We start from the raw sequence: 54,303 nt of genomic DNA on the forward strand, positions 1-54,303 counted from the left end.
TCGTAGCGCAGCGCGAGGCGCGGGTCGGCGCGGTCGGCGGCGAAGAGGAACTGCGTCAGGTCGTTGGTGCCGATCGACAGGAAATCGAGGCTGGGCCACAGGAAATCGAGCACGTCGGCAAGGGCCGGCACCTCGAGCATCGCACCGTAGCGGATGTCGGTCGGCAACGGCTTGCCGCGCCCGCGCAGCCATTCGCGCTGCGCCTCGAACAGGGCGCGTGCTTCGTCGAATTCCCAGGGTTCGCTGACCATCGGGAACATGACGTTGAGGGTGCGGCCCGACGCCGCCTCGATCAGGGCGCGGGCCTGCGCCTTCATCAGCCCTTCGCGGCCGAGGGCGAGGCGCAGCGCGCGCCAGCCCATCGCCGGGTTTTCCTCGTCATGCCCCTCGGCATGGTCGAGATAGGGCAGCGCCTTGTCGCCGCCGATATCGACCGTCCGGAACACGACCGGGCGGTCGCCGGCGACGTCCAACACGTCGCGGTACAGGCGCTGCTGGCGCTCGCGCTGGGGCAGGGTGGCGGACACGAGGAACTGGAATTCGGTGCGGAACAGGCCGATGCCGTCGGCGCCGGTCAGGTCGAGCGCGGCGACGTCGTCGCGCAGCCCCGCATTGACCATCATCGTGACGCGGTGGCCGTCCTTCGTGACCGGCGGCTCGCCCTTCATCGCGGCGAAGGCGGCGCGGCGCTTCTGGGTCAGCGCCAGCTTGGCCTCGAACGCCTCCTCCATCGCCGGGGTCGGACGGATGACCAGCAGGTCCTCGACCGAATTGAGCAGCAGCCGGTCGCCCTCCGCGATCAGGCGGCGGATGTCGCGGACGCGGCCCAGGACCGGCACGCCCATCGCACGGGCGACGATGACGACATGCGCGGTCAGCGACCCTTCCTCCAGCACGACCCCTTTCAGACGGCGGCGGTCATATTCGAGCAGTTCGGCAGGACCGAGATTGCGGGCGATCAGGATCGTGTCCTGCCGCAGGCCCATTTGCGCGGCGGTGCCGAGCTGGCCCGACACGATGCGCAGCAGGCGGTTGGACAGGTCCTCCAGATCGTGCATCCGGTCGGCGAGCAACGGATCCTTGATCTCGCGCATCCGCATCCGGGTGCGCTGCTGCACGCGCTCGATCGCCGCCTCGGCGGTCAGGCCGCTGTCGATCGCCTCGTTGATCCGGCGCGCCCAACCCTCGTCATAGGCGAACATCTTGTAGGTCGCGAGCACCTCGTCATGTTCGCCGCCGACGCCGAATTCGGCCTGGTTCGACATGCGTTCGATCTGGTCGCGCATCTTGTCGAACGCGGCATAGACGCGGTGGCGCTCCGCCTCGACATCCTCGGCCACGGTATGTTCGATGACGATGCGCGGCTGGTGGAAGACCGCGACGCCCGCCGCCATCCCCTCGACCAGCTTGAAGCCGGGCACGCGCACCGCGCCGGTCGCCTGCGGCCGGGTGGAGGGCGCGCCGGTCGCGTCGATCAGGTCGGCATTGGCGATCAGTTCGGACAGCACCATCGCGACGGTCTGCAACGCCTCGATCTCGACATCGGCATAGCGGCGCGGATCGGCATGCTGCACCGCCAGCACCCCGACCGCGCGCTCGCGGCGGATGATCGGCACGCCGGCGAAGCTGTGATAGATTTCCTCGCCCGTCTCCGGCCGATAGGCGAAGTCGGGATGGGTCGCGGCCTCGGCCAGGTTCAGCGTTTCGACATTGGCGACGATGGTGCCGACGAGGCCTTCGCCGGGCGCCAGCTTGGTGACGTGCACCGCCTCCTGCGACAGGCCGACCGTGGCGAAGAGTTCGAGCAGCCCTTCGCGCAGCAGGTAGATCGAGCAGACCTCGCTATCCAGCGCCTCGGCGATGATGCGGACGACCGAGTTGAGCTTCGCCTGCGCCGGACTTCGCGACGCCATCACGTCGTGAAGGTTCGTCAGGATTTCGCGGGCGGAGGCGGTGGCCGAGACGGGCATGGACGAGGGCTAACACGCGAAGGGCGGGGCGTCATCACGGTTTAGGGTGACGTTGGGGAAATTGGGGGTTGGGGGGAAGGGATTCGTATCCCCGCGCAGGCGGGGATCCAGGGTCACGATAGCCGGCCGTTGTTATGCTGGGCCCTGGACCCCCGCCTGCGCGGGGGTACGGTGTGAGCTGGGTAGGGTCGGCCCTAGAGGTTCCGCACCAGCCGTTCGGCCACCGCGATCCAGGCGCAACGCAGGGCCACCGGGCTGGCGCCGAGCGTCGCGGGGAGGATCGATACCATGTCGCCATCGAACGCGAGCAGCCGGCCGAAGGCGAAGCGGCCGGCAGGCGCGGGGGCCAGCACGTCGCGGTGGAGCGCGGCGATGTAATCGGCGGGGGCGAGGCGGCGGCACCAGATCATGTCGCCCGCGCGATAGTCGCCGGTGGTCGCCTGCACGATGATCGCGATCAGGTCGCCTTCGCTGCGCGGCGGGGTGACGCTCATCGCGCGGCGGGGAGCGCTGGCCCCGGCGCCGTCGAGGATCGCGGCGACGGGCAGGTCGGGGCGTTCGGGCAAGCGGACGAGATCGGCGGCATCGACCGCAAGCGCGGCCGCGATGCGGTTGAGCCAGCCGACCGAGACGGTGCGGGTGCCGGTTTCGAGGCGGCCGATGGTCTGCGCCGTCGTGGGCGGTACGCAGCGGATCGCGACCTCCTCCAGCGTCAGTCCCTGTGCGCGGCGGACTTCGCGGATGGCGGTGATCATGTCGGTATCCTTTGTCCGCAAACCAATCTGGTACAAACGCTTTCCTACAAAGGTGCCGCCATGGCAACCCCGTCACTCAATTGGCAGGTGGAGGCGGGTTTGCGCGAACTGGTGGAGCGGCGGCTGGCGGACGGACGGGTGCGCGACGAGCCGGGCGGGCGGCGGGTGCAGGTGAACCTGCGCGAATCGCCGCTCGACTGGCTGCGGTCGCGGTCGCTGGTCGATGCGCGGCAATATGAGGCGGGCGAGCGGCTGCGCGGCGATTATGAGCGCGCGGCGCTGGGGCCGCGGGTGACGATGCGCTGGGACGGTGCGCCGCGGGGGGCGAAGGGGGTTCCGGGCGATCCGTCGGGCGGACAGGTCGCGGCCAAGGCCCGGTTCGACGCGGCGGTGGCGGCGGTCGGGCCGGGGCTGTCGGACATCTTGTGGCGGACGGTATGCGCGAACGAAGGGCTGCCGGCGGCGGAGAAGGCGCTGGGATGGCCGGCGCGGGCCGGGCGGCTGGTGCTTACGCTGGCGCTCGATCGGCTGGCGGCGCATTACCGGCTGAATGTATGAAGCCGGCACCGGCCCGCTCCCCCTCCCCGCCACCCATTCAGGATACTGGCGTGGGTGGCGGGGAGGGGGAGCGGGCCGGTGCCGTCACTATCACGAACCGCCGGTACGCCCAGCCGATCCCGATCAGCGCGCCGCCCAGTGCCATGAACGAGAGGATGCGCAGCACCCCTTCGAGCGCAGAGGCGTCGATCAGGAAGACTTTGAGCGTGGTGAGCGTCAGCAGCGTCAGGCCGAAGCGGCGCAGGTCGGCGCTGTGCCGCGCGATGCCGCGCCACAGCCACAGGATCGCCAGCACCAGCATCGCCGCCGAATAGCCGCCATTCTCGCTCAGGCCGACCGGGCCGGTGAGGAGGCTTCCTTGCGCGATCTGCCGGATGGTGGCCAGCGTCGCGGCGAGGGTGAGCAACGCGGCGATCAGGCTGCGGCGCGGCAGGCCGGTCAGGCGCCAGACGATCGCGGAGGCGAGGGCGAGGTGGAGCGTGACGGCGTTGAGGATCGGGAGCGCGCCGACTTCCTGCGGAACCCATGCCGGGTTGAGGCCGAGCAGGTCGAACCACAGGATGCGCGCAAGGGCCAGCGCCACCAGCGCCATGGCCAGCGGGCGGTGGCGGAACCAGAGCAACCCGCCGGCGATCAGTGTCAGGTCGGTCAGGACGGCGCGTTCGATGAAGCCCCGGCTGCGGAATGCATCGGGGGTGGCGACGGCGAGCGGCTGTTTGAGCAGGACGTAGAGGCCGGCGATGGCGATCGCAGCGGTTGCCGGCAGGATGATGCGGCGGGCGGGGCCGAAAAGATCGCGTTGCCACCGACCTGCGCCGAGCAGGGCGAGCGCCGGGATCACCAGCAGGCGCGCCGCGTCGCCGGCCGGGGGGAGGTGGAGATAGGGCAGTTCCTCCCAGATCATCGAGACGGCCAGCGCCTGCGCGACGTCCGACAGCGGCGGCAGGGCGAGGGCGAGCAGGACGATCACCAGGAAGAGGGCGAGGCTTTGCGGGATGGCAGGGTCGAACCGGGCGGCGGCGAGCAGGATGCCGAGCGCGGCCAGCGGGGCGAGCATGGCGAAGGCGGGCGGCAGGATCGCGGCGACGGCGAGGCCCAGCCCAAGCGCGGCAACGGCGACGCCGCCGACCAGCCCCAGATCCCCCCGTCCGGCGCGGTCGCGGTGGCGGTGGGCGGGGAAGGCTGCGGCGAGCGCTAGGGCTAGGTCGGCGAGCGCCCAGCCGATGGGGGGCAGGAGCGACGGCGCGACGATCTGCGCCACCAGCAACGGCGCGGCGGTGCCGGCCAGCGCGACGACGGCCCAGCCGGGCGCGCGGCGCGAGGCGGCGCCTCCGCCCGCGCCGAACAAGAGCAGCGCGACAGGCAGCGCCAGCGGCGTCGCATTGCTGCCCTGCACCAGCCCGAGCGCGACGAGCAGGGTGACGAGGAGGGCTGCGCCGATCGCGGCGGGCAGCAGCGTGGTGTCGCGCCATGCGAGGAACAGCGCGGCGGCGGAGAGGGTGAGGTAGAAGCTCCACGCCAGAGCGGAAAAGTCGAGCATCGGGGCCAGCGCCAGCATCTGCACCAGCGCGACGATGACCGGCGCGGCGCGCAACCACGGGCGGGCGATGGCGGCACGCGGGGCGGCGAGGCTGCCGCCGATGGCCAGCGCGATCAGGAACACGCCGATGCCGCCGAGGCTGGCCGGGGGGACCAGCGCGATCAGCAGGCCGACCCAGCCGAACGCCGCGACCAGCGCCGACAGCGCCAGCCACGCCCAGCCGCGCACGATCGCCAGCGCCAGCAGGGCGGCGACGAACAGGCCGAGATAGACGAGCAGCGCGCCGATCCCGGCGGCGTCATAGCCCGCGACCAGCGGCGCGGCGAACCCGCCGACCAGCGCCATGACGGCGGTCGGCGGCCCGTGGCGCAGCGCGAGGAACAGGCCGAGCGCGGTGACGCCCAGCATGATCGCAAAGCCGGTCGCCGGGCCGATCAGGTGATAGAGCGCGGCGGCCAGATAGAGCGTGGCATAGGCCGAGGCGATGCCGGCGCCGGCCAGCACCTGCGCGATCCGGGGATCGTCGCGGGTGGCGGAAATGCGGCGCGCACCCTCGCTGCCGGCCAGCAGTACGCAGGCGAACAGCGCGGCGAGCACGGTGCGGATCGCCGGGGGCAGCCACCCCGCCTCGATCGACAGGCGGACGAGGAAGATGCCGCCGACGACCAGTGCCAGCCCGCCGATCCACACCGGCAACCGGCTGCCGACCAGCGTTTCGAAGTCGATCCTCGGGCGGGATGGGCGGGCGATGGTCGGGCGGGGGCGGGGCGCGGTTGGCGATGCCGGCGGCCGGGCGGGAACGGGTGCCGCCTCCTCCGGCCGGACGATGGGGGGCGTGGGAGCGACCAGCCGCGCCTCCAGCGCCGCGACGCGCCGGTGCAACCGGGCCAGCGCGATCGACAGGGCGATCACGGCGAGGAGGAGGACTATCGTCACCGCCGTCGATTGTGGCACAGGCCGGGGGCCGGTGTCGCCCCCTTCGGGACCAATGGAGATGCACCCATGAAGATATACGGATCGACCATCTCGCCCTTCGTGCGCAAGGCGGTCGTCTTTGCCGAGGAAAAGGGGCTGGCGGTCGAGCTGGTCCCGACCGCGCCGGGGGACACCTCCCCGGCGTTCCGCGCGATCAGCCCGTTCGGTCAGATTCCGGCGCTGGTCGATGGCGACTACACGCTGGCCGATTCGACCGCGATCGTCACCTATCTGGAGGCGAAGCATGCCGAACCGGCGCTGATCCCCGCCGATCCGCAGGCCAGGGGGCGGGTGATCTGGTTCGATGAACTGGCGGATACGATTGTGTTTGGGGTCGGGCGGGCGATGCTGTTCAACCGGGTGGTCGGACCGTTGTTTCGCGGCGGCGCGGGCGATGCGGCGGTGGCGGATGCGGCGGAGCGCGACCAGTGGCCGGCGATCCTCGCCTATGTGAACGGCGCGATCGGGGGCCGGGCGTTCCTGGTCGGCGATACGCTGACGCTGGCCGATATCGCGATCGCCAGCGCGTTCGGCAGCGCGCTGCATGCGTGCGCGCCGGTCGATGCGGCGGCCTATCCGGATCTGGCGCGCTATCTGGACGCGATGCTGGCACGGCCCGCCTTTGCCACGCGGCTGGCGGGGGAGCGGGCGTTTATTCAACGCGCGCGTGAAAAGGTTTCGGCATGAAGTTCGCGTTTGTGAAGTGCCATGGGTCGGGGAATGATTTTCCGTTGATCGATGCGCGGGAGATGGCGCTGTCCGATGGCGAGTGGGCGCGGGTGGCGCGGGCGCTGGCGGACCGGGCGGGGGATGTCGGGGGTGACGGGCTGTTGCTGCTAACCGGTTCGGACCAGGGCAGTATCTTTGGGATGCGGATGTTCAATCCCGATGGGTCGGAGGCGGAGACGTGCCTGAACGGGCTGCGCTGTACCGCGCGGCTGGGGTTCGAGGTGACGGGGGCCGGCGAAGGCCAGGTGCGGTTGAAGACCAGCGTCGCACAGGCGCGCGCGGTGGCGCCGATCGCGAGCGGGGTGACCACGATCGAGACGAGGGTCGGGCCGGTATCGCTCAACCCCGGCGATGTCGGACTGACGGTCGGCGACGCGCCGTTCGTCGATGCGGTGATCCCCGGCCTGCCGAGCGCGCGGCGCTTTACCGCGGTGGCGATGCCCAATCCGCATCTGGTGGCGTTCGTCGAGGCGGTGGACGAGGCGGAGCTGGTCGCACTGGGCGACTGGTGCGAGGCGGCGCCGGCGCTGATTCCGACGCGGGCCAATGTCAGCTTCGTCGAGGTGCGCGAGACCGAGCATGCGCCCGCGCTGTTCGTGCGCACCTATGAGCGCGGGGTGGGGCTGACCAACAGCTGCGGCAGCGCGATGGCGGCGTCGACCCATGCGGCGGCGCGGACGGGCCGGATCGGCTGGGGCGTGGAGACGCGGGTCTTCAATCGCGGCGGCATGGTGCGGGCCAAGGCCGATGCGGACGGCGTGGTGACGATCGCGGGCAATGCGACGTTCGAGTGGGACGGGGAGATCGAGGTCGATCCGGCGACCGGCGGCGTGGGGGCGCTGCGGATCGTGGCGCGGCGGGAGGAGGAGGTTGCGGCCTGGGAAGGGATGCTGGCGGGGTTGTGATCCGGCACCTTCGCGGTTGTTTCGTGCAGAAGAAGAAGCGGGACCCCGGATCAGGTCCGGGGTGACGGGTGGGGTAAGTGCCGCGCACCAGCCGCGCCACCTGCCCCCCCCCCGTTGGCTTCGAGCGGAGGTTCGAGCTTGTCGAGAACCGTAGTCGAGAAGGGGGTGGCCTGAACTCCGGGTTCTCGACGGGCGCTTCTCGACAGGCTCGAAGCTGCTCGAACCGAACGGTGTGGGTGGGGATAAAACGGGGTGGGTGGGGATAGGGGCTGCCCGTGCTTCGATACGGGCCTTCGACTTCGCTTAGTCCCTACTCAGCATGAACGGTTTCGCGTGAAGGGAAGATCAGGCCGTTTCCCTCGGGCCCTACTCCGCATCAACGGTTTCGCGCGAAAGGGGAAGGTCAGGCCTTCCGCCCCGCCATCGCCGCTTCGACCGAGGCCAGCCCTTCGGCGCTTGCGATGGCGAGGTCGAGCGGGCGGCCGCCCAGGGTTTCGTCATGGGCGTTGAGGAACGCCATCGCCGCGTCGCGTTCGCCGAAGTGGCGGAAGGCGCTGGTGGCGACCTGGCCCTGGCGGGTGGCCTGATCCGGGGTCAGGCGGACGGTCGTGTATTTGCGGCGGAACTTCATCGCGCCGGGGCGCGGCGTCGTCGGTTCGGCCGGGGGGGCGGCCGGAGTTTCGGCGACCGGCGTGGGATCGAGCACGGCGGTCATGCCGCCACCATCCGGCCCGAGGCGCCGAGCAGGTCGCGCAACGCCGCGATCCGGCGTTCATAGCCGCGGGCCATGCCGCCATGGGCATGCGCCGCCTCAACCGAATGGGCATGGGCGGCACGCATCAGGGACACCTGATGACGGTGGAGAAGATCGTTGAGGTCCATATTCGACGCTCCCGACGGCGTAAGCGGAAGCGCGTGCGTCTCCCGGTCGCTGGCGCCTACGGACCATCTGCCAACGATATGTCTTATGTGGGGGTGCGGACGACGATCCGCCATGCCCCGGCGAAAACGAACCAAATGGGAACATTCCTGTTGACATCGTCACGCTGATATGGCACAAAACAGGAACATCGGGAATTGTAGGGATCGGGGCCGGGCGGAAACGTCGTCGGCCCCGAACCGCGTCTGGGGGGTGGGGACATGGCGAGGGAACAGGTTCTGACGACGGGGACCAATCGTCCGGTACAACAGCAGCGCACGGACAAGGGATGGACGCCGAGCCGGCGGGAGCGGTTCCTCGATCATGTCGCGGCGACCTGCAATGTGCGCGCCGCGACGGAGGCCGTCGGCCTGTCTCAATCGAGCGTCTATGCGTTGCGGCGGCGCGATCCGGCATTTGCCGCGCAGTGGCGCATGGCATTGCTGGCCGGATATGACCGGCTGGAAGAGATGCTGGTGTCGAAAGCGATCGCCGCGCTGGAGGGGGTGGCGGTGGGCGATCCCGACACGGTGGTCTGCGGCGCGATCAGCATCGAACAGGCGATCAAGCTGCTCGACCGGCATCGTTCGATCGTGAAGGGCGGCAGCGGGCATCGCGAACAGCGTTCCCGTGCGACCCAGGCCGAGACGGACGCGATGCTGATCGCGCGGATCAAGGCGATGCGCGGCAAGCAGGAGCGCCGGGTATGAGCGGCATCGACCCGCTGGTCGCGGCCATGACCGAATTGAGCGACGCACAGCTCGAACGCTTTCTGATGAAGGTCACGCCGCATCGGCGCAGCGAACTGGCGACGCGCTTCAGGCTGTGGGCGCATGACGGACAGACGATCGCGGACAATGACTGGACGGTGTGGCTGATCCAGGCGGGGCGGGGGTTCGGCAAGACCCGCGCCGGGGCCGAATGGGTGTGCGCGCGGGCGGCGGAGCAGGGCGATTTGCGCATCGCACTGGTCGGGGCGACCCGGCGCGATGTCGAGAGCGTCATGGTGCGCGGGCCGGCGGGGGTGCTGGCGATCGGGCGGCATTACGGGTCGGTCACCTATCGTCCCTCGCGCGGCGTCGTGGAGTTCGGATCGGGGGCGGAGGCGCATGTCTTTGCCGCCGAAAGCCCCGACGGGCTGCGCGGGCCGGAGCATCATATCGCGTGGTGCGACGAGCTGGCGAAATGGCGCAACGCCGATGCGACCTGGGACAATCTGATGATGGGGATGCGGGCCGGGGAGCGGCCGCAGACGCTGGTCACGACCACGCCGCGCGTGATCCCGCTGCTCAGGCGGATACGGGGGATGCCGGGGGTGCGGATCACCGGCGGGCGGTCGCGCGACAACCGGCATCTGGCGGAGAGTTACTTCGCGCAGATCGAGGGGGCCTATGCCGGCACGCGGCTGGGGCGGCAGGAGCTGGAGGGCGAGCTGATCGAGGATGTCGCGGACGCGCTGTGGTCGCGCGCGATGATCGAGGAGCGGCGGGTGGACGCGGTGCCGACTTTGGTGCGGGTGGTGATCGGCGTCGATCCGCCGGCCGGGATCGGCGGCGATGCGTGCGGGATCGTCGCGGTCGGCAAGGGTGCGGACGGATACGCCTATGTACTGGAGGATGCGAGCGTGTCGGGCCTGTCGCCCGAGGGCTGGGCATCGGCGGTCGCGGCGTGCGCGGCGCGGCATGGCGCAGACCGGGTGGTGGCGGAATCGAACCAGGGCGGGGCGATGGTCGCCAGCGTGCTGCGCGCGGCGGATGCCGGATTGCCGGTGCGGCTGGTCCATGCGTCGCGGGGCAAGGCCGCGCGGGCCGAGCCGGTGGTGGCGCTATATGAAGGCAGGCGGGCGTTTCATGTGGGGGCGTTTCCGGCGTTGGAGGACGAGCTGTGCGGGCTGGTGGCCGGCGGCGGGTATGAGGGGCCGGGGCGGTCGCCGGATCGGGCGGATGCGCTGGTGTGGGCGATGTTCGAGCTGATGCTGGGGGGGAAGGGGAGGCTGTGGTTCGGGTTTTGTGAGTTTTGGGGTGGCGTTGGGGTCGTGGGGACGGGGTTCTCGACGGGCGCTTCTCGACAGGCTCGAAGCTGCTCGAACTGAACGGGGTGGGTGGGGGAGGGTGGGTACTTGCACTTTGGCGTTCCCGTCTGCCCCCTTTCCTTCTGAATTCTTCCCCGTTTGCTTCGAGCGCAGGTTCGAGCCTGTCGAGAACCGTAGTCGAGAAGGGGGCGCCGCAAGCGCGCCGGCTCGACCGAAGGAGAAGAAGCGGGACCCCGGATCAAGTCCGGGGTGACGGGTGGGCGTGGTTCGCTTCGTTTCTCGCCGTATCCCCGCGAAGGCGGGGATCCAGGGTTATGGGCGGTGGCGTTTGCGGCTCTGGACCCCCGCCTTCGCGGGGGTACGGCCATCGACTCGCGGTTTGTGGCGAGCCCTGCGTCGGGGCCCCCGCCTTCGCGGGGGTACGTCCATTGCTCGCGGCAACGTCGCCGCGTCATCGAAACCGACCGGGCGCGGCCCGGCAACAGGAGAACGAACATGAAATGGTTCGGACGCAGGTCCGGGCGCGATGGCGTGCGTCCGGTGTTGGCGCGCGGTGGCGCGACCTTGTGGCGCGACGGCAGCGGGCCGGCGGCGGGGGATTGGGCGCAGGGCTATGAGGCGCAGCTGCGCGAGGCGTATCTGGGCAATCCGATCGCACAGCGCGCGGTGCGGATCGTCGCCGAAGGGCTGGCGTCGCTGCCGGTGAAGGGCGACGCGCGGGCCGTGGCTTTGGTCGCGGCGCGGTCGGCGGGGCAGGATTTGCTGGAGAGCGTGGCGGCGCAGCTGCTGCTGCATGGCAATGCCTATGTCCAGATCATCGACGATGGCGCGGGCGGGATCGGCGAGCTCTATGCGCTGCGCCCCGAGCGGGTGACGGTCGAGGCGGATGCGACCGGGTGGCCGGTCGCCTATCGCTACCGGGTGGGCGAGCGGGTGCTGCGGATCTTGGGCGAGGGTGAGGGCGGTCGGCCGGGGCTGGTCCATCTGCGCGGCTTTCATCCGCTGGACGATCATTATGGGCTTGGGTGCCTGGGCGTGGCGGCGGGGGCGGTGGCGATCCACAACCAGGCGGCGCGGTGGAACAAGGCGCTGCTCGACAATGCCGCGCGGCCTTCGGGCGCGTTGGTCCATGATCCGGGCGATGGCGGGGTGCTGTCGGGCGAGCAGTTCGAACGGCTGCGCGCGCAGATGGACGATGCCTTTGCCGGCGCGGCCAATGCCGGGCGGCCGATGCTGCTCGACGGCGGCCTCAAATGGCAGGCGATGAGCCTGACCCCGGCGGACATGGATTTCGTAGGGTTGAAGGCGCAGGCGGCGCGCGAGATCGCGCTGGCGTTCGGGGTGCCGCCGATGCTGCTGGGGCTGCCGGGGGACAATACCTTTGCGAACTATCGCGAGGCGAACCGGGCGCTGTGGCGGCAGACGATCGTGCCGCTGGGCAACCGGGTGCTGGGCGCGATCGGGCAGGGGATCGATGGCTGGCTGGGGACGGGGGCGCTGGAAATCGAGGTCGAGGCGATTCCGGCGCTCTCCGACGAGCGCGACCAGTTGTGGACGCGGGTCGCGGGGGCGGATTTCCTCAGCGATGACGAGAAGCGGGCGTTGGTGGGGATGTGATTCTCGCCACCGGCGTCATCCCGGCGAAGGCTGGGATCTCCTGGTGGGGTTCGGTCTGCTTGCCGCGAGAGACCCCAGCCTGCGCTGGGGTGACGTGCGCGGCGAGGGGGATCAGCGCGGCGGCTCGGGCAGCGTGCAAACCAACGTCGTGCGGTCGAACCGGCCGCCGGCGTCGAGGCAGCGTTTCCCTTTGAGGAACGGCAGCGCGAACAGGAAGGCGAGGAGCGCCGCGGCGAAGGCGGCGGCGATGATGCGGAGGCGCGGTCTCACGGGCGTGGGCTAGCGCGGGCATGAGCGGGAGACAAGACATGGGCGATACGGGGCTGCTGGCGCAGTTGATGGGGCAGGCGGCGGACGATGGCGCCGACCTGCAGACGCTGCGCGCGATTGCGGAGGAGGCGGGCGAGCTGGGCGCGACGCGGGCGATGGCCAGGATCGGGCTGTCGGATGCGGCGGCGGCGGGCGACGTGCAGGAGCTGCGCGAGCTGTTGAAGGCGTGGCGCGATGCCAAGCGCTCGGCGCTGCGGGCGGCGGTGGCGTGGGTGATGCGGATGGCGTTCGCGCTGCTGCTGGTCGGGATCGCGGTCAAGACCGGGTGGCCTGAGTGGGCGCGGTGAGGTTCGCCGGGTACGCCGCGATCTTCGGGCGGGCGGATCGGGGCGGGGATGTGGTGTTGCCGGGGGCGCTGGTGGCGGCGGGGGCGGTGCCTTTGCTGTGGCAGCACCGGGGCGATCCGATCGGGACCGTCGAGTGGCTGGGCGAGGATGCGCGCGGGCTGCGGGTGATCGCTCGTATCGATGGCGGAGAGGCGGCGCGGCTGGTGCGGGCCGGGGCGGTCGACGGGCTGTCGTTCGGCTATCGGGCACGGTCGGTGCGGCAGGGGGCGTGGCGGACGATCGCCGCCGCCGAGCTGATCGAGGTGAGCGTGGTCGCGCAGCCGATGCAGGTGCTGGCGCGCATCCATGCGGTCGAGGACGGGTGACGGGTCGCGCGCTTCACAAACTTTTCCACAACGGGGGTGTCGCGGGTCGCGGCGCCCCTTTTTTCATGGGGACGACGAGTATGACGATCGAGACGCTGGCGGGGAGCTTTTCGGGTGTGGCGGCGGGCGGCAGCCGGCCGATGCTGAGTGCCGAGGTGCAGGGCGGCGGCTTCGGCGCGTTCGTGAGGAGCGGGATGACCGTCGAGACGAAGGCGGTGGCGGGGACGTCGGATGCGGCGGGCGGCTATGCGGTGCCGCGCGAGATCGATGCGATGATCGGCGCGACACTGAAGAGCGCCAGCCCGATCCGCGCCATCGCGCAGGTGGTGACCGTCGGGTCGGCGGGGTATCGCAAGCTGGTGACGAGCGGGGCGACGCCCTCGGGCTGGGCGAGCGAGGGCGGGGCGCGGCCGGAGACGGCGACGCCGACCTTCAACGAGATCGCCCCGCCGATGGGCGAGCTGTACGCCAATCCGGCGGCGAGCCAGGCGATGCTGGACGATGCCGCGTTCGACGTCGAGGTGTGGCTGGCGGGCGAGATCGCCGGCGAGTTCGCCCGGGCCGAGGGGCAGGCGTTCGTCAACGGCAGCGGGGCCGGGCGACCGCGCGGGTTCCTGACCTATCCGACCGCCACGACCGGCGATGCGGTGCGTGCCTTCGGGACGCTGCAGCATCTGCCCAGCGGTGCCGCGGCGGATTTCGGGAGCGATCCGGAGAACCGGCTGATCGACCTGGTCCATGCCTTGCGCGGCGCGTACCGGCAGGGCGCGTGCTGGGTGATGAACGCGCAGACCGCGGCGCGCATCCGCAAGTTCAAGACGGCGGACGGCGCGCTGCTGTGGACGCCGGGTCTTGCCGAGGGGCAGGCGAACACGCTGCTGGGCTATCCGGTGGTCGAGGCGGAGGACATGCCCGACATTGCGGCGGGCAACTTGCCGATCGCGTTCGGCAATTTCAAGGCGGGCTACCTGATCGCCGAGCGGGCCGAGACGCAGATCCTGCGCGATCCCTATTCGAACAAGCCGTTCGTCCATTTCTACGCCACCAAGCGCGTCGGCGGGGCGGTGATGAATTCAGAGGCGATCAAGCTGCTGAAGATCGCGGCGTAATCTGGCGGGGCGGGGGAAACCCCGCCCGTTTTGTTGGCAATCCAGCGCAGCTGGATTGCGGCGGCACCGGCCAGTGCCGGGTGAACAATGCCCCGCATTGTTCAGATCATGCCGGGGCATGATCGACCCGACACTCCCCCACCCGGCCACCCATCAAGAATACGCTGTGGCTGGCCGGGTGGGGGAGTGGGCCGGTGCCGCATCCGCCGTGAGGCGGCAAACCCAAGGAGAAACACATGAGCGCAGCGCCCTTTCCGGCGGCGGTGGTGGCGGGGGTGCGCGTGGCGGCGCGCGACCATCTGCGGATCACCGGGACCGCGGAGGATATGGTAATCGACCGGCTGGCGGAAAGCGCGCTGGCGCTGGCCGAAGCCTATACCGGCAGCGCCATCATCGCCCGGCCGCACGAGGCGATGATGGCGGCGTCGAACGAGTGGCGACCGCTGCCGGTCGCGCCGGTGACCTCTATCACTGCCGCCATGCCGGTGACGGCGATCGATATCGATGCGGCGGGCATCGGATGGGTGCGGATGGCGGCGGCGGGGCCGGTGCGCTTCGTCGCGGGGCTGGCGGCGGAATGGAGCGCGGTGCCGCCGCCGGTCGCGCAGGGGATCGTGCTGCTGGTCGCGCATCTGTTCGATGCGCGCACGGCGGCGGCGGCACCTCCGGCGGCGGTGGGGGCGCTGTGGCGGCCGTGGCGGCGGATGCAGCTGGCGGGAGTGCGGCGATGATCGGGGCGCTGGAGCGGGCGGAAGCGCTGGGCGAGCGGCGGGCGGTGGTGGTGCGTGAGCGGGTGGCTGCGGCGGCGGAGGAGGTGCCGGGGGTCGCGGCGGAGGTCGTCGGCGATGGCGTGGTGCTGTCGGGGCGGAGCCTTGTGCGGCGGACGGTCAGCGATCCCCGGCTGCAGGCTGTGGCGGGGTGGGGGCGATGATCGCGGGGACGTTGTTGCAGGCGATGCTGGTCGCGCGGCTGCGGGCGGTGCTGACCATGGCGAGCGTGTTCGATGCGCCGCCGGTGCGTAGCAGCCGGCCCTATGTCGTCGTCGATACGCCGGTGCTGACCGACTGGGGCACCAAGGATGCCGCCGGGCGCGAGGGGCGGGTGGTCGTGCAGCTGTTCGACGGCGGCGAGGTGCCGGTGCGGTTGCGCGACCTGGCGGCGGCGGCGGAGGTGGCGGTGTTGTCTGCACCCGCCGGGTTGGCGGGGTGGCGGGTGGTGAGCCTGTCGTTCGTGCGCAGCCGGGTGCTGCGCGAGGGCGACGGCTGGGTCGGGGCGCTGGAGTTTCGGGTGCGGATGCTGGCGGGGTGAAGGGGGCGCCCTCACCCTTCCGCGGCTGCGCCGCTCCCTCCCTCTCCCGGTGGGAGAGGGAATGTTGGAGGGGTCGGGGGCGGCCCAATGGTCATTCCCGCGCAGGCGGGAATCCATTGCCGCCGACGCCGAAGAAAGATGCGCAACCGCTGAGCAAATGGATTCCCGCCTTCGCGGGAATGACGAAGGGGCGGGTGGGGCGCGCTTTGCCTGGACACGACGTACCCCGGCGTAGGCGGGGGCGAGGGTCGGCGCGACCGGCGAAGAGGAACGCCATCTCCGTACCCCCGCGCAGGCGGGGGTCCAGGGTTGCTTTGCGGGCGGTGGCGTTCGGGGCTCTGGATCCCCGCCTGCGCGGGGATACGGTCGTCATGACTAGGCCGCCGATCGCAACCGGGTCTGGGTCCCCGCCTGCGCAGGGATACGGGGTTGGTCGGGGCGCCCCGTTCCATCCCCGGACGTACCCCGGCGGAGGCCGGGGTCCAGTTTGGTGGCGATTTCGATCTTGCAGCAGCGCTTCCCGACTGAGCCCCGGCCTTCGCCGGGGTGCGGGAGGGGTGTGTGCGGTGGGCGTCATGAGATGCGGCGGGAGACCCCAGCCTTCGCTGGGGTGACGTTCGGTGCGCGGTGACGGATATTTTTCAGGAGAACATCGATGGCGGCGGAGAAGGGTAGTGCGTTCCTGTTGAAGATCGGGAACGGGGCGGTGCCGGTGGCCTATGCGACGGTCGCGGGTCTTCGGACCACGCAGCTGAGCGTCAATGGCGAGGCGGTGGCGATCACCAGCAAGGATTCGGGCGGGTGGCGCGAATTGCTGTCGGGGGCGGGGGTTCGCTCTGTCAGCGTCAGCGGTGCGGGAGTGTTCACCGGATCGGCGGCGGAGGTGCGGCTGCGCGGCAATGCGATGTCGGGCACGATCGACGACTATCGGCTGAGCTTCGAGAGCGGCGAGACGATGACCGGGCGGTTCCTGGTCACGCGGCTGGATTATGCCGGCGATTATAATGGCGAGCGCAACTACACGCTGGCGCTGGAATCCTCCGGCCCGGTGGTGTCGGCATGAGTGCGCCGGCCAATCCGGTGCGGGGTGAGGCGAGTGTCCGCGTGCATGGCGAAACGTTGGTGCTGCGACCGAGTTTCGCGGCGCTGGTCGCGGCGGAGGCGGAGGTCGGGTCGCTGTTCGCGCTGGTCGAGCGGGCGGCGGCGGGGCGGCTGACGCTGGCCGAGCTGGTCGCGCTGCTGTGGCACTGCCTGCGCGATCCGGCGCCGATGGGGCGCGAGGCGTTTGCCGAGGGGGTGACGGCGGGCGGGATGGCGGCGGCGACCCCGGCGCTGAAAATCCTGATCGCGCAGATCTTGGGCGGGCGGTGAGCTTCGCCGAGGGGGCGGGGCGGATGGCGGGGCTGGCCGGTGTGGCGTTCGGCTGGGGGCCCGACGCCTTCTGGTCCGCGACGCCCGCCGAGCTGGCGGCGCTGGTGCAGGCGGTGCAGGGCGATGCGCCCGACCCCTGCGACCGGATCACGATCGACCGATTGAAGGAGCGTTTTCCCGATGGATGAGGAAATCGAACGGCTGGTCGTGCGCGTGCGCGCCGATACCGCCGGGTTCGCGCAGGATGTGGCGACGATGCAGGCGAGCCTCGACGGGCCGTTTGCGGGCGGGATCGACCGGGCGGGGCGGGCGGTCGAGACGACGCTGGCGCGCGCGATCCGCAGCGGCAAGCTGGGGTTCGACGATCTGCGCGATACGGCGCTGAAGGTGCTGGGCGAGATTGCGGCGGCGGCGGTGGTCGGGGCGGTGACGCCGGGGGCGGTGGCGGGCTGATCGCTTTGCTGGGGCAGTTGATCGGCGGGGCGCCGGGGCGGGCGACCGGCGGTCCGGTCAGTCCACAGCGGCCCTATTGGGTCGGTGAGCGCGGGCCGGAATTGTTCGTGCCGACCAGCAGCGGACAGGTGGTCGCGGCACAGGGCGGCGGTGCGCGCGAGGTGCGGGTGGCGATCACGGTCAACGCCGCCGGCGGCGACGCGCCCCGCGCGCTGCAACAGTCGAGCCGGCAGGTCGCGCGGGCGGTGCGCGCCGCGCTGATGGAGGCGTGAACCATGGGATATTGGCTGGCGGAGCGGCGCACGGTGCAGGAGGCGGGGGTGCTGTCGCGGTTCGACCCTGCCTATTGGACGGTCGATTTTCCGCGTCCGATGATGGCGTCGGTGGTGACGACGGGCGCGGATGCGCTGCGGGTCGACTGCGTCTTTTACCGGCAGGACGATCTGGCGGGGCTGATCTGGGCATCGGAGGATGTCCACGACCACCCGCTGCTGCGCTATGACACGGTGCGCGATTATCGCGATTGTACCTTGCGGTTCCGCTGGCGGTCCGGCGGCATCCGGCCGCTGGATGCGCGGCATGGCCCGGTGCTGACCATCGAGGGGCGCGATGCGGGCGGTGTAGCGCGGGCCTGGTATGTGCGGTTGTGGAATTACGCGACCGGCACGCCCGAGGATGCCGAGGTCGTGATCGACTTTGCGAGCGTCGTCGGCGGGTACAGGCTGCCCGAGGACGGCGTGCCGGTCTGGGCGGGCGATGTCGACCGGATGTTCGTGTCGCTGGTGCCGCCGGACTATGCCGAGGGTGGCGCCTTGCTGGCGGCGCCGGCGGAGGGCTGGGCGGAGATGTCGGCGATCCGGTGCGAGGGGCCGGGATCGGTGCTGGGCGTCGGCGATGTGGTGCTGCCCGAACATGACCTGCGGATCGCGAGCGGCTATGACGACAGCTATCACCTGACGCCCGAACGGCTGCTGCACAATGCGCTGCGGCTGGGGTATCGTGGTGCCCTCGTCCACTATGTGGGCATGAGCCATTATTTCCGGCTCGAACGGTCGGGTGACGGGCTGTTCGTGTCGCTGGCCGGGGGCGTGCTGAATGGGCCGTGCGCCGCGTGGCATCGCGACTTTGCCGAGCGGGCGGGGGCGCTGGGGTTCGATCCGATCTGGTCGCTCAGCTACGAATTGTTCGACGCGCATTGCTGGGGCGACTGGAAACAGCGGGCGAGTGACGGGTCGCCTGCGCTGACCGGATGGGTGCCGCCCTCGACCTTGCTGTCGCCGGCGCATTCGGGCGCGATGGGGTATCTGCAGGCGGTGGCGCGGGCGTTCGTCGGGATCGCGCGGGCGGCGGGCGGGCGCGGGCGGTTCCAGGTCGGCGAGCCATGGTGGTGGGTGACCACCGATCATCGCATCTGCCTGTACGACGATGCCGCGCGGGTCGCGCTGGGCGGTGACGTGCCGGTGATCGACGATGTGCGCGGGCGTTTGAGCGCGGCGCAGCGGGGGTTGCTCGACCGGGCGGGGGCGTTGCTGGCCAGCTCGACGGCGGCCTTGGTCGCGGCGGCGCGGAGCGCGGGGGCGGAGGAGGCGTTGCTGCTCGCCTATCTGCCGACGATCCTGAATGCCGACAGCCCCGAGGTCAGCCGGGCGAACCTGCCGGTCGGCTGGGCAAGGCCGGCGTTCGATGTGTTGCAGCTGGAGGATTATGACTGGGCGGCGACCGGCAATGTCGGGGCGACGGCGCGGGGCGTCGCGGCGGCGGGGGTAAGGCTCGGTTATCCGGCGCACGAACAGCATTATTTCTCGGGCTTCGTGCTGAAGCGCGAGGACCGGGCGCAGTGGCGCTCGATTGCCGAGGCTGCGGAGGTGGCGATGGCGAGGGGCGTGGCGGAGACGTTCGTCTGGGCGCTGCCGCAGGTGCTGCGCGACGGGTTCATCTATTTTCAGGAGGAGGGGGCGATGGAGGCGTTCGATGACGTGCGCTTTCCGCTGGCGCTGGGCGCGGAGGCCGAGGTGATGCCGGAGACGTCGACCGCGATCGCGGTGGCGGCGGGCGGGCACGAGGCGCGCAATGTCGACTGGGCGGAACCGCGCACCCGCTATGATGTCGGACCCGGCGTGCGGTCGCAGGCGGATGTGGCGCTGCTGCTCGATTTCTTTCGCGCCAGGCTGGGGCCGGCGCGGGCGTTCCGGTTGCAGGACCCGTTCGATCATTCGACGGCCGCGGTGCCGGGATTTGGCGATGTGGTGATCGGGATCGGCGATGGCGCGACGACGCGGTTCGCGCTGGTGAAGCGGTACGGGCAGATGGTGCGGCGGATCACCCGGCCGGTGGCGGGCAGCGTGCGGGTCGGCGTGGGCGGGGTCGAGACGCAGGGCTTTTCGGTCGGCGCGGGCGGTGTCGTGCTGCTCGACGTCGCGCCGGGCAAGGGCGTGGCGGTGACGGCGGGGTTCGTGTTCGACGTGCCGGTGCGCTTTGCCGAAGACCGGTTGCAGGTGGCGCGGGCGACCCATGGCGCAGGTGTCGCGGCCAGCGTGCCGCTGATCGAGGTGCGCGAGGCATGAGCGCGGTCACGACGCTGACGCTGTGCTGGCGGATCGAGCGGCGCGACGGGGTGACGTTCGGGCTGACCGCGCATGACCGCGACCTGGTGGTGGACGGGCTGACCTATCGCGCGGCGCCGGGGATGACTCCGTCGGCGATCGTGCGCGACGATACGCTCGACGCGCCGGCGATGAGCGTCGAGGGGGCGCTGAGCCATGCCGCGATCCGGGAAAGCGACCTGCTGGCCGGGCGCTATGACGGGGCGCGGGTGGCGGTGTTCGCGATCGACTGGGAACGGCCGGGGGCGGCGGTGCCGGTCGCGAGCGGCCGGATCGGCGCGGTCGAGGCGGGGCGGGGGAGCTTTGCTGCCGAAGTGCTGGGCGGCGAGGTGCGGCTGGAGGCGCCGGTGGTCGAGGCGACCTCGCCCGGATGCCGCGCGACGCTGGGCGACCGCAGGTGCCGGGTGGCGATGCGCGGGCGGCGGAAGGTCGTGCGGGTCGTCGCGCAGGAGGGCGAGCGGCTGGTGCTGGCGGCGGGGGCGGGGTTTGCGCGCGGGCGGCTGCGGTGGATCGGCGGGGCGAATGGCGGGCTGTCGGCGTTCGTCGTCGCGGCGGATGCGGAGAGCGTGACGCTGGAGGCGGTGCCGGGCTTCGAGGGGACGGGGGCATTCGTCGAGCTGAGCGAGGGGTGCGACGGGACGCTGGCGACCTGTCGCGACCGGTTCGGCAATGTCGCGAATTTTCGGGGCGAGCCGCATCTGCCCGGCATCGACCTGCTGACCCGCTATCCCGGCGCATGAGCGCGGTCGGGCGGGCACGCAGCGTCATCGGGTGTCGGTTCCGCCGGCAGGGGCGGACGCCGGACGACGGATTCGACTGTGTCGGGCTGGTCGGCTGGGCGCACTGCGTCGCGGTGCCGGACGATTGTCCGCCGCGCTGTAGCGATGTGGCGCGGGTGGTGGCCGGGCTGGGGCAGGGGTTCCGGCAGGTCGAGCAGGCGGTGGCGGGCGATGTGCTGCTGATCGAAAGCGGGCCGGGGCAGCTGCATCTGGCGATCGCGAGTGGCGACGGCGTGATCCACGCCGATGCGGTGGCGCGGGCGGTGGTCGAACGGCCGGGGCCGCCGCCGTGGCCGGTCCTGAGCATCTGGCGCAAACGGGAGGACGAACATGGCGACGATGGTGCTGACGACGCTGGGCGGCGCAGTGGCGGGGCCGGTCGGGGCGGCGCTGGGGCGTGTGGCGGGCGGGGCGGTGGACGGCGCGATCTTCGGCGGACAGGCGCGGCAGGGGCCGAGGCTGCGCGAATTGCAGGTGCAGCTGTCGAGCAATGGCGCGCAGATCCCCAAGCTGTTCGGCACGATGCGGGTGGCGGGGACGGTGATCTGGGCGACCGACCTGCGCGAGGCGGCGTCGACCAGCGGCAAGGGCGCGGGGCGGACGATGCAGTTTAGCTATAGCGCTTCGTTCGCGGTCGCGCTGTCGGGGCGGCCGATCCGGGGCATTCGCCGCATCTGGGCCGAGGGGAAGTTGCTGCGCGGGGCGGCAGGCGACTGGAAGACGCGCACCGGCGGCTTTCGCTGGTATCCGGGCGACGAGGCGCAGATGCCCGATCCGCTGATCGCGAGCCGGGTCGGGATCGCCGACGCGCCGGCCTATCGCGGCATCGCCTATGCGGTGTTCGAGGATCTGGCGCTCGCCGATTTCGGCAACCGCATCCCGTCGCTGACCTTCGAGGTGGAGGCGGATGCCGGGCCGGTGGCGGTCGGGACGATCGTCGAGGCGCTGGGCGGGGGCGCGATCCGTGCCGAGGATGCGGGTCCGCTGTTCGCCGGCTATGCGGCCAGTGGCGCGCAGGTGCGTGACGCGATCGAGGCGATCGTCGAGCCGCTGGGCGGGTGGTATGCCGCCGCGGACGACGGCACGGCGCTGCGGATCGGGGCGGGGCCGGCGCGGGCATTGCGCGATGCGCCGCTGCCGACCGATGCGCCGACGTGGCGTCGTCCGCCGATTGCGCCGGCCGATATCGTCATCGCCTATCACGATATCGCACGCGATTATCAGGCGGGGGTGCAGCAGATTTTGCGCCTTGGCGGCACGGCACGGGTGGTCCGGATCGAACTGCCCGCCGCGCTGGATGCGGCGACGGCGGCGCGGATCGCCGGCGATGTGGCGGCGCGGGAGACGGCACTGGGCGATGTCCGGACGGTCGCGCTCGACTGGCGGTCGATCGATGTGGCGCCGGGCGAGCGGGTGACGCTGTCGGACGTACCGGGCCTGTGGCGGGTGCGGCGGACGCGGATCGAGGCGATGCGGATCACGCTGGAACTGGTGCGGATCGCGGGTGCCGGCCATGCCGCGCGGCCGGCGACCGGGGTGCCGCAGCTGGCGGCGGACGTGCCGGCGGGACGGACCGTGATCCGGCTGGTCGAACTGCCCGGCGAAGATGCGGGGGCTGTCCCGGTAGTCCATGCCGTCGCCGCCGGCACAACGGCGGGCTGGCGGCAGGCGATGCTGTCGATCGGCGGCGATGCGACCGGCTGGCGCGAGATCGGCAGTACTGCCGCCGGCGGGGTGATCGGGTCGGTGACGGTGCCACCGGCGGCGGCGACATCGCTGGTCGAGGATCGGGCCTCGGCGATCGAGGTCACGTTGCTGCACGATGCGATGACGCTGGAGAGTATCGATGCGGCGGCGATGGATCGTGGCGGCAATGCCGCGCTGGTCGGTGAGGAGATCGTGCAATTCGGGTCGGCGGTACGGACCGGTCCCTGCCGCTGGCGGCTGTTGCGCCTGTGGCGGGGCGTGCGGGGCACCGCATCGGCGATGGCGACCCATCGCCCGGGCGAAGGCTTCGTGCTGCTCGATCCTGCCACGCTGCGTCCGGTCGATGGCGCGATGACCGGCGTTCCGATCGCAATGATGGCGGCCGGCATTGTGGACGGCGACGTGGCGAACGCGACGATGGTTCCGACCGGGCGATGGCTGGTGCCGCCGGCCCCGGTTCACCTGTCGATCATGGCCAGTCGCGACGGCCCGCTTCTGCGCTGGAGCCGCCGGGCGCGACAGTTCGCCCCGTGGCGCGACGGGGTCGACCAGCCGCTGGTCGAGGAGCGCGAGGCGTATCTGTTGACCGTGACCGATGCCGCCGGAACCGCCCGGTCGATCGAACTGACGGAGACGCAATGGCGTCCGGTCGACATCGTCGGCCGGGTGACGATCGAGCTGCGCCAGATCGGCACGAACGGCCTGTCGCCGCCGGCCACCCTGTCCTATTCCCCGGAGATGTCGCGATGAACGAGCTGACCCATCGTCTTGGCCTGCCGCTGCTTCACGTTGCGCAGGCGCACAAGGAAATGGCGCATAACGAGGCGCTTATGCTGGTCGACCTGCTGTTGCACGGATGCGTCGCCGGGGTGGCGCAGGACGCGCCGCCGGTGGCCGCGGCGCCCGGCCAATGCTGGATCACGGGCGCTGCGCCGAGCGGCGAGTGGGCCGGGCAGGCGGGACGGATCGCCGGCATGACCGAAGGCGGCTGGCGCTTCGTGTCGCCGCGCGAGGGTATGCGATTCTGGTGGACCGGTGGCGAAACGACCGTGGAGTTCCGCGGGGGTGCGTGGCGGCTCGGCGAAGTGTCCGCCCGCCGGATCGTGATCGCCGGAAACCCGGTCGTGGGAGCGCAGCAACCGGCGATCGCGGCCCCGCAGGGCGGTACGGCCCGCGACGAAGAGGCACGGACGGCGGTAACGGCGATCCTGGCGGCGCTGCGTGCGCACGGGCTGATCGCGGGCTGAAAAGCGTGTCTTTCCTGCAACAGCGCAGAATTTGTGCGCTTGCGTGGAAACTATCGCTTCGGTACTTGGTTTGCGCTGTCCGTAGGACAACTGTGAAAGGGGACTAGAATGCGGAAGCTTGCCGTCACTTTGGCGCTCGCGACCACTGCGCTCGCAACTCCCGCCCTCGCCCGCGACAACGCGTGGTATGTGGGTGTGGAAGGCGGCGCGATGATCGTCGAAGACATCGACTATGATCTGACCACGCCGGCCGGTGGCGTCACCACCGTCGACAGCAACTATGGCTACGACGTCGGTGGCACCGTCGGTTACGACTTCGGCGCGCTGCGCGTTGAAGCCGAAGTTGCGTACAAGAGCGCAACCGTCGACGAACTGCGCACGACCGGTTCGATCGCGACCGGCCCGACCACGGCGGTCGGTGCAGGCACCTACAGCGGCGGTGGCCGTACCTCGGCGCTGTCGTTCATGGCGAATGCCCTGCTCGACTTCGGTGACGACGACGCGATCAGCGGCTTCGTCGGCGGTGGTGCCGGTGTCGCTCGCGTGAAGGCGCACGACTATCGCGTCGTGAACAACTTCGCTGCGCTCGACGATTCGGACACCGTGTTCGCATGGCAGGCTCTGGCGGGCATCCGCGCGCCGCTGAGCGAAAATGTCGACGTGTCGCTGAAGTATCGCTTCTTCAACGCCGATGACGTCCGCCTCGTGAACGTCCGTGGCGTCGGCTATGACGGTCGTTTCCGGTCGCACAGCCTGCTGGGTGGCCTGACCTTCAACTTCGGCGCGCCGACCCCGCCGCCGCCGCCGCCGCCGCCGGTCGAAACGCCGCCGCCGCCGCCGCCGCCGGTCGAAACGCCGCCGCCGCCGCCGGTCGTCTGCACGCCGGGACCGTACATCGTGTTCTTCGAATGGGATAAGTCGGACATCACGCCGGAAGCGGCTGGCATCCTCGACAACGCCATCTCGAACTACCAGTCGTGCGGCAACGCGCAGGTCATGCTGGCCGGCCACGCCGACCGCTCGGGTTCGGCTTCGTACAACGTCGGTCTGTCGCAGCGTCGTGCTGACTCGGTCCGTGCGTACATGGAAGGCCGTGGCATCTCGGGTGGCGTGATCTCGACCGAAGCGTTCGGTGAAGGCCGTCCGCGCGTCGAAACCGCCGACGGTGTGCGCGAACTGCAGAACCGTCGCGTGGAAATCACCTACGGTCCGGGCGCGGGCATGTAATTCCACTTCTTCGGAAGTCGAATTTCGGAAGGGAGGTCGGGCAACCGGCCTCCCTTTTCGTTTGTCCGGGTGTCCGGGTTGTCGATGCAGCGAGGTGGTTGCTGTTGTCGGGCCGGGTGTTGGCGGGAGTGCGCCCGGCTCGGGAGATAGCGGCTCCGTGCCGTGCATTCCGATCGCCAACGTAAGGATCGTGTAGGCCCCGGTCCGTCGCCCCCACCAGATGGTCAACGACCGAACGGATCTCGGGCAGCATCACCGCCTGTTCGTCGATCGGGTTGGGAGTGCCGATCCCATCGGAGTGCGCATTCAGCGCAAGCGCCGTCGTGATCTTGCGTATGGGCGCCTATATCGTCGGTGTGGTCCGTGCGCCGCTGACCGCGGTCCTCATCCTGTCCGAGACGACGGCGAGCCGCGGCCTGATGCTGTCGATGTTCGCGGCCGCCTTCCTTGGGCGTTTCGCCAGCCGCCGGGTGTCGCGAGACGCTGTATCGCGGGCTGGTGCAGGCCTTTGCCATGCCGCCGGTGGCGAAACCCGGCTGATCGCAACCCCTTCCCCCGATCCGACGAAGGTCGTCAGCGCGGCTGATATGGGTTAGGCGGGGGTATGTCTGCCAGTCATATCAATCCGCGCGTCTTCTGGGGCGCGTCCGCCATCATTGCCGCCCTGCTGATCACGACGCTGGCCATGCCCGGCAGCGCCGATCAGGCGTTCAAGGCGGCGCAGGCCTGGGCGATCGATACCTTTGGCTGGTTCTACATCGCGTCGGTCGCGGTGTTTCTGGTGGTGGTGCTGTCGCTGGGCTTCGGACCGGCGGGCAGGCTGAAACTCGGTCCCGACGATTCCGAACCGGACTTTCCCTATGTATCGTGGCTGGCGATGCTGTTCGCAGCCGGCATGGGCATCGGGCTGATGTACTTTGCGGTCGCCGAGCCGATCCAGCATTATATCTCGCCGCCCGAAGCGGAAAGCGGTACGATCACCGCCGCGCGCGAGGCGATGGCGATCACCTTCCACCATTATGGGGTCCATGCCTGGGCCATCTATGCGCTGGTCGGCCTCAGCCTTGCCTATTTCACCTATCGCAAGGATCTGCCGCTGACATTGCGGTCCGGCCTGTCGCCGCTGCTGGGCAAGCGCATCAACGGTCCGCTGGGCGATGCGATCGATATTTTCGCGGTGTGCGGCACGGTGTTCGGGGTTTCGACCTCGCTGGGGTTCGGCGTGTCGCAGATGACCGCCGGGCTGGCCTATGAATATGCCGTGCCCGACAGCACCGTTACCAAGATCGCGGTCATCGTCATCGTGATGGGGGCGGCGACGCTGTCGGTGCTGAGCGGGGCGGATCGCGGGATACGCCGATTGTCCGAGCTTAATCTGGCGATGGCCGTCCTGCTGATGTTGTTCGTGCTGGCGCTGGGTCCGACGCTGTTCCTGCTGCGTGCGCTGGTGCAGAATTTCGGGCTGTATCTCGACCATTTCGTCCTGCGGACCTTCACGCTCTATGCCTATGAACCGCGGGCGTGGATGGCGGACTGGACGCTGTTCTACTGGGCGTGGTGGATCGCATGGTCGCCGTTCGTCGGCATGTTCATCGCGCGCATCTCGCGCGGGCGGACGATCCGCGAATTCGTGATCGGCGTGCTGTTCGTGCCGACCGCCTTCACCTTCCTGTGGATGACGGTGTTCGGCAACACCGCGATCTCGCTCGATCTCGGGACGGCCGCCGGCGGGATCGCCCAGGCGGTGCAGGCCGATCTGTCGACGGCGCTGTTCAAGTTCCTCGAATATCTCCCCGGCGCCAGCGTCACCGCGACCCTCGCCATCGCATTGGTCGGCATCTTCTTCGTCACCTCGGCCGATTCGGGTGCGCTGGTGATCGATACGCTGGCATCGGGCGGGCGGGAGGATACGCCGCGCTGGCAGCGCATCTATTGGTGCGTCCTGCTGGGCGTCACGGCAGCGTTGCTGTTGGTGATGGGCGGGCTGGGCGCGTTGCAGGCCGCGACGCTGCTTGCCGCGCTGCCCTTCTGCTTCATCATGCTGCTGCTGGCGGTCGGGTTGGTGCGACAGACCAATGCCGACCTCGCCGGCGTGGCGCTGCCCGACGAAGCGCCGATGGCCGAACGGCTCAAGCGCCTGCTGGTCCCGGCGCGGCGCGGCGAGATAGTGCGGCAGCTGGCCGGGAACGGCGACGCCGCGCTGCGATCGGTTCACGAGGCCTTGCAGAAGGAGGGGTGGGCCGATTCCACTATCGAGGTGCAGGACGATCAGCGCACGCTGATCCTCGGCGCGCAGAGCGAGCGCGCCTTCACCTATCGGCTGACGCCCCGCTCCCGGCCGCTCGCCGCCTATACCGCGCTGGAGGCGTCGGAGGAGCGGCGCAGCAAGGCGTGGTTCCTGGCGGCGGAGACGAACGGAAATGCGCGGTATCGCGACCTCACCGGCTTCACCGCCGAGCAGATCGCCGCCGATGTGCTGACTCAGCTGGAGCGATGGCGATTGGGCGCGTGAACTATGGGCGCGCGCATCGGTCGATCAATTGTCGAAAGTGGGCGGCAAAGTGGGCATCGCGCCCGAAACCGCCAGATTATCCAATGATGTCAAAAGATAATGGCGGAGACGGAGGGATTCGAACCCTCGGTAGGAGTAATCCCCCTACGGCGGTTTAGCAAACCGCTGGTTTCAGCCACTCACCCACGTCTCCCAAGCGCGCAGTACGGCTTGGAGAGGGGGCCTATAACGGGGAATGGGCGGGGATCAACACCCTACGTTGATCGTAATTCGACGCCGACCGGCCGCGCGTTCATTGCAGGGACAGCTGCTTGGCGCCTATCGTGTGCGCGATGGGCAGGTTTGCGGGGAACAGGTGATGAAACGGTTGATCGGATGGATGGCGCCGCTGCTGGTGCTGGCGGTGCCGGCCCAGGCGCAGGTGCGGACCGTCGATCCCAATGACGCGATCGATGGCGATCTGGCCCCGCAGCAGGCGCCGGCGCCCACTCCGCGATCGACCGTGCCGCCGGCCTATCAGTCCGAGCCGGTCCCGCCGGTGCAGCAAACGCCGCCGCCGGTGCAGCAGTCGCCGAGCACGACCGCGACATCGGCGGCCAACGACACGTTCGAACGCGAGGACCTGATCGGTGCCGCCGAGGGCGTGTTCGGGCGCGGGGCCGAGGGGCTGGCGGGCATCATCGAAAACATCCTGAAGGACCAGGGCAAGCCCAATGCCTATATCGCTGGGCGCGAGGCGGCGGGTGCGTTCGTCGTCGGGCTGCGCTATGGCTCGGGGGTGATGAACCACAAGGTCGAGGGGCAACGGCCGGTCTATTGGACTGGGCCGTCGGTCGGTTTCGACGTGGGCGGCGATGCGACCAAGGTCTTCGTTCTGGTCTACAACCTGTATGACTCGCAGGAGCTGTACAAGCGCTTCCCGGCGGCCGAGGGGCGGGCCTATTTCGTCGGTGGTTTTTCGGCGAGCTATCTGCGGCGGGGCGATGTGGTGCTGATCCCGGTTCGCCTGGGTGTCGGTTGGCGGCTGGGCGCCAATGTCGGCTATATGCGGTTCAGTGAAAAGCAGAGGTGGCTGCCGTTTTAAGGCGAAGCGGGGCCGGCTCCTGCCGACTCCCGCAAGCCCGGCCGGCGGCTGCAAGCCGACCGACGACGCGGGCTTTGCCCGCGGCGCTGGCGCAGGGCGGCCCGCTCCTGCGGGACACGCCCCAGCCCGGCCGGCGGCTGCAAGCCGATCGACGCCGCGGGCTTTGCCCGCGGCGCTGGCGTGATCGGTTCGCGATAGAAGGAAGAAGCGGGACCCCGGGTCAAGCCCGGGGTAACGATGGTGGTGTATCGTCCTGATCCCCTTCACCCCCCCTGGAACGAAGTCGATTCGAACCGCACCGGCGCACCCTGCGCCTTGCCGACCAGCTCGGCTTCCCACATCGCGGTCCGGCCCCGCACGATCGTACCCACCGGGCGTCCGGTCAGCGTATCGCCGGTGAACGGCGACCAGCCCGCGCGCGAGGCGAGCCAGCTTTCCTCGATCGTCCAGCGGCGCTTCAGATCGACGACGGTGAAGTCGGCGTCATAGCCGAACGCGATCCGCCCCTTGCCGGCTAGGCCGAAGATGCGTTGCGCGCCGGCGCTGGTCAGGTCGATCAGCCGCTGAAGCGTCAATCGCCCTTCGGCGACGTGGTTCAGCAGCAACGGGAGCAGCGTCTGCACGCCGGGCATGCCGCTGGGGGTGGCGGGATAGGTCTTGGCCTTTTCCTCGATCGTGTGCGGCGCGTGGTCGGACCCGATCACGTCGGGCACACCCTGGTTCAGCCAGTACCACAGCCCGTTGCGATGCGCGCCGGAGCGGATCGGCGGGTTCATCTGCGCATAGGTGCCGAGGCGCGGATAGGCGTCCTCGCCCGCCAGCGTCAGATGCTGCGGCGTGACCTCGCACGAGGCGATGTCCTTGTTGGCGCCCAGCACTTCCAGTTCGGCCGGCGTGGTCACGTGCAGGACATGGACCCGGCGGCCCGCCTCGCGCGCGAGGCGCAGGATGCGGCGGGTGGCCAGCATCGCGCTCTCGTCGTCGCGCCAGACGGGGTGCGAGGCCGGATCGCCGCTTACCCGTTCGCCCTCGCGCGCGATCATCCGTATCTCGTCCTCGGCATGGATCGCCACGCGGCGCTGCCCGGAGCGGAGCACGCGCAGCAGGTCGGCATCCTCCGACACCAGCAGGTCGCCGGTCGACGACCCCATGAAGATCTTGACCCCCGCCGTGCCGGGCAGGCGCTCCAGTTCGGCCAGATGGTTGGCGTTGCGCGCGGTCGCGCCGACGTAAAAGGCATGGTCGCAATACATGCGGCCCTTGGCGCGCGCGAGCTTGTCGGCGATCGCGTCCTCGGTATCGGTCGCGGGCTTGGTGTTCGGCATTTCGAACACCGCGGTCACGCCGCCCATCACCGCCGCGATCGATCCTGTGGCGAGGTCTTCCTTATGCTCCAGCCCGGGCTCGCGGAAATGGACCTGCGTGTCGATGACGCCGGGCAGGATGTCGAGGCCGGTACAGTCGATCGTCTCGCCCGCATCGCCGGTCACGCCAATGCCGGCGATGCGTCCGTCGACGATGCCGATATCGACCTGTGCCGGGCCGGAGGGAAGGTGGACGGTGCCACCGGTGAGCTTGGTATCGAAGGTCGCCATTGCCGCCTCTTGTAGCCGGGGGGTAGGCCGTCCTACCTGTTGGCCATGACCATGAACACCCCCGAAACCCGCCCCGGTACCTGGCTGTCCGATCGGGCGGTGCTGCACATCGGCGGGGCGGAGGCGCGGCCGTTTCTGCAAGGACTGGTGACGCAGGATATGGGCGCGGTGACGCCGGAGACGCCGCAATGGGCGGCGCTGCTGAGCGCGCAGGGCAAGGCGCTGTTCGACTTCCTCCTGTGGGCCGATGGCGACGACATATTGATCGATTGCGAAGGCGAGGTCGCCGATGCGCTGGCCAAGCGGCTGACGCTCTATCGCCTGCGCCGTGCGGTGACGATCGAGCGGACCGACCTCGGCGTCCATTGGGCGGCGGAGGGCGGCGAGGGTGTTCCCGATCCCCGGCTGGCGGCGCTGGGGCGGCGCTGGCTGGCTCCGGCGGGCGACGCGGCGAGCGGATGGTTGGAACACCGGCTGCGGCACGGCGTGACCGAGGGACGCGCCGAACTGGGCGACGGGCAGACCTTGTGGATGGAATGTAATGCGCGCGAACTGCACGGGGTCAGCTTCACCAAGGGCTGCTATGTGGGCCAGGAGAATACCGCGCGGATGAACTATCGCTCGACGGTCAACCGCCGGCTGGTGGTGGTGCCCACTGACGTCGCGGGGCCGCGCACGCGCATCGTCTATCCCGATCTGGGGCTGGCGGTCGAGCATCGTCGGATCGACGATCTGGGCGCAGCGTTGCGGCCGGACTGGCTGGTGGAGGCGCTGGCGGAGCCGATCTGAGCGGGCGCTGGACCGGGGCGTCGGTGGCGCTACAAGGTTGGTCATGGACGACTATCTGACCGCCGATCGCCCGACCTTCGTCACCCATCTCGAATGTTCGATGACGGGCGAGCATTATCCCGCCGACACGCTGCATAATCTGTCGAAGGTCGGTCGGCCGCTGCTGGTCCGCTACGACCTGTCGGCGGTCGGCGAGGCACTGTCGCGCGACACGCTGTCGGCGCGCGATACCGATCTGTGGCGCTGGCGCGAACTGCTGCCGGTGCGCCGAGCCGAGAATATTGTCAGCCTAGGCGAGATCGAGACGCCGTTGATCCCCGTGCCGAAATCGGGCGGCGAGCGGGTGCTCGTGAAGGACGAAGGTCGCCTGCCGACCGGCAGTTTCAAGGCGCGCGGGCTGGTAATGGCGGTGGCGATGGCCAAGGAACTGGGCGTGCGCCGCATCGCCATGCCGACCAACGGCAATGCCGGTGCGGCGCTGGCCGCCTATGCCGCCCGCTGTGGAATCGAGACGATCGTCTTCTGTCCCGAGGATACACCCGAGGTGAATGTCCGCGAGATCGCGGCACAGGGCAGCCGGGTGTGGCGGGTCAACGGCCTGATCGACGATTGCGGCGCGATCGTCGCCAAGGGCGCGGCGGAAGGACGCTGGTTCGATTTCTCGACGCTGAAGGAGCCGTACCGGATCGAGGGCAAGAAGACGATGGGCCTCGAACTGGCGGCGCAGCTCGGCTGGCGGCTGCCCGATGCGATCTTCTACCCGACCGGCGGCGGTACCGGGCTGATCGGCATGTGGAAGGCGTTCGACGAACTGGAGGCGCTCGGCTGGATCGGGTCGAAGCGGCCGCGCATGTATGCGGTGCAGGCATCGGGCTGCGCGCCGATCGTCCGCGCGTTCGAGGCAGGGGAGGAGCATGCCGAACGCTGGGAGGACGCGCATACCGTCGCCGCCGGCATCCGCGTGCCGCGTGCGGTCGGCGACTTCCTGATCCTGCGCGCGGTGCGCGAAAGCGGCGGCAAGGCGCTGGCGGTCGGCGACCCGGCGATCCTGAAGGCGGTGGACGACTGTGCGCGCCGCGACGGCCTGCTGCTGTGTCCCGAAGGCGGGGCGACGCTGGCCGCCTACCGCCAAGCACTGCGGGATGGGGAGGTTGATGCGGACGAGGAGGTGGTGCTGTTCAACTGTGCCACTGGCCTCAAATATCCGCTGCCGCCCGCGAGCGCGACGCTCGATCGACACCAAGTGATTGATTTCGAAGCGCTTTAGGTCAGCGTTCGAATGCGGTGATGATCGGGCAGGGGCCGTCGCTACCGGCGCCGCATTGATCGGCCAGCTTCGCAAGCGCCTGCCGTGCCGCCTGCATTCGCTCGATCTGCGCATCGAGTTCGGCGATGCGCCGCCGGGCGAGGTCGCGGGCGCGGGCACGGTCGTCGGTGGCGTCGAGCGCCAGCAACTCGCCGATCTCCTCGAGCGTGAACCCGGCCGCCTGCGCCTGCCGGATGAACCGCAGCCGGTGCAGATCGTCCTCACCGTAGTGGCGAAAGCCGTTGCCGTGCGGGCGTTCGGGCACGGCCAGTAGCCCGCGTCGCTGATAGTAGCGCACCGTATCCACGCCGACGCCGCCTGCCTTTGCCAGCTGCGCAATGGTTTGTGTCATCGGGCCTTGACTCCGGACCATGGTCCAGACCCCATATAGGGTGCACGTTGCGAATGCCAGGAGCGCACCCGTGTCCGACCGTCCCACCGCCGTCCTTCACCGCATGGTCCTGCCCGGCCACACCTGTCCCTATGGCCTGAAGGCGCTCGACCTGCTCCGCCGCAAGGGGTTCGCGGTCGAGGACCGCCCGCTGACAACGCGCGAGGCGACGGACGCGTTCAAGGCGGCGCATGGCGTGAAGACGACCCCGCAGGTCTTCATCAGTGGCACGCGCATCGGCGGCTACGACGATCTGCGCCGTCATCTTGGCCTGCGCGTCGCCGAACCCGGCGCGACCAGCTACCGCCCGGTCGCCGCCCTGTTCGCGATGACCGCGCTGCTGGCGATGGCGGCCAGTCATGCAGCCTTCGGATCGCCCTTCACGCTGCACGCGCTCCAATGGTTCGGCGGGTTCAGCATGGCGATACTGGCGCTGCTGAAGCTGCAGGACATCGAGAAATTCTCGACCATGTTCCTCAACTACGACCTGCTGGCGCGGCGCTGGGTGCGCTATGGCTATGTCTATCCCTTTGCCGAGGGACTGGCGGGCGTGCTGATGGTGGCCGGCGTGCTGACCGGGCTGTCCGCCGCGGTCGCGCTGTTCATCGGGACGATCGGGGCGGTGTCGGTGTTCAAGGCGGTCTATATCGACCGGCGCGAACTGAAATGCGCCTGTGTCGGCGGGTCGTCGAACGTGCCGTTGGGCTTCGTGTCGCTGACCGAGAATCTGGGCATGATCGCGATGGGGCTGTGGATGCTGACCGGGATGTGATCCGCTTGGGTGGGTCAGGGCACCGCGAACAGCCGCAGGAAATAGCCGACGAACCGCCGTGCATGCGCGTCGATCATGTCGCTGTCGGCGGTTTCGATGCCCCATAGCCGGCGATTATGATGGACCGCGGCCATCCCGGTCAGCGTCCGCGCCATGTCGACCGCGCCCTCATTGCGCAGCCGCCCGGCGTCGATCTGCTGCGCGATATAGCCGGACAGGGCGCGTTCGATATGGCCCGCCGCCTCCTGGTAAAAGATCCGGCCGATTTCGGGAAAGCGGCCGCTTTCGCCGACGACGAGCCGCCATGCCGCCACCGCATCGGGATGCGCGGTCTTGTTCATGAATACGCGGCAGAAATTGACGAGCGTCGCCTCCATCTCGCCCGGCGTCAGCAATTCGCTGGTGACCTGTTGGCGGAAGGCGGCGGTGACGTCGGCGATGACGGCGGCGAACAGTTCCTCCTTCGAGCGGAAATAGCTCCACAAGGTCGCCTTCGACCCGCCCAGCGTCTTGAGCAGGCCCGACATCGACGTCGCGGCATAGCCCTCTTCGAGGAACGAGCGACGCGCAGCGGCGACGATCGCGTCGCGGCGATCCTGTTTGCGGGCTTCGCGCTTGCCGAGCGCGGGTTCTTCGGTGTCGGTCATAAACTGTACTGACGGGTACAGATAATCGTTGACAGGCGCAAGCGGCAGGATCATGGAACGAAGCGTACCCACTAGTACGGTTTTCGCCATGATACGCCCGAGTCTTCGGCAAGCCCGCCGCGCGGCGCCGCTTGCGGTGTTGTTCCTGTCCGCCTGTGCCAGCGTGCCGCGTCTGGCCGAGGCGCCGGTGCCGCGCACGCCCGACAGTTTCGCCGCCGGCCGCAGCTTTGCCACGTCGGGCGCGAGCGCGTGGCCGGCGCAGAACTGGTGGCAGGGTTATGGCGATGCCCAGCTTGATGCGCTGATCGCGGAAGGCTTGGCCGGGTCGCCCGACCTTGCCGCCGCCACCGCGCGCATCGCGCAGGCCGATGGCTATGCGCGGCAGGCCGGGGCGGCGCGGCTGCCGACGCTCGGCGCATCGGGCAATGTCGGCCTGACCAAGCAGAGCTACAATAACGGCATCCCCGCCGATTTCGTGCCCAAGGGGTGGAACGACACCGGCCGGGTGCAGGGCGAGCTCGGCTTCGACCTCGACCTGTGGGGACGCAACCGCGCGGCCTATGCGGCGGCACGGTCGGATGCGGAGGCGGCGCGGCTGGATCTGGCGCAGGCGCAGCTGACGCTGTCGACCAATATCGCCGATGCCTATGCCGATCTGGCACGGTTGTTCGCCGAACGCGCGGTGGCGCAGGCGGCGCTTCAGGTGCGACAACAGACCGCGCAATTGACCGCCGACCGGGTGACGAACGGCCTCGACACCCGGGCCGAGGAGAAACAGGCGGATGCGGCGGTGCCGGCGGCGCGGGCCGATGTGGCGGCGACCGACGAAGCGATCGCGCTGACCCGCAACCGCATCGCCGCGCTGCTGGGCAAGGGGCCGGACCGGGGGCTGGCGATCACCGCGCCCGCCGCGACCATTCCCGCCCGCGGCCTGCCCGCCGGGGTCACCACCGACCTGATCGCCCGCCGCCCCGATATCGTCGCGGCGCGTACCCGGGTCGAGGCGGAGGCGAACCGGATCAAGGTCGCGCGCGCCGATTTCTATCCGTCGTTCAGCCTGTCGGCGGTGTTCGGCTTGCAGTCCCTGGGGTTGAGCAACCTCATCAACGGCGGATCGACCGCAGGCAGCGTGGGTCCGGCGTTCAACCTGCCGATCTTTCGCGGGGGCGAGCTGGACGGTCGCTACCGCGTGACGCGCGGGGCGTTCGACGCGGCGGTCGCCGATTACGACCGGACCGTCACCGCCGCCTATCGCGCGGTCGCCGATGCGGTGGTCAGCCAGCGCGCGCTGGCGACGCGCCTGACCGAATCGCAACGCTCGCTGGCCGATGCGCAGGCCGGGTACGACGTCGCGCGGCTGCGCTACGAAGGCGGGCTGTCGCGCTTCACCGACGTGCTGGTCGCGCAGGACCGGGTGTTGCAGGCGCGGCGGATCGTCGCCGACCTGCAATCGCGTGCCTTTACCCTCGACATTGCGCTCGTCCGGGCGCTGGGCGGCGGCTTTTCCGCCCCGGCGACCGCCGAGCAGAACAAGGATGTGACCCATGGCTGATGCCGATCCCGCGCCCGAGACCACCGCGCCGACGAAGCGCAAGAAGTGGCTGACCGGCATCGCCGCGGTCGTCCTGCTGGGCGCCGCGGGCTATGGCGGCTGGTATGCGCTGGTCGGCAGCCATTATGTCGAGACCGACAATGCCTATGTCGGCGCGGAAACGGCGCAGATCACGCCGATGGTCGCCGGGCAGGTGATCGCCATCGGACCATCGGAAACGCAAGCGGTGAAGCGCGGCGACGTGCTGGTCCGGCTGGACGACAGCGACGCGCGCATTGCGCTGGCGAGTGCCGAGGCGGATCTGGCCAAGGCGCGGCGCCAGTTCGGGCAGACCTCCGCCACCAGCGGCGCCCTGTCGGCGCAGGTGCAGGCGAAGGGCGCGGAGATCGTCAGCGCCCGCGCGCGGCTGGCATCGGCGCAGGCGGCGTTCGACAAGGCGCAGGTGGACTATAACCGGCGGCAGCGGCTGGCGCCCAACGGTGCGGTATCGGGCGACGAACTGACCCAGGCGACCAATGCGCTGGCGGCGGCCCGCGCGGCACTGGAACAGGCGCGGGCGGCGGTGGCGGAGGCTGCGTCGCAGCGCAGCGCGGCGGCGGGCAATCTGGCGGCCAATCAGGCGCTGATCCAGGGCGCCACGTCCCGCAGCGCGCCCGACGTGCTGGCGGCGGAGGCGCGGGTGCGGCAGGCGCAGCTCGACCTCGACCGCACCGTCATCCGCGCGCCGATCGACGGCGTCGTCGCCAACCGGACGATCCAGATCGGGCAGCGCGTCGCGGCCGGCACGACGATGATGCGGATCGTTCCGGTGAACAGCGCCTATGTCGATGCGAACTTCAAGGAAGGCCAACTGGCCAGGGTGAAGCCGGGTCAGCCGGTCAAGCTCACCTCCGACCTGTATGGCGACGATGTCGAATATCACGGCCGGGTCGTCGGCTTTTCCGGCGGGACGGGATCGGCGTTCGCACTGATCCCGGCGCAGAATGCGACCGGCAACTGGATCAAGGTCGTGCAGCGCCTGCCCGTGCGCGTCGCGCTGGACCGCAACGAGTTGCAGGCGCACCCGCTGCGCGTCGGACTGTCGATGACCGCCGAGGTGGATGTTTCGGGGCGGTAGCGCGTTCCCCGACGGCTGACCGTACCCCCGCGCAGGCGGGGGTCCAGCGCCCGATTGGAAAACGCTTCGTGCTTGACCCTGGACCCCTGCCTGCGCGGGGGTACGGCAGGCGATATTTCGTGGGACATCCGACAAGGGAGCAGTCGGCATGACCGGCCAGGACGATTTCAAACCCTATACCGGCGGCAAGCTGTGGCTGGCCGGGCTGGTGCTGGCGCTGACCAATTTCATGGTGGTGCTCGACACGACCATCGCCAACGTGTCGGTCGGGCATATCGCCGGGTCGCTCGGCATCTCGACCAGCCAGGGGACGTGGATCATCACCTCCTATGCGGTGGCGGAGGCGATCTGCGTGCCGTTGACCGGGTGGCTGGCAGGGCGGTTCGGGACGGTGCGGACCTTCGTGACGGGCATGATCGGCTTCGGCATCTTTTCGGTGCTTTGCGGGCTGTCGACCAGCCTTGCCATGATCGTCATCGCGCGGATCGGGCAGGGCTTGTGCGGCGGGCCGCTGATGCCGCTGACGCAGACGATGCTGCTGCGGGTCTTCCCGCGCGAACAGCATGGGCAGGCGATGGGCATGTGGGCGATGACCACCGTCACCGCGCCGATCCTGGGGCCGATTCTGGGCGGGACGATTTCCGACAGCTGGTCGTGGCACTGGATCTTCTTCATCAACGTGCCCGTCGCGATCTTCTGCGTGTTCGGCGCGCTGCGCCTGCTGAAACCCGCCGAGACGAAGCGCGAGAAGCTGAAGGTCGACAAGATCGGCCTCGCGCTGCTGATCCTGTGGATCGGTGCGCTCCAGATCATGCTCGACATCGGTCGCGAACATGACTGGTTCGAGGACCCGACGATCGTCCTCCTCGCCATCGTCGCGGCGGTAGGTGCTGCGGTGTTCGTCGCGTGGGAGCTGACCGAGCGGCAGCCCATCGTCGACCTGCGCGTGTTCCGCCACCGCGGCTTCGCGGTCGCGGTCGCCGCCTTGTCCTTCGCGTTCGGCACCTTCTTCGCCTCGGTCGTGCTGATCCCGCAATGGTTGCAGGCGAGCCTGGGCTACACCTCGACCTATGCCGGCTATGCCACCGCGTTCAACGGCATGGGGGCGGTCATCATGTCGCCCTTCGTCGCGAAGATGCTCAAGAAGCGCGATCCGCGTGCGCTGGTGTGCTTCGGCATCTTATGGATCGCGGCGTGCAACCTGTTGCGGGTCGGATGGACGACGGGGTCCGATTTCTGGACGCTCGCCTTTCCGCAGATGCTGCAGGGGTTCGGGATGCCGTTCTTCTTCATCCCGCTGACCACCATCGCGCTGGGCGCGGTCGATCCGAAGGAGACGGCGTCGGCGGCGGGCGTCATGAGCTTCCTGCGCACCATGGCCGGCGCGATCGGCACGTCGATATCGACGACGCTCTATGCCAACCACATGACGATCGCGCGCAGCGAGATGGTCGGGCGGCTGAACACCGATGCGACGCAACAGGCGCTGAGTGCGCAAGGCTTCTCGATCGATCAGGTACGCGGCGCGATCGAGATGACGGTGACGCAGGAAAGCAGCACGCTGGCGATCAACTACATGTTCCTGCTGTCGGCGATCATCTTTGCCGGTGCGGCGCTCATCATCTGGCTGGCCCCCCGGCCCCAGCGGATGGCCGGACCGGGGGCCGCGCATTAGCGCCGGGCGGATGCCCCCGTCGCGTCATCGAACGTCGGCGCCTTCGCGAACTCCGCTTTGCCGAACGGCCGGTCCCGGAACATATAGTCGTAATAGAAATGCCGCAGCCGCCGGTGGAACGCGCGGATGCGGTCCTGATAGGCGAGCTGCGCGGCAAGATCGGTATGCGCGAGCCGGGTGAGCAGCGCCTGCACCCCGACCGAGGGCAGCACCCAGCCCAGCGCATTCGCCGTCGCCGCCCGCCGCTTCAGCCCGCGGCGATAGGCGTCGACCCGCGCCGCCACGCTGTCGTCGCCATTCTGGTGGAAGGCGAAATACCATTTATAGTGGAAACCCTCCGGCAGCGGCGGTGAATCCGCCCATCGCGGGTTGGCGGCATAGAAGCGCCGCATCGTTTCCTCGCGCGGGATTTCCCAGGCGTGATGGACATTTTCGCGCTGGGCCAGCGCGATCTTGGCACCGTCGTCGACCGGGATGGCGCGGTTGATGACGACATGGGCGAGCGTGGGGAGCACCAGCACGAGCACCAGCCACAGCCCGGCCAGCGTCGCGGCATTGGCGGTCGACCCATGGCCCAGCCGCCCGACCAGCCCGGCCAGCGCGATCCAGAACAGCAGATACGCCGCCGCCAGCGCGACGATCAGCAGCAGCGGGCCGATCGCGACACCCGACAGCACCGCGCCGACGACGAAGGGGATGCCGAGCGCCAGCAGCAGCAGCGCGAAGCGGATCAGCCCGCGCCGCAGCCACAGCCGCCGCGCCCCCGGCATCGCCTCCAGCATCCGCGCGCGCCCGGCCTCCCGCTCGCCCGATTGCAGGTCGTGGAACAACGCGATGGCGAATAGCGGCGCAAGGAAGACGAGGACGAAGGCGAAGTCGAACCGCCCGGGCAGCGCCAGTTCGGGATTGAAGGTATCGCCGTCATAGATCTGCGCCTCCAGCCCCAGCGCGCGAACCCGCAGGATATAGGGGGCGACGTCGCGCATCCCCGTCGCGGCAAAGGCCAGCGGGGCGGGCGCGTCCCAGGTCGGGTGGAAGCTGTAATAGGCGGCGCTGCCCGCGTCCTTTTCGCGATCGACATAGGTCGCGACCGCGCCGATATCCTCGGCCTGCGCCGCTGCGATGGCGTCGATTGCCGCGCGCTGCCGCGCCATTTCGGCCATGCCGGCGGCGACGGCGGCGGTGCTGAGCACGGCCAGCAGGACCAGCGCGATCGCCGCCATGCGCGACCGCAGCAGCAGCCGGGTTTCATGCAGCCAGATCGCCATCACTTCGTCCCCAGCCGGCGGGTGGCGAACGCCAACGCGACCAGCGCCAGCATGAGCCAGCCAAGGAGGATGCCCAGCCCGGGCAGGCTGGCACGCACCAGCGATCCGGCATCGGGCGGGACGAAGCGGAATTCGGGCAGGCGTTGCCAATGGTCCGCGCCGATCCGCTTGCGCCGGTCGGCCCCGGCGTCCTTCGCCGTATCGTCGGCATAGCTGACCGCATCGGCCTGCAGCCGGTTGAGCCGCTGGACCAGTGCGTAGCGATAGGCCTCCGCCTGTTCGAGGAAGCGGCGATGCCCGGTAAAGTCGGTGCCGGCGGCGGCCATCGATGCCTGGCGCAGCGCGATGGTCGGGCTGAGCAGGCCGATCCCGGTGACCAGTGCATTCTGCGACGCGTGCGTCGCAAAGCTCTGCCCGGCATAGCGGTCGAACAATCTGCTGGTCATCGCTTCGCCTTCGAGGGCGAGGAGACCCTTGTAATTGACCGGCAGGTCCTCGACCCGCGTCACGCCATAGCGCTTCAGGGTCGCGGCCTTGAACTGCGCGAAATGCGGGTCGTCGGGATTGTGGCTGTCGCCCATCCGGCGCAGGTCACGGGCGATGGCGACGTCGGTCTGCAACCGGTTGGCCAGCGGATAGGCCTGGCCGGCGATATCGGGCGCGACGCGCGGCAGCAGCACGACGCTGACCGCCCAGAGGGCCAGCAAGGCGAGCAGCGCGTCGCGGCGACGGCGGACGAGGGTCGAAACGAGGGTGATCGCGACCACCCATAAGGCGAGATAGGCGGCATAGGCGGAGGCGATGACCGCCATCGGCCCGGCATAGGCGCCCGGCTGTCCCGAAATCAGGACGAAGCCGATCATCGCCGGCAGGCCGACCAGCGCCGCGACCAGCGCCAGTGCGCCCAGCTTCCCCCCGATGATCGAACCCGCCGATGCCCCCTGCAACAGCAAGGGCCGCAGCGTACCGCGTTCGGTCTCCCGCGCGACCGCGCCATAGCCGAGGAAGATCAGCAGCAGCGGCGCCACCGCCTGCAACACGAAGGCCGGCGTCAACTGGCCGAAGCGGACCAGCAGCGAGCTTTGCCGGACGTCGCCGAAATTGCTGGTATTCTGCCGATGCCCTTCGAGGAACATGGTGTTGCCGGTAAAGGCGTCGACGCCCGGATCGAACGCGGCGAGCGGTCCCAGCGGGCGAAAGATGAAATGGCCATAATGGACCACGCGATGCGGATGGCGGTCGGGCTGTGCCTCGAACGCGTGGTTCGCCTCTGCCTGATGGCGCGCGCGGCTGTCGGCAATGCCCTGTTGAAGGGTCCACGACGTGACCACCGCGACCAGCGTCAGGATCAGCAGCAGCGCGACGGCGGTGACCGCGACGCGGTTGCGCCGCATCAGCCGCAATTCGTCCCGCGCGATGAGCGAGATCGCGCTCATGCCGCCCCGGTTCCGGAGAAGCGGTCGTGCAGCGCCCGCACGTCGAACCGCGCTTCGCCCTCGGCCGCGACCTCGTCGACGATGCGACCGCGTTCGAGGAAGCCGATCCGGTCGGCGACATCGGCGGCGCTGAGCAGGTCGTGGGTGACCATCAGCACCGCGGTCCCCCGCGCGCGGACGGCGTGGAGCAGCGCGTTGAAATCGGCGGTGGCGCGCGGGTCCAGCCCGGAGGTCGGCTCGTCGAGCAGCAGCACCGGCACTTCGCGCAACAACGCGACGGCGATCGCGACCTTCTGCCGCATCCCCTTCGAAAAGCCGCCGAGCCGCTGATCGAACGCGCGGTCCTGCAATCCGGCCGCGGTCAGCGCATCGGTAATGTCCCCGCGCGACCGGGGCGTGCCCGACAGCGCCAGCAGATAGTCGGCATTCTCGACCGCGCTCAGATGTTCGTAGAGCGCGACATTCTCCGGCAGATAGGCGATGCGCCGCCGCGCCGCATCGGGGTCCGCCGCCGGATCGATCCCGCCGACCCGGACGCTGCCGCCATCGACACGCACGAAGCCGAGCAGCGCCGACAATGTCGTCGACTTGCCCGCGCCGTTGCCGCCGAGCAGCGCGTAGATCTCGCCGGCGGCCACCGACAGCGACAGTCCGTCGAGCACGCGGTGCGCACCATAGGCGAGTGACGCATCGGCGATGGCGATCTCGGGGTCGGTCCCGGGCAGACGGGCAGGGGGCAGCGGTGTTTGCATGGGCGGCTTCCTGCCTTTCCGGGGAGGGTATCGTCAATAGAGATGATGTATCATTGCATCATCCGCTTGCCCTCCGCTCGTTTTTGCGAATAGGGATCAATATCGAATCGATCGGGGGATCATCATGACGCCATGCCTGCGCCGGTGCGCACCGGCACTGCTGCTCGCACCGTTTCTGGCGGCGACCGGCGCCTGGGCGCAGCCGGGCCCCCGGACGGATTCGGACGATCAGGCCACCGATATCGTCGTCACCGGATCGCGCCTGGCGAATGCCAGCATCAACGGCCTCGACGTCGATCCGCTGCTGTTGCCGCAGAATGTCCGCCTGCTCGACGACACGCTGATCGACCGCACCGGCTTTACCGACCTGTCGCAGCTGTTCGATCTGGCGGGCGGTATGGCGCGGCAGAACAGCTTTGGCGGGGCGTGGGACGCCTATGCGATCCGCGGCTTTTCGGGTGATATTAACCAGGGTCCCGACCTGCTCGTCAACCGCTTCAGCGCCAATCGCGGGTTCAACGCGCGCCGCGACGTGGCGACCGTGGAGAGTTTCCAGGTGCTCAAGGGCCCGGCATCGGCGCTGTCGGGCAAGGGCGAGCCGGGCGGGTCGATCAACATCGTGACCAAGGCGCCCCTCGACCATGTCCATGCCGGCGGTGAGATCGGCTATGCCAGCTTCGACACGTGGCGCGGCAGTTTCGATATCGGCGGTCCGATCGCGGGCGGGATCGCGACGCGGGTGATCGGCGTCTATCAGGATGGCAACAGCTTCCGCGACTTCGTCCACAACGACCGCCTGCTGTTCGCACCCTCGCTCGGCTGGCGGGTGAGCGACCGGGTGCGCCTGCTCTATCAGCTCGAATACAACCTCGTACATTTCGTCCATGATCGCGGGCTGGTCGCGGTCGGAGGCGATGGTCGCGCGCTGCCCCGCAGCCGCTTTCTGGGCGAACCGAACGACGGGCCGATGACCCAGCGCACCGCGCAGCATCAGGCGACCGCCTATGTCGATCTCGGTCCCGGCATCGCGCTGGAAGCGGGGCTGCAATATCGTGACGGCGCACTGACCGGCCAGTCGACCCATAACGCCGTGCTGGTCGGCACACGGCTGCGGCGGCAGCTGCGCATCCATGACTATCGCTGGCAGGACCTGTCGGGTCGCATCGAACTGAGCCTCAACCGCACGCTGCTCGGCATCGGCCACCAGTTGCGCGTCGGTGCGGATGCGTTCGATTACGACCAGCGGCGCATCTTCTACCGCTTCAATCCCAGCGCGTCGCAGCCCTATGACATCGACGTGTTCCAGCCGGTCTATGGCCAGCGCAAGCCTGAGCAGCCCCCATCGGGTGGTCCGGGTTATTAGTTAGTGCATTGTCGTCTCCGCCGCCATTGCCGGTCGTAGGTGGAGCGAAGCGGAACCGGAGGCCGGCAATGGCGGTGTCGCCGCTTGTGGTGCGGGCGGCCGATAGCCCAGGCTGCTGTGCGGCCGGACGGTGTTGTAGTGACGGCGCCACGCCTCGATCAGTACCCTTGCTTCAGCGAGGCTGTAGAAGATCTCGCCGTTGAGCAGCTCATCGCGCAGCGAGCCGTTGAAGCTCTCGTTGTAGCCATTCTCCCACGGCGAACCCGGCACGATGTACAGCGTCTTCACGCCAACCTGCCCGAGCCATTTCTGAACCGCGGTAGCGATGAACTCGCTGCCGTTATCTGATCTGATATGCGCGGGCGGACCCCTCGCGATGAACAGGTCGGCAAGCGCTGCCAGCACGTCTTCGTGTCGAAGCTGGCGCGCGACGACCAGTGCCAGGCATTCCCTGCTGGCCTCATCGATGATGGTCAGTATCCGGAACTTGCGCCCGTCATGCGTCCGCGCTTCGACGAAGTCATACGCCCACACATGCCCCGGATACTCCGGTCGCAGCCGGATGCACGAGCCGTCGTTCAACCATAGCCGGCCACGTTTAGGTTGCTTCTGCGGCACCTTGAGGCCTTCGCGCCGCCAGATCCGCTCCACCCGTTTATGGTTCACCGACCAGCCCGCCGCATGCAGCAGTGCGGTTACCCGGCGGTAGCCGTAGCGCCCGTACTGCCTGGCCAGCGCGACGATGTCGTCGGTCAGCACCTCTTCGTCATCTGCCCCGCACGGCACCTTGCGCTGTGTCGACCGGTGCTGCCCCAGCACGCGGCACACGCGCCGCTCGGATACGTACAGCACCTCTCGCACCTGGTCGATGCAGCGTCGGCGTCGCGCGGGGCTCAGAAGTTTCCCCGCGCCGCCTCCTGTAGAATCAACTTGTCCAGTGTCAGGTCGGAGATCGCACGCCGCAGCCGCAGGTTCTCCTTCTCCAGATCTTTCATCCGACGCGCCTGATCCGTCTTCAAGCCGCCGTACTCCTTGCGCCAGCGGTAGTAAGTCTGCTCGCTGACCGCGATCCGCCGGCATGCCTCAGCGGTCGTCCCGCCCTGGCCCAGCATGATCTCGACCTCACGCAGCTTCCCGATGATCTCCTCAGGCTTGTGCTTCTTGGCAGGCATGCGTCGTCCCTTCCTTGATCCAGACTGTCATAGTCGATGGACCACTCAGAAGGGGGCAGCTCAGAAGCGCGCCGTTGCTCACGGTCAGTCCATCTTCTGTTCGCTGTACTGAACCAGTCGATCACCGTCGGCGTCCTTGAAGCTGCGGTAGTAGAGCTTCGCTTCCTGTCCGCTGCTGACCAGTACGCGACCCGAGCAATCCAGCTTGTCCGGGGTGTCGACAAGCGTTTGGGGCTCGTAGATTTTGACGATGTTGACCCCGTTTTGTCCGGCGATGCGAATTACGTCGTCGCGGATGCTCTCGCAGGTACGGACTTCGACGGGTTCGGTCGAAGCGAGATTGTCGGCTGGTTCGTCCAGGCCGCAGGCGGACAACAGAATCATCGATGTGATGGGAAGGTAGCGTGTCATGACAATCATAGCTTTTCTCCTGATTGCTGGTTCAGTTCTTCCACTGCGCTTCGGCGAAGGCGCGGCAGGTGGTGAGGCCGACGATGCCGTTGCGACCAGCCGACACACGGATCGTCTGCTCGTTAATCGGTTGGATCTCGCGGCCCCGTTTCCTCGCTTCTTCGTAGGCTCGCGCGGTGGCGATCGATCGGCAGGCCGTAAGCACGGCTTCGGTTTCTGGAATGAACTGGTAGCGGCTGTATCGGACGTCGACGCTGAAGCCGGTCGTGGTGTCGGCAACCTTGATCTTGGCGTCGTTGCCTTTGCCTTCCGCCAGCGGCTTGGAAACGTCGGCGGCGGTGGTGCAGGCGGCGAGCGCGAGCAGCCCCGCCAGAACGGTGTGCTTCGGTGACATGGTGTTCTCCTTCGTTGTTGAACTGGATCGTTCCCGGTTCGCGATGACCGGGCAAGTAAAAATGACACGTCTGGTGGACAGGCATGGACGCGCGAAGGCGGCCACATCCGCGCATGGACGTGGTGAAGCTTCTGGGTGAGAACGTGCGCCGCTATCGAAAGCTGGCGGACATATCGCAGGAGGAACTTTCGCTGCGGACGGGTATCAAACGCAGCTACATAAGCGATTTGGAGCGCGGCACGCGAAACCCAACGGTTCGGGCTCTCGGTCAGTTGGCAAAAGGTCTTCGGATTGAGCCTTCAGCGCTACTTAGTTCGGAATAGTGCACCTTAGTATATAAGGTGCCAGTATTGCCGTAGTATTGTATATCAGCTAGATTGACGCTTCGAATGCAGCGAAAGATCTAGTCAAGTGCTGCGCGAACGCAGTTGCGAATAACCGAAAAAATTCTGTCCATCTCTGGAAGGTGGGCTGCCCGACTCCTACGTTCTGGGCTATAGAATGAATTATACCGTTCCGTAACTCATAAAAGTCATTGAGAATTCTAGTTATTTCTCTAGCTCTGAAATCTCGGTGTGGATTTCCAATGGAATTGTCGAAATCGGTATGTCGACACATGCCAGTATGTACATCAGAAATACTCAGTTTTTTGCATAATTCCAATATCGTCTCATACCGCATATTATTTTCATGTTCACTAATAAGTTTGTAATCGAACTAAGATGTATTTCCGTTAACTGGATAGGCTAATAGATTATTTAAAGTTTGCTGGGCAACGTTTGCCCAATTCGAAGATCCTTTTGGTCGTATACGTGAAAGTTTCGATGCCGCGGACCTCCAATACGAATCGACAAGTTTTTCTCGGAAATTGATTTCCAGATTGTTATAACTAATTACCACTCCTTTGGCATACTCCTCAATCTGTTGGCGAATATACTCTTCAAAATGAGCTGCAAGCAGTACAATACCGGCCGCTGCCATTGTATTCTGGCCACCAGCTATAACTATTGGTAGCAATCGACCCGATATATTGACCGGATTTGCAGGGTCTTGGGCCGATGTTGTCGTGATAATTGCGACCAAGTTATCTAAAATGCCTGTTTGGCGATCAAACTCGGCATTTGCGAAATTAAAATCCTGCATCACGAATCGCACTGCGTAGGAGTTCAGTCATACTAGATATTCTCTGACGTATGTCGGCAGCGGTGTTTGCGCGTCCGCTAAACCGAGAAATCTGTTCTGATGAAGAAAGTGCTTGCCAATAACGGCGTTGGACATGCGCCTTCGCATAGATGAGGCTCTCGGCCTCAGGGTACAGTTCATCGACCGCCGCCATTACTGCGTCGTACATACTCTCGGACGGCGGGCTGTCAAAGGTGAGTCTAAAAGGCTTTCCATCAAACAGCAAAGAGCATAAGCCTAGCGTATTCTCAAAAGCAAATCGATATTGAGAAATTTCTTGTTCTGTATCTGCAACGTGTCGTTCCATACATTTATCTAAGATGGATCGCATCGAACCTTTGATGGCATCTCGTTGCCGGAGAGCAAAAAATCGAAGTACAATTTGGCAATCACCCATTGTTCGATAAAGAGTATTCTTCTTTCGATCTGGGCTCTCGTACTCCTCATCGGAGTAACTATGGTATGCTGGAATGCCCCAAATTTCGGTAAATGTAGGATGCCGAGCAAGATCAATAACTAGTTCGTTAAACATTCCTGAGAATACGGCGTTTCTAATTTCCTGTGGATTAAGATGCTTGCCGCCGGTATTCAGCCTTTCAAAAACAAACCTTTTTAGTTCTAGAACTCTTTCAGAGTGTGCATCTCTCAAGGCGCTGCGAGATTCTTTAAGAAGCACGATCGCTGACAAAGAAGCGCGTTCCAAGGTTCGCTTTGTGCGCGGCGGTAGGTCGGCGTAACGGCGTCCGTTCAACGGAGATAGAATGCTAAGTGATGTCAGCTTCACCTGATTTGCAAAGAATTCTCGGATGGCGAGTAGCCTTTGTTGGCCGTCCATGACTTCGTATCGTGCAAAATCCGCCTCAAACAGAAATATTGGTGGAACTGGTACGTTGAGGAGAAACGATTCTATTAGCAGGGATTTTTGTTTATTTGTCCATCGAGAGCGACGTTGATACTCTGGTCGTAAATTTACTGTTTTCGATTCGTCGACTACGTCTTGAATTTGAGGTAACAAAAAATTGTTTGTCTGGTAAATTGCCCGAAAAGGGGATTCAACAATCGATTTCTCAATCTCGTCGACTGTTTTGAATGATATAACATCAAAGCTTTCCTCTCCTTCATTCAGAGGATCTTCGATGTTGTAGGGGCTGGCTTCTATCACTTTCTGTTCGGGATTGGTCTGGTCGCCTTCCAAGCCGTTATTTGCCAACGGTTTAATTTGGTTTTCGTCACTCATGCCATTCTGTTCCCAATCGTCGGACATGCTGCGTTCCGCGATTTCCTAGCCGTAACCGAATTTCGCGATGCCTTGTAATCGCAGCAATCTGTTTCCTTGCATTTCCGTGGATGGGGTATTTAGCAAGCAGGGCAGGACGTAAAGCTGTTATCTGCCCATGATCAGGGTTCGCCGAGCAAGGCTCGCGAGTCAGCTGGGGTTCGTCGCGCAGTTCTTAGGCCTGCCGCTGCATGGGGGCGACTATGCGCTGATCGTCATGGTGTCGGTGCTGGGATCGGCGGCGACCGCCGGGCTGACCGGGGCGACCGTGATGCTGACACTGACGCTCACCACGCTCGGCCTGCCGCTGGAGGGGGGGGCGGGGCTGTTGCTCGCGATCTACCCGATTCTCGACTTGGGGCGCACCGCCGTCAATGTCGCGGGGCGGATGCTGGTGCCGGTTATCGTGGCGAAGTGCGAGGGGTTGCTGACTTCACCCGCCGATGCCCCGCCAGAGTTGGCCTTAGGGTGGCAGCAGCGATGCGTCGCCATAGGGTGCGGCCCATCAGCGCCGATACCAGCATGTCCGGCGTCATGTCAGCGTTCGTTAGACAATGGGTTGCTGGATACGGAAAGCGACTCGCCAGCCAGTCTGTCGAGCTTTGATTGCCTAACCAAAGCGCCCCAGTCCCAACCCAAACGGCAACGAACGCTAGCGGACTTTCACAAGGCAACGCCTCGCTAAGCTTCGTTATGCATCATAAGGAAGGTGGTGCCCCTCAAAGGCCGAAAATGGGCACTCAGAACATTGGACAATTTCGATATCGCGGCGCTGATGCAACGTCCGATGCTGGATTAATAAATAGCACGCGGTTAGTCGTGAACCCCCGAGGTTCGCATGGTCCCTGTCCATGCCATATGCTGCGGAAGAATGCCGTTACCACAGCATATGGTAGCTACGAGCGTGCGCCGGGCGGGCGAACAAAAGCCTTTTGCAGGATTTAATACATCCATTATGCTGGATGCATGGAAAATGATTCGGCTATCGTTGCGCTTGGGGCGCTGGCGCAGGCAACGCGCCTAGACGTGTTCCGCCTGCTGGTTCGGCACGAACCCGCCGGGATGGCGGCTGGCGAAATCGCCCGTCAGCTCGACGTGCCGCAAAACACCATGTCGGCACATCTCGGCATTCTCGCCCGCGCGGGCCTGGTCCGCTCCGAACGCCATAGCCGGTCAATCATCTATCGCGCCGATCTGGACGGCCTGCGCACGCTGATGCTGTTCCTCGTGAAGGACTGCTGCGCTGGTAACGCGGAACTGTGTGCGCCGCTGATCGCCGAACTCGCCCCCTGCTGCTGAAAGGACGCCCTGTGGCCGTCGATATCGTGATCTATCACAACCCCGAGTGCGGCACTTCCCGCAATGCCCTTGGGCTGATCCGCAATGCCGGCATCGAACCGCATGTCATCGAGTATCTCAAGACGCCGCCCGCGCGCGCGCTTTTGGTCGCGCTGATCGACCGCGCCGGTGTGAAGCCGCGCGATCTCCTGCGCGAGAAGGGTACGCCCTATGCAGAGATGGGCCTGAACGACACGTCGCTGTCCGACGACGCGTTGGTCGATGCGATGTTGGCGCACCCGATCCTCATCAACCGACCGCTGGTCGTCTCGCCGCTCGGTGTGAAGCTGTGCCGCCCTTCCGAAACCGTTCTTGATCTGCTACCGAGCGGCCAGCTCGGCGCGTTCGCCAAGGAAGACGGCGAACAGGTGGTCGATGCGTCGGGCCGGCGCGTCGGCTGATGCTGCTTGCGGCCCTGATCTTCGTCGCGACGATCGCGCTCGTCATCTGGCAGCCTAAGGGCCTCGGCATCGGGTGGAGCGCGATGGGCGGGGCGATCGTCGCGCTGCTCGCGGGCGTCGTCACCCTGTCCGACGTGCCGGTGGTGTGGGGGATCGTCTGGAATGCGACCGCCGCGTTCGTCGCGATCATCGTCATCAGCCTGTTGCTGGATGAAGCCGGGTTCTTCGAATGGGCGGCGCTGCATGTCGCCCGCTGGGGCGCAGGCCATGGTTACCGGCTGTTCGTCCTGATCGTGCTGCTCGGCGCAGGCGTGTCCGCACTGTTCGCCAATGACGGCGCGGCGCTGATCCTGACCCCGATCGTCATCGCCATGCTGCGGGCACTGGGGTTCGAGGACAAGGCGATGCTGGCGTTCGTCATGGCGGCGGGGTTCATCGCCGATACCGCCAGCCTGCCGCTGGTCGTCTCGAACCTCGTCAACATCGTGTCGGCCGACTTCTTCGGGATCGGGTTCGGGGAGTATGCGGCGGTGATGGTGCCGGTCGACCTGGTGTCGATCGCCGCCACGCTGGGCGCGCTGCTGCTCTTCTTCCGCCGCGACATACCGCGGGATTACGATGTGGCCGCGCTGCGCGCGCCCGGTGCCGCGATCCGGGATGCGGCGACCTTCCGCGCCGGATGGATCGTCCTTGCCCTGCTGCTCGCCGGCTTCTTCCTGCTCGAACCGATGGGCGTGCCGGTCAGCGCCGTCGCCGCTGCCGGCGCCATCCTGCTGCTGGTGATCGCCGGGCGCGGCCACGAAATACAGACCGGCAAGGTGCTACGCGGCGCACCGTGGCAGGTCGTGATCTTCTCGCTCGGCATGTACCTGGTCGTCTATGGCCTGCGGAACGCCGGCCTGACCGATTATCTGGCGGCGCTGCTCGATCGCACCGCGCAAGGCGGGGTATGGGGCGCGGCGCTGGGAACGGGCGTGATCGCGGCCGTCCTGTCGTCGGTGATGAACAACATGCCGACCGTGCTGGTGGGGGCGCTGTCGATCGACGCCACCCACGCGACCGGGGCGGTCCGGGACGCGATGATCTACGCCAATGTCATCGGCTGCGACCTCGGCCCCAAGCTGACGCCGATCGGCTCGCTTGCGACGCTGCTGTGGCTGCATGTCCTGGGGCAGAAGGGCGTCAGGATCGGATGGGGCTATTATTTCCGGGTCGGGGTTACGCTCACCGTGCCGGTCCTGCTCATCACCTTGGCGGCGCTCGCGCTGCGAATTGGACTCGCTTGATGCCGCTCCGCAACCTTGCCGACCCCGACCATCTGCCCGCGCTCGATCGGCGCTATGCGCTCGATCGGCCCGCCCTTGGGCTGGGCGCTGGTGATCCGCCGCCCCGCATCCTGCTGCTCTATGGCTCGCTCCGGGAGCGATCCTATTCGCGTCTGTGCGTCGAGGAGGCAGCGCGGCTGCTCCGCTTCTTCGGCTGCGAGACGCGCATCTTTGATCCCGCGACGCTGCCGCTACCCGACCAGTACGTCGGCGACGACCATCCGGCCGTCCATGAATTGCGCGAATTGTCGCTATGGTCGGAGGGGCAGGTGTGGTGCAGCCCCGAGCGCCACGGCCAGATCACCGGCATCATGAAGCTGCAGATCGATCACCTGCCGCTCAGCATGGGCGGGATGCGCCCGACCCAGGGCCGCACGCTGGCGGTCATGCAGGTGTCGGCCGGATCGCAGTCGTTCAACAGCGTCAACAGCCTGCGCGTGCTGGGCCGATGGATGCGGATGGTGACGATCCCCAACCAGTCGTCGGTCGCCAAGGCGTTTGCCGAGTTCGATGACGCCGGCCGGATGAAGCCGTCGAGCTATTACGACCGGATCGTCGACGTGGCGGAGGAACTGGTGCGCTTCACCGTCCTGTTGCGCCCGCATACCGCGCAACTGGTCGATCGCTATTCGGAGCGGAAGGAAGCCGGCGTGCCGATCAACGCCGCCACGGACCTGTCCAGCATCGCGACCTCGCCGCAATCCTGACGGCAACGATCGGCCCGCTGCAACGAGCTGCGCTCGAACAATCCATGTTCGCAGTTGCAATATGGTCCGATCAGTGACTATCTACGGGCCTTCGACGGACCCGAATCGTTTCGGGTGGCTCGGCCCGGCGCCTATCCCCGGGATAACCATAGCGAATTTGGGTCTCGCTCCGAGCATCGTTGATTGAACGCGTCTGACGGCGTGCGCCCCTCGCTATTGCGATCAGGTTTCTACATGACATTTGCTACTTCGCTTCGACGCGAATGGCTCTCGAACCCACGCGCGGACGTGCTTGCGGGCATCGTCGTCGCGCTCGCGCTGATCCCGGAAGCCATCGGCTTCTCAATCATTGCTGGCGTCGATCCAAGCGTCGGGCTGTTTGCCTCTTTCTCCATCGCCGTCATCATTTCGCTCGCGGGCGGTCGCCCCGGCATGATCTCGGCCGCAACCGCCGCAATTGCGGTTCTCGTCCTGCCGCTGATCCGCGATCACGGCGTCCAATACCTCTTCGCCGCCACCATCCTCATGGGGTTGATCCAGGGCGTCGCCGGGTTCCTGAAGCTCGACCTGCTGATGCAGTATGTGTCACGCTCGGTCATCACCGGCTTTGTCAATGCGCTCGCGATCCTGATCTTCATCGCGCAGCTCCCCCAGCTCACGAACGTCGGGTGGGAAACCTACGCGATGGTCGCAGCGGGGCTGGCGATCATCTACCTGTTCCCGTGCATCACCAAGGCGATCCCGTCGCCACTGGTTGCGATCGTGATCCTGACGATCGTGTCGATCTATGCAGGTATCAAGGTCAACACGGTCGACGACATGGGCAAGCTGCCCTCGTCGCTGCCGGCGTTCGGCATCCCGCAGGTGCCGTTCACGCTGGAAACGCTGCGCATCATCTTCCCCTATTCGCTGACGATGGCGGCGGTGGGCCTACTGGAATCGATGATGACCGCGCAGATCGTCGATGATCTGACCGACACTCCGTCCAACAAGCGTCGCGAGATAAAGGGGCAGGGCATCGCCAATTTCCTGACCGGGTTCTTCGGTGGAATGGGCGGCTGCGCGATGATCGGGCAGTCGGTCATCAACGTGAAGTCAGGCGGCTCTACCCGCCTCTCCACCTTCGTCTCGGGCGCATTCCTGCTGTTCCTGATCGTCGTGCTGGGGCCACTGGTTGCCCGCATTCCGATGCCGGCATTGGTCGCAGTGATGATTATGGTGTCGATCGGCACCTTCTCCTGGGGATCGATCAAGAACCTCAAGAGCCATCCGTGGCAGTCGTCGGTCGTCATGCTGGTGACGGTGCTGGTCGTCGTCTCGACGCACGATCTGGCGCAGGGCGTCGTTGCAGGCGTGATCCTTTCGGGTCTGTTCTTCGCCAGCAAGGTCAAGCGTCTGTTCGATGTGGCAACCGAGCTGAGTGCGGATGGAAGGACGCGAACCTACCGCGTCTCGGGTCAGGTGTTCTTCGCCTCGTCCGAGCGGTTCGCTGATGCCTTCGACTTCAAGGAGGTGCTGGACAATGTGGTCATCGACCTGACCGCCGCGCATTTCTGGGACATTTCGGCGGTGGGGAGCCTCGACAAGGCGATCCTCAAGTTTCGCCGCGAAGGCACCCATGTCGAGGTCATCGGCCTTAATCAGGCAAGCGCGACGATGATCGATCGCTTCGCCGTCCATGACAAGCCCGGCGCCGAAGCAGCGCTGGGCGCCCACTGAGGAGAGGGCTTATGAATCGCATATTGGCCTGTATCGACGCATCCACCTACGCAACCAGCGTCGTCGATCTGGCGGCCTGGGCCGCGACCCGGCTTGGGGCTGATGTCGAGCTGCTGCATGTCGTCCAGCGGAAGGATGCCGTGGCATCGCGCAACGATCATAGCGGCGCGATCGGCCTCGGCGTCAAAAGCGATCTGCTGGAGGAGCTGACCCGCCTTGAGGAAGCGGCGGGGCGTCTCGCCATCGAGGAAGGGCGCATCCTGCTGGACGCAGGCGGTGCCCGCCTGAAGGAGCAGGGCATCACGGTCGCGTCGATGCACCTGCATGGCGGGATCGTGGAAACGATCGTCGAGCGTGAAGCTGATGCCGCGCTGGTCATTATCGGCAAGCGCGGTGCCTCGGGCGAGTTCGCGACCGACCATATCGGCTCGAAGGTCGAACGGGTGGTGCGCGCCAGTGACAAGCCGGTGCTGATCACCTCGCGTGAGGCAAAGGCACCTGACGCCGTAGTGATCGCGTTCGACAACAGCCCTGCTGCCTGTCGGGCCGTGCGTCATGTCGCAACGTCGCCGCTGTTCGGCGGCTTGCCCGTGCACCTCGTCATGGCGGGACCGGACGATGCCAGGCATCGCGATCAGCTCGGCGCGGCAGCGGCTTCGCTTCCGGCCTGCGCCGAAACCGTCCTGCGCGATGGCAAGGTTGATGCCGTCATCGGCGATCACATGGCCGCGCATCCCGGCGCAATGCTGGTGATGGGTGCTTATGGTCACTCTCCGCTCCGCACGCTCATCGTCGGCAGTACGACAACGACGATGGTCCGCACCGTCCGCGCGCCGGTCTTGCTGGTACGCTGACATGACCGGGTGCGCGCCGGACTTGGAAGCGCGGCGTCGGCAATTACTGGCGCTGCGCGATCAGCTCGTTGCTGACGATGCGGTAGCCGAGGACATGCGCGCGCCGGTCACGCTCGATCAGGAAAGCGTCGGCCGCCTGTCGCGGATCGACGCCATGCAGGTGCAGGCAATGGCTCTGGCGGCGCAGCGGCACCGCCAGGCCGAGCGCAACCGCATCGATGCCGCGCTGAAGTGGATCGATAGTGGCGACTATGGCTGGTGCGTCCGGTGCGGAGAGGAAATCGAGGCCAAGCGCCTCGATCATGCGCCTGCGACGGCCATGTGCCTCACCTGCGCCAAGGAGGGCTAAGCCCGAAAGGAAGGCGTCATGCCGACCGGAACGATCAAATATCTCGACCGTGGTGGAGCCTGGGGCTTCATCTCCCGTGACGACAAACAGCCCAAGGTCTTCGTCCACGTCCGTGCAGCGGAGCGCGCCG

General features: G+C 67.6%; 57 protein-coding genes, 1 tRNA gene, 2 pseudogenes and 1 other annotated feature (2 of these 61 cut by a window edge). Of the genes and pseudogenes, 41 read left to right on the top strand and 19 right to left on the bottom strand.

The annotated features are described in order from the left end of the window. Together ptsP and PPZ50_RS03580 are read right to left on the bottom strand one after the other, a co-directional pair. Positions 1–1,970, bottom strand: the 5' portion of a protein-coding gene (ptsP, locus tag PPZ50_RS03575) for a phosphoenolpyruvate--protein phosphotransferase (RefSeq protein ID WP_066690080.1). It extends 307 nt beyond the left edge of the window; only the first 1,970 of its 2,277 coding nucleotides appear in the window; the start codon lies at positions 1,968–1,970; the stop codon falls past the left edge of the window. A 194-nt stretch (positions 1,971–2,164) separates the two neighbouring features. Next, a complete protein-coding gene (locus PPZ50_RS03580; RefSeq protein ID WP_066690085.1) occupies positions 2,165–2,725 on the bottom strand; it encodes a helix-turn-helix domain-containing protein in 561 nt (186 codons plus the stop codon). Positions 2,726–2,785: 60 nt separating this feature from the next. Here PPZ50_RS03580 and PPZ50_RS03585 point away from each other — a divergent pair, with 60 nt between their 5' ends. Continuing rightward, positions 2,786–3,283, top strand: coding sequence for a DUF6456 domain-containing protein (locus tag PPZ50_RS03585; RefSeq protein WP_232307943.1), 498 nt, complete (start codon positions 2,786–2,788; stop codon positions 3,281–3,283). 37 nt (positions 3,284–3,320) lie between these two features. Here the strand turns inward: PPZ50_RS03585 and PPZ50_RS03590 are convergent, their stop codons facing one another. Next, positions 3,321–5,759: a DUF2339 domain-containing protein gene (locus PPZ50_RS03590; protein WP_198158541.1), complete on the bottom strand. Its 2,439-nt coding sequence runs from the start codon at positions 5,757–5,759 to the stop codon at positions 3,321–3,323. 66 nt (positions 5,760–5,825) lie between these two features. Here PPZ50_RS03590 and PPZ50_RS03595 point away from each other — a divergent pair, with 66 nt between their 5' ends. Both PPZ50_RS03595 and dapF read left to right on the top strand, forming a co-directional pair. Then, positions 5,826–6,485, top strand: a complete 660-nt coding sequence (locus PPZ50_RS03595; RefSeq protein ID WP_066690090.1) for a glutathione S-transferase family protein — start codon at positions 5,826–5,828, stop codon at positions 6,483–6,485. Next, complete coding sequence (dapF, locus tag PPZ50_RS03600; protein ID WP_066690092.1) at positions 6,482–7,432, top strand: diaminopimelate epimerase; 951 nt, start codon at positions 6,482–6,484, stop codon at positions 7,430–7,432. Before PPZ50_RS03595 ends, dapF begins: the two co-directional genes overlap by 4 nt. A gap of 403 nt (positions 7,433–7,835) precedes the next feature. Here the strand turns inward: dapF and PPZ50_RS03605 are convergent, their stop codons facing one another. After that, positions 7,836–8,147 carry a hypothetical protein gene (locus PPZ50_RS03605; RefSeq protein ID WP_232307944.1) on the bottom strand — a complete coding sequence of 104 codons (312 nt, stop codon included), beginning with the start codon at positions 8,145–8,147 and terminating at the stop codon, positions 7,836–7,838. After that, positions 8,144–8,314 carry a hypothetical protein gene (locus tag PPZ50_RS03610; protein ID WP_164523936.1) on the bottom strand — a complete coding sequence of 57 codons (171 nt, stop codon included), beginning with the start codon at positions 8,312–8,314 and terminating at the stop codon, positions 8,144–8,146. Before PPZ50_RS03610 ends, PPZ50_RS03605 begins: the two co-directional genes overlap by 4 nt. Before the next feature lie 258 nt (positions 8,315–8,572). On the opposite strand from PPZ50_RS03610, the gene PPZ50_RS03615 reads away from it, so the two are divergent. From PPZ50_RS03615 to PPZ50_RS03625, 3 genes are all read left to right on the top strand, one after another. Then, positions 8,573–9,061: a hypothetical protein gene (locus tag PPZ50_RS03615; RefSeq protein WP_066690094.1), complete on the top strand. Its 489-nt coding sequence runs from the start codon at positions 8,573–8,575 to the stop codon at positions 9,059–9,061. Beyond that, complete coding sequence (locus PPZ50_RS03620; protein WP_272815711.1) at positions 9,058–10,443, top strand: DNA-packaging protein; 1,386 nt, start codon at positions 9,058–9,060, stop codon at positions 10,441–10,443. Before PPZ50_RS03615 ends, PPZ50_RS03620 begins: the two co-directional genes overlap by 4 nt. 435 nt (positions 10,444–10,878) lie before the next feature. After that, on the top strand, positions 10,879–12,000 hold the full coding sequence (locus PPZ50_RS03625; protein ID WP_272815712.1) for a phage portal protein: 1,122 nt from the start codon (positions 10,879–10,881) through the stop codon (positions 11,998–12,000). Positions 12,001–12,111: 111 nt separating this feature from the next. Here the strand turns inward: PPZ50_RS03625 and PPZ50_RS03630 are convergent, their stop codons facing one another. Beyond that, positions 12,112–12,270 (bottom strand): hypothetical protein, encoded by a 159-nt coding sequence (locus tag PPZ50_RS03630; RefSeq protein WP_157092725.1) that lies wholly within the window; start codon positions 12,268–12,270, stop codon positions 12,112–12,114. Between the two features lie 20 nt (positions 12,271–12,290). Here PPZ50_RS03630 and PPZ50_RS03635 point away from each other — a divergent pair, with 20 nt between their 5' ends. The 17 genes and pseudogenes from PPZ50_RS03635 (at position 12,291) to PPZ50_RS03715 (ending at position 27,298) form a co-directional block, all read left to right on the top strand. Further along, positions 12,291–12,617 (top strand): DUF6127 family protein, encoded by a 327-nt coding sequence (locus PPZ50_RS03635; RefSeq protein WP_232307945.1) that lies wholly within the window; start codon positions 12,291–12,293, stop codon positions 12,615–12,617. Continuing rightward, positions 12,614–12,982 (top strand): HK97 family phage prohead protease, encoded by a 369-nt coding sequence (locus PPZ50_RS03640; RefSeq protein WP_232307946.1) that lies wholly within the window; start codon positions 12,614–12,616, stop codon positions 12,980–12,982. The genes PPZ50_RS03635 and PPZ50_RS03640 overlap by 4 nt, the downstream gene beginning before the upstream one ends. Positions 12,983–13,062: 80 nt before the next feature. Beyond that, the gene (locus tag PPZ50_RS03645; RefSeq protein WP_066690104.1) at positions 13,063–14,091 is read left to right on the top strand and encodes a phage major capsid protein; all 1,029 of its coding nucleotides are present in this window, start codon (positions 13,063–13,065) and stop codon (positions 14,089–14,091) included. A 236-nt stretch (positions 14,092–14,327) separates the two neighbouring features. Next, positions 14,328–14,822 carry a hypothetical protein gene (locus tag PPZ50_RS03650; RefSeq protein ID WP_066690105.1) on the top strand — a complete coding sequence of 165 codons (495 nt, stop codon included), beginning with the start codon at positions 14,328–14,330 and terminating at the stop codon, positions 14,820–14,822. Then, the gene (locus PPZ50_RS03655; protein WP_066690106.1) at positions 14,819–15,022 is read left to right on the top strand and encodes a hypothetical protein; all 204 of its coding nucleotides are present in this window, start codon (positions 14,819–14,821) and stop codon (positions 15,020–15,022) included. The genes PPZ50_RS03650 and PPZ50_RS03655 overlap by 4 nt, the downstream gene beginning before the upstream one ends. Further along, entirely contained in the window at positions 15,019–15,399 is a 381-nt protein-coding gene (gene gp17, locus PPZ50_RS03660; RefSeq protein ID WP_066690112.1) for a tail completion protein gp17, read from the top strand. The genes PPZ50_RS03655 and gp17 overlap by 4 nt, the downstream gene beginning before the upstream one ends. A gap of 655 nt (positions 15,400–16,054) precedes the next feature. Next, positions 16,055–16,462, top strand: coding sequence for a phage major tail protein, TP901-1 family (locus tag PPZ50_RS03665; protein ID WP_066690114.1), 408 nt, complete (start codon positions 16,055–16,057; stop codon positions 16,460–16,462). Beyond that, entirely contained in the window at positions 16,459–16,770 is a 312-nt protein-coding gene (locus PPZ50_RS03670; protein WP_066690116.1) for a GTA-gp10 family protein, read from the top strand. Before PPZ50_RS03665 ends, PPZ50_RS03670 begins: the two co-directional genes overlap by 4 nt. After that, positions 16,767–16,958 carry a phage tail assembly chaperone gene (locus PPZ50_RS03675; RefSeq protein WP_066690122.1) on the top strand — a complete coding sequence of 64 codons (192 nt, stop codon included), beginning with the start codon at positions 16,767–16,769 and terminating at the stop codon, positions 16,956–16,958. Before PPZ50_RS03670 ends, PPZ50_RS03675 begins: the two co-directional genes overlap by 4 nt. Next, a pseudogene (locus PPZ50_RS03680) lies at positions 16,951–17,495 on the top strand (tail tape measure protein). The gene PPZ50_RS03675 and the pseudogene PPZ50_RS03680 overlap by 8 nt, the downstream one beginning before the upstream one ends. A 3-nt stretch (positions 17,496–17,498) precedes the next feature. Continuing rightward, positions 17,499–19,787 carry a DUF2460 domain-containing protein gene (locus tag PPZ50_RS03685; RefSeq protein ID WP_066690126.1) on the top strand — a complete coding sequence of 763 codons (2,289 nt, stop codon included), beginning with the start codon at positions 17,499–17,501 and terminating at the stop codon, positions 19,785–19,787. Next, positions 19,784–20,566 carry a DUF2163 domain-containing protein gene (locus PPZ50_RS03690; protein WP_066690128.1) on the top strand — a complete coding sequence of 261 codons (783 nt, stop codon included), beginning with the start codon at positions 19,784–19,786 and terminating at the stop codon, positions 20,564–20,566. The genes PPZ50_RS03685 and PPZ50_RS03690 overlap by 4 nt, the downstream gene beginning before the upstream one ends. 369 nt (positions 20,567–20,935) lie before the next feature. Continuing rightward, on the top strand, positions 20,936–23,062 hold the full coding sequence (locus PPZ50_RS03695; protein ID WP_066690129.1) for a GTA baseplate fiber-binding domain-containing protein: 2,127 nt from the start codon (positions 20,936–20,938) through the stop codon (positions 23,060–23,062). After that, the gene (locus tag PPZ50_RS03700; RefSeq protein WP_066690131.1) at positions 23,059–23,559 is read left to right on the top strand and encodes a DUF2793 domain-containing protein; all 501 of its coding nucleotides are present in this window, start codon (positions 23,059–23,061) and stop codon (positions 23,557–23,559) included. Before PPZ50_RS03695 ends, PPZ50_RS03700 begins: the two co-directional genes overlap by 4 nt. Before the next feature lie 108 nt (positions 23,560–23,667). Beyond that, positions 23,668–24,786 (top strand): OmpA family protein, encoded by a 1,119-nt coding sequence (locus PPZ50_RS03705; RefSeq protein ID WP_066690133.1) that lies wholly within the window; start codon positions 23,668–23,670, stop codon positions 24,784–24,786. A 281-nt stretch (positions 24,787–25,067) separates the two neighbouring features. Beyond that, entirely contained in the window at positions 25,068–25,382 is a 315-nt protein-coding gene (locus tag PPZ50_RS03710) for a chloride channel protein (RefSeq protein WP_232307947.1), read from the top strand. Positions 25,383–25,390: 8 nt separating this feature from the next. Then, positions 25,391–27,298: a BCCT family transporter gene (locus PPZ50_RS03715; RefSeq protein WP_066690138.1), complete on the top strand. Its 1,908-nt coding sequence runs from the start codon at positions 25,391–25,393 to the stop codon at positions 27,296–27,298. Positions 27,299–27,398: 100 nt separating this feature from the next. Here PPZ50_RS03715 and PPZ50_RS03720 read toward each other — a convergent pair. Then, positions 27,399–27,491: transfer RNA gene (locus PPZ50_RS03720), tRNA-Ser, on the bottom strand. Positions 27,492–27,656: 165 nt separating this feature from the next. On the opposite strand from PPZ50_RS03720, the gene PPZ50_RS03725 reads away from it, so the two are divergent. After that, complete coding sequence (locus PPZ50_RS03725; RefSeq protein ID WP_066690169.1) at positions 27,657–28,382, top strand: DUF1134 domain-containing protein; 726 nt, start codon at positions 27,657–27,659, stop codon at positions 28,380–28,382. 263 nt (positions 28,383–28,645) lie between these two features. Here PPZ50_RS03725 and PPZ50_RS03730 read toward each other — a convergent pair whose 3' ends face one another. Then, a complete protein-coding gene (locus PPZ50_RS03730; protein ID WP_066690140.1) occupies positions 28,646–29,977 on the bottom strand; it encodes a dihydroorotase in 1,332 nt (443 codons plus the stop codon). A gap of 45 nt (positions 29,978–30,022) precedes the next feature. Between PPZ50_RS03730 and ygfZ the strand changes: the two genes are divergently transcribed. Both ygfZ and PPZ50_RS03740 read left to right on the top strand, forming a co-directional pair. After that, positions 30,023–30,766, top strand: a complete 744-nt coding sequence (gene ygfZ / locus PPZ50_RS03735; RefSeq protein ID WP_066690142.1) for a CAF17-like 4Fe-4S cluster assembly/insertion protein YgfZ — start codon at positions 30,023–30,025, stop codon at positions 30,764–30,766. Positions 30,767–30,809: 43 nt separating this feature from the next. Further along, positions 30,810–32,033 carry a threonine synthase gene (locus PPZ50_RS03740; RefSeq protein ID WP_066690143.1) on the top strand — a complete coding sequence of 408 codons (1,224 nt, stop codon included), beginning with the start codon at positions 30,810–30,812 and terminating at the stop codon, positions 32,031–32,033. 1 nt (position 32,034) lies between these two features. Here PPZ50_RS03740 and PPZ50_RS03745 read toward each other — a convergent pair whose 3' ends face one another. Next, positions 32,035–32,424, bottom strand: coding sequence for a MerR family transcriptional regulator (locus PPZ50_RS03745; protein ID WP_066690145.1), 390 nt, complete (start codon positions 32,422–32,424; stop codon positions 32,035–32,037). Between the two features lie 103 nt (positions 32,425–32,527). Between PPZ50_RS03745 and PPZ50_RS03750 the strand changes: the two genes are divergently transcribed. Continuing rightward, on the top strand, positions 32,528–33,235 hold the full coding sequence (locus PPZ50_RS03750) for a glutaredoxin family protein (RefSeq protein WP_066690147.1): 708 nt from the start codon (positions 32,528–32,530) through the stop codon (positions 33,233–33,235). 14 nt (positions 33,236–33,249) lie between these two features. On the opposite strand, the gene PPZ50_RS03755 is transcribed toward PPZ50_RS03750, so the two are convergent. Next, positions 33,250–33,882 (bottom strand): TetR/AcrR family transcriptional regulator, encoded by a 633-nt coding sequence (locus PPZ50_RS03755; protein ID WP_066690149.1) that lies wholly within the window; start codon positions 33,880–33,882, stop codon positions 33,250–33,252. An 88-nt stretch (positions 33,883–33,970) separates the two neighbouring features. Between PPZ50_RS03755 and PPZ50_RS03760 the strand changes: the two genes are divergently transcribed. The 3 genes from PPZ50_RS03760 to PPZ50_RS03770 all read left to right on the top strand — a co-directional run bounded on the left by PPZ50_RS03760 (position 33,971) and on the right by PPZ50_RS03770 (position 38,226). Further along, entirely contained in the window at positions 33,971–35,434 is a 1,464-nt protein-coding gene (locus PPZ50_RS03760) for an efflux transporter outer membrane subunit (protein WP_066690151.1), read from the top strand. After that, positions 35,427–36,551, top strand: a complete 1,125-nt coding sequence (locus PPZ50_RS03765) for an HlyD family secretion protein (RefSeq protein ID WP_066690153.1) — start codon at positions 35,427–35,429, stop codon at positions 36,549–36,551. Before PPZ50_RS03760 ends, PPZ50_RS03765 begins: the two co-directional genes overlap by 8 nt. 148 nt (positions 36,552–36,699) lie before the next feature. Beyond that, on the top strand, positions 36,700–38,226 hold the full coding sequence (locus tag PPZ50_RS03770; RefSeq protein ID WP_066690155.1) for a DHA2 family efflux MFS transporter permease subunit: 1,527 nt from the start codon (positions 36,700–36,702) through the stop codon (positions 38,224–38,226). On the opposite strand, the gene PPZ50_RS03775 is transcribed toward PPZ50_RS03770, so the two are convergent. The 3 genes from PPZ50_RS03775 to PPZ50_RS03785 are packed head-to-tail and all read right to left on the bottom strand — an operon-like array spanning position 38,223 to position 41,682. Next, positions 38,223–39,494: a DUF3526 domain-containing protein gene (locus PPZ50_RS03775; RefSeq protein WP_066690157.1), complete on the bottom strand. Its 1,272-nt coding sequence runs from the start codon at positions 39,492–39,494 to the stop codon at positions 38,223–38,225. The two genes, PPZ50_RS03770 and PPZ50_RS03775, sit on opposite strands and share 4 nt — an antisense overlap. Beyond that, on the bottom strand, positions 39,494–40,930 hold the full coding sequence (locus PPZ50_RS03780) for a DUF3526 domain-containing protein (protein WP_066690159.1): 1,437 nt from the start codon (positions 40,928–40,930) through the stop codon (positions 39,494–39,496). Before PPZ50_RS03780 ends, PPZ50_RS03775 begins: the two co-directional genes overlap by 1 nt. Further along, positions 40,927–41,682 carry an ABC transporter ATP-binding protein gene (locus PPZ50_RS03785; RefSeq protein ID WP_066690161.1) on the bottom strand — a complete coding sequence of 252 codons (756 nt, stop codon included), beginning with the start codon at positions 41,680–41,682 and terminating at the stop codon, positions 40,927–40,929. Before PPZ50_RS03785 ends, PPZ50_RS03780 begins: the two co-directional genes overlap by 4 nt. Before the next feature lie 124 nt (positions 41,683–41,806). On the opposite strand from PPZ50_RS03785, the gene PPZ50_RS03790 reads away from it, so the two are divergent. Then, a complete protein-coding gene (locus PPZ50_RS03790; RefSeq protein WP_157092727.1) occupies positions 41,807–43,045 on the top strand; it encodes a TonB-dependent siderophore receptor in 1,239 nt (412 codons plus the stop codon). On the opposite strand, the gene PPZ50_RS03795 is transcribed toward PPZ50_RS03790, so the two are convergent. The 3 genes from PPZ50_RS03795 to PPZ50_RS03805 form a co-directional block, all read right to left on the bottom strand. After that, positions 43,046–44,217 (bottom strand): IS3-like element ISGbe1 family transposase gene (locus PPZ50_RS03795; RefSeq protein WP_272815361.1). Its coding sequence is split into 2 segments (ribosomal slippage): positions 43,046–43,953 and positions 43,953–44,217, totalling 1,173 coding nucleotides; the frame shifts between segments, so codons are not numbered across the junction. 84 nt (positions 44,218–44,301) lie between these two features. Next, the gene (locus PPZ50_RS03800; protein WP_066689546.1) at positions 44,302–44,637 is read right to left on the bottom strand and encodes a hypothetical protein; all 336 of its coding nucleotides are present in this window, start codon (positions 44,635–44,637) and stop codon (positions 44,302–44,304) included. 22 nt (positions 44,638–44,659) lie between these two features. Next, on the bottom strand, positions 44,660–45,022 hold the full coding sequence (locus PPZ50_RS03805; protein WP_066689545.1) for a hypothetical protein: 363 nt from the start codon (positions 45,020–45,022) through the stop codon (positions 44,660–44,662). Positions 45,023–45,135: 113 nt separating this feature from the next. Here PPZ50_RS03805 and PPZ50_RS03810 point away from each other — a divergent pair, with 113 nt between their 5' ends. Next, complete coding sequence (locus PPZ50_RS03810) at positions 45,136–45,345, top strand: helix-turn-helix domain-containing protein (protein WP_084401439.1); 210 nt, start codon at positions 45,136–45,138, stop codon at positions 45,343–45,345. Between the two features lie 394 nt (positions 45,346–45,739). Here PPZ50_RS03810 and PPZ50_RS03815 read toward each other — a convergent pair whose 3' ends face one another. Together PPZ50_RS03815 and PPZ50_RS03820 are read right to left on the bottom strand one after the other, a co-directional pair. Beyond that, positions 45,740–46,168: a hypothetical protein gene (locus PPZ50_RS03815; protein ID WP_272815713.1), complete on the bottom strand. Its 429-nt coding sequence runs from the start codon at positions 46,166–46,168 to the stop codon at positions 45,740–45,742. After that, positions 46,152–47,441, bottom strand: a complete 1,290-nt coding sequence (locus PPZ50_RS03820) for a DUF262 domain-containing protein (RefSeq protein WP_272815714.1) — start codon at positions 47,439–47,441, stop codon at positions 46,152–46,154. Before PPZ50_RS03820 ends, PPZ50_RS03815 begins: the two co-directional genes overlap by 17 nt. 199 nt (positions 47,442–47,640) lie before the next feature. Here PPZ50_RS03820 and PPZ50_RS03825 point away from each other — a divergent pair. The 7 genes and pseudogenes from PPZ50_RS03825 to PPZ50_RS03855 form a co-directional block, all read left to right on the top strand. Further along, a pseudogene (locus PPZ50_RS03825) lies at positions 47,641–47,919 on the top strand (cation:dicarboxylate symporter family transporter); the annotation flags it as partial. 527 nt (positions 47,920–48,446) lie between these two features. After that, the gene (locus PPZ50_RS03830) at positions 48,447–48,779 is read left to right on the top strand and encodes an ArsR/SmtB family transcription factor (protein WP_066689543.1); all 333 of its coding nucleotides are present in this window, start codon (positions 48,447–48,449) and stop codon (positions 48,777–48,779) included. Positions 48,780–48,790: 11 nt separating this feature from the next. Further along, positions 48,791–49,219 (top strand): arsenate reductase (glutaredoxin), encoded by a 429-nt coding sequence (gene arsC / locus PPZ50_RS03835; protein ID WP_066689542.1) that lies wholly within the window; start codon positions 48,791–48,793, stop codon positions 49,217–49,219. Beyond that, on the top strand, positions 49,219–50,505 hold the full coding sequence (locus PPZ50_RS03840) for an arsenic transporter (protein WP_066689541.1): 1,287 nt from the start codon (positions 49,219–49,221) through the stop codon (positions 50,503–50,505). The genes arsC and PPZ50_RS03840 overlap by 1 nt, the downstream gene beginning before the upstream one ends. Beyond that, the gene (gene arsH, locus PPZ50_RS03845; protein WP_066689540.1) at positions 50,505–51,251 is read left to right on the top strand and encodes an arsenical resistance protein ArsH; all 747 of its coding nucleotides are present in this window, start codon (positions 50,505–50,507) and stop codon (positions 51,249–51,251) included. Before PPZ50_RS03840 ends, arsH begins: the two co-directional genes overlap by 1 nt. A 93-nt stretch (positions 51,252–51,344) precedes the next feature. Further along, positions 51,345–51,399, top strand: a sequence feature (sul1 is cis-regulatory element that is thought to sense ions involved in sulfur or methionine metabolism; They are found in Alphaproteobacteria). Positions 51,400–51,485: 86 nt separating this feature from the next. Further along, positions 51,486–52,970, top strand: a complete 1,485-nt coding sequence (locus PPZ50_RS03850) for a SulP family inorganic anion transporter (RefSeq protein WP_066689539.1) — start codon at positions 51,486–51,488, stop codon at positions 52,968–52,970. A gap of 11 nt (positions 52,971–52,981) precedes the next feature. Continuing rightward, entirely contained in the window at positions 52,982–53,824 is an 843-nt protein-coding gene (locus tag PPZ50_RS03855) for a universal stress protein (RefSeq protein ID WP_066689538.1), read from the top strand. A 43-nt stretch (positions 53,825–53,867) separates the two neighbouring features. Here PPZ50_RS03855 and PPZ50_RS03860 read toward each other — a convergent pair whose 3' ends face one another. After that, on the bottom strand, positions 53,868–54,128 hold the full coding sequence (locus PPZ50_RS03860; protein ID WP_232307910.1) for a hypothetical protein: 261 nt from the start codon (positions 54,126–54,128) through the stop codon (positions 53,868–53,870). On the opposite strand from PPZ50_RS03860, the gene PPZ50_RS03865 reads away from it, so the two are divergent. After that, complete coding sequence (locus PPZ50_RS03865) at positions 54,105–54,173, top strand: hypothetical protein (protein ID WP_232307908.1); 69 nt, start codon at positions 54,105–54,107, stop codon at positions 54,171–54,173. The two genes, PPZ50_RS03860 and PPZ50_RS03865, sit on opposite strands and share 24 nt — an antisense overlap. Positions 54,174–54,191: 18 nt before the next feature. Continuing rightward, positions 54,192–54,303: the 5' end (the start) of a cold-shock protein gene (locus PPZ50_RS03870; protein WP_066689537.1), read on the top strand. 122 nt of this gene lie beyond the right edge of the window; 112 of the gene's 234 nt are visible here — the first part of the coding sequence; the start codon lies at positions 54,192–54,194; its stop codon lies off the right edge, out of view.

It is taken from the genome of Sphingomonas hankookensis (assembly GCF_028551275.1).
Classification (GTDB): domain Bacteria; phylum Pseudomonadota; class Alphaproteobacteria; order Sphingomonadales; family Sphingomonadaceae; genus Sphingomonas; species Sphingomonas hankookensis_A.

Coding starts and splice junctions, on each gene's coding strand:
- PPZ50_RS03580 (WP_066690085.1), bottom strand. CDS start 2,725: ATGATCACCGCCATCCGCGAAGTCCGCCGCGCACAGGGACTGACGCTG.
- PPZ50_RS03585 (WP_232307943.1), top strand. CDS start 2,786: ATGGCAACCCCGTCACTCAATTGGCAGGTGGAGGCGGGTTTGCGCGAA.
- PPZ50_RS03595 (WP_066690090.1), top strand. CDS start 5,826: ATGAAGATATACGGATCGACCATCTCGCCCTTCGTGCGCAAGGCGGTC.
- dapF (WP_066690092.1), top strand. CDS start 6,482: ATGAAGTTCGCGTTTGTGAAGTGCCATGGGTCGGGGAATGATTTTCCG.
- PPZ50_RS03605 (WP_232307944.1), bottom strand. CDS start 8,147: ATGACCGCCGTGCTCGATCCCACGCCGGTCGCCGAAACTCCGGCCGCC.
- PPZ50_RS03610 (WP_164523936.1), bottom strand. CDS start 8,314: ATGGACCTCAACGATCTTCTCCACCGTCATCAGGTGTCCCTGATGCGT.
- PPZ50_RS03615 (WP_066690094.1), top strand. CDS start 8,573: ATGGCGAGGGAACAGGTTCTGACGACGGGGACCAATCGTCCGGTACAA.
- PPZ50_RS03620 (WP_272815711.1), top strand. CDS start 9,058: ATGAGCGGCATCGACCCGCTGGTCGCGGCCATGACCGAATTGAGCGAC.
- PPZ50_RS03625 (WP_272815712.1), top strand. CDS start 10,879: ATGAAATGGTTCGGACGCAGGTCCGGGCGCGATGGCGTGCGTCCGGTG.
- PPZ50_RS03635 (WP_232307945.1), top strand. CDS start 12,291: ATGAGCGGGAGACAAGACATGGGCGATACGGGGCTGCTGGCGCAGTTG.
- PPZ50_RS03645 (WP_066690104.1), top strand. CDS start 13,063: ATGACGATCGAGACGCTGGCGGGGAGCTTTTCGGGTGTGGCGGCGGGC.
- PPZ50_RS03650 (WP_066690105.1), top strand. CDS start 14,328: ATGAGCGCAGCGCCCTTTCCGGCGGCGGTGGTGGCGGGGGTGCGCGTG.
- PPZ50_RS03655 (WP_066690106.1), top strand. CDS start 14,819: ATGATCGGGGCGCTGGAGCGGGCGGAAGCGCTGGGCGAGCGGCGGGCG.
- gp17 (WP_066690112.1), top strand. CDS start 15,019: ATGATCGCGGGGACGTTGTTGCAGGCGATGCTGGTCGCGCGGCTGCGG.
- PPZ50_RS03665 (WP_066690114.1), top strand. CDS start 16,055: ATGGCGGCGGAGAAGGGTAGTGCGTTCCTGTTGAAGATCGGGAACGGG.
- PPZ50_RS03670 (WP_066690116.1), top strand. CDS start 16,459: ATGAGTGCGCCGGCCAATCCGGTGCGGGGTGAGGCGAGTGTCCGCGTG.
- PPZ50_RS03685 (WP_066690126.1), top strand. CDS start 17,499: ATGGGATATTGGCTGGCGGAGCGGCGCACGGTGCAGGAGGCGGGGGTG.
- PPZ50_RS03690 (WP_066690128.1), top strand. CDS start 19,784: ATGAGCGCGGTCACGACGCTGACGCTGTGCTGGCGGATCGAGCGGCGC.
- PPZ50_RS03695 (WP_066690129.1), top strand. CDS start 20,936: ATGGCGACGATGGTGCTGACGACGCTGGGCGGCGCAGTGGCGGGGCCG.
- PPZ50_RS03700 (WP_066690131.1), top strand. CDS start 23,059: ATGAACGAGCTGACCCATCGTCTTGGCCTGCCGCTGCTTCACGTTGCG.
- PPZ50_RS03705 (WP_066690133.1), top strand. CDS start 23,668: ATGCGGAAGCTTGCCGTCACTTTGGCGCTCGCGACCACTGCGCTCGCA.
- PPZ50_RS03715 (WP_066690138.1), top strand. CDS start 25,391: ATGTCTGCCAGTCATATCAATCCGCGCGTCTTCTGGGGCGCGTCCGCC.
- PPZ50_RS03725 (WP_066690169.1), top strand. CDS start 27,657: ATGAAACGGTTGATCGGATGGATGGCGCCGCTGCTGGTGCTGGCGGTG.
- PPZ50_RS03730 (WP_066690140.1), bottom strand. CDS start 29,977: ATGGCGACCTTCGATACCAAGCTCACCGGTGGCACCGTCCACCTTCCC.
- ygfZ (WP_066690142.1), top strand. CDS start 30,023: ATGACCATGAACACCCCCGAAACCCGCCCCGGTACCTGGCTGTCCGAT.
- PPZ50_RS03740 (WP_066690143.1), top strand. CDS start 30,810: ATGGACGACTATCTGACCGCCGATCGCCCGACCTTCGTCACCCATCTC.
- PPZ50_RS03745 (WP_066690145.1), bottom strand. CDS start 32,424: ATGACACAAACCATTGCGCAGCTGGCAAAGGCAGGCGGCGTCGGCGTG.
- PPZ50_RS03750 (WP_066690147.1), top strand. CDS start 32,528: ATGGTCCTGCCCGGCCACACCTGTCCCTATGGCCTGAAGGCGCTCGAC.
- PPZ50_RS03755 (WP_066690149.1), bottom strand. CDS start 33,882: ATGACCGACACCGAAGAACCCGCGCTCGGCAAGCGCGAAGCCCGCAAA.
- PPZ50_RS03760 (WP_066690151.1), top strand. CDS start 33,971: ATGATACGCCCGAGTCTTCGGCAAGCCCGCCGCGCGGCGCCGCTTGCG.
- PPZ50_RS03765 (WP_066690153.1), top strand. CDS start 35,427: ATGGCTGATGCCGATCCCGCGCCCGAGACCACCGCGCCGACGAAGCGC.
- PPZ50_RS03770 (WP_066690155.1), top strand. CDS start 36,700: ATGACCGGCCAGGACGATTTCAAACCCTATACCGGCGGCAAGCTGTGG.
- PPZ50_RS03775 (WP_066690157.1), bottom strand. CDS start 39,494: ATGGCGATCTGGCTGCATGAAACCCGGCTGCTGCTGCGGTCGCGCATG.
- PPZ50_RS03780 (WP_066690159.1), bottom strand. CDS start 40,930: ATGAGCGCGATCTCGCTCATCGCGCGGGACGAATTGCGGCTGATGCGG.
- PPZ50_RS03785 (WP_066690161.1), bottom strand. CDS start 41,682: ATGCAAACACCGCTGCCCCCTGCCCGTCTGCCCGGGACCGACCCCGAG.
- PPZ50_RS03790 (WP_157092727.1), top strand. CDS start 41,807: ATGACGCCATGCCTGCGCCGGTGCGCACCGGCACTGCTGCTCGCACCG.
- PPZ50_RS03800 (WP_066689546.1), bottom strand. CDS start 44,637: ATGATTGTCATGACACGCTACCTTCCCATCACATCGATGATTCTGTTG.
- PPZ50_RS03805 (WP_066689545.1), bottom strand. CDS start 45,022: ATGTCACCGAAGCACACCGTTCTGGCGGGGCTGCTCGCGCTCGCCGCC.
- PPZ50_RS03810 (WP_084401439.1), top strand. CDS start 45,136: ATGGACGTGGTGAAGCTTCTGGGTGAGAACGTGCGCCGCTATCGAAAG.
- PPZ50_RS03820 (WP_272815714.1), bottom strand. CDS start 47,441: ATGAGTGACGAAAACCAAATTAAACCGTTGGCAAATAACGGCTTGGAA.
- PPZ50_RS03830 (WP_066689543.1), top strand. CDS start 48,447: ATGGAAAATGATTCGGCTATCGTTGCGCTTGGGGCGCTGGCGCAGGCA.
- PPZ50_RS03840 (WP_066689541.1), top strand. CDS start 49,219: ATGCTGCTTGCGGCCCTGATCTTCGTCGCGACGATCGCGCTCGTCATC.
- arsH (WP_066689540.1), top strand. CDS start 50,505: ATGCCGCTCCGCAACCTTGCCGACCCCGACCATCTGCCCGCGCTCGAT.
- PPZ50_RS03850 (WP_066689539.1), top strand. CDS start 51,486: ATGACATTTGCTACTTCGCTTCGACGCGAATGGCTCTCGAACCCACGC.
- PPZ50_RS03855 (WP_066689538.1), top strand. CDS start 52,982: ATGAATCGCATATTGGCCTGTATCGACGCATCCACCTACGCAACCAGC.
- PPZ50_RS03860 (WP_232307910.1), bottom strand. CDS start 54,128: ATGATCGAGGCGCTTGGCCTCGATTTCCTCTCCGCACCGGACGCACCA.